The organism is Calothrix sp. PCC 6303 (assembly GCF_000317435.1).
Taxonomy (GTDB): domain Bacteria; phylum Cyanobacteriota; class Cyanobacteriia; order Cyanobacteriales; family Nostocaceae; genus PCC-6303.
This window is the reverse complement of the sequence record NC_019751.1, coordinates 6,632,218-6,689,888: the sequence shown is the minus strand read 5'-3', so window position 1 is coordinate 6,689,888 and position 57,671 is coordinate 6,632,218. Positions and strand designations below refer to the sequence as shown.

Annotated in this window: 41 protein-coding genes and 5 pseudogenes (2 of these 46 only partly in view); 24 read left to right on the top strand and 22 right to left on the bottom strand. The window is 39.1% G+C overall.

Annotated features, from left to right (window positions below):
- Nucleotides 1–553: the 3' end of a serine/threonine-protein kinase gene (locus CAL6303_RS27200; protein WP_041740027.1), read on the top strand. Its footprint begins 1,241 nt before the window's first position; the window shows 553 of its 1,794 coding nt (coding positions 1,242–1,794); its start codon lies beyond the left edge, outside the window; it ends in the stop codon at nt 551–553.
- A gap of 445 nt (nt 554–998) precedes the next feature.
- On the opposite strand, the gene CAL6303_RS27195 is transcribed toward CAL6303_RS27200, so the two are convergent.
- The gene (locus CAL6303_RS27195) at nt 999–1,757 is read right to left on the bottom strand and encodes a WecB/TagA/CpsF family glycosyltransferase (protein WP_015201053.1); all 759 of its coding nucleotides are present in this window, start codon (nt 1,755–1,757) and stop codon (nt 999–1,001) included.
- 578 nt (nt 1,758–2,335) lie between these two features.
- Between CAL6303_RS27195 and CAL6303_RS27190 the strand changes: the two genes are divergently transcribed.
- The 5 genes from CAL6303_RS27190 to CAL6303_RS27170 all read left to right on the top strand — a co-directional run bounded on the left by CAL6303_RS27190 (nt 2,336) and on the right by CAL6303_RS27170 (nt 7,245).
- Nucleotides 2,336–3,058 carry a response regulator transcription factor gene (locus CAL6303_RS27190; RefSeq protein ID WP_015201052.1) on the top strand — a complete coding sequence of 241 codons (723 nt, stop codon included), beginning with the start codon at nt 2,336–2,338 and terminating at the stop codon, nt 3,056–3,058.
- 183 nt (nt 3,059–3,241) lie between these two features.
- Complete coding sequence (locus tag CAL6303_RS27185) at nt 3,242–4,900, top strand: SpoIIE family protein phosphatase (protein WP_041740024.1); 1,659 nt, start codon at nt 3,242–3,244, stop codon at nt 4,898–4,900.
- Nucleotides 4,901–4,903: 3 nt separating this feature from the next.
- Entirely contained in the window at nt 4,904–5,341 is a 438-nt protein-coding gene (locus CAL6303_RS27180; protein WP_015201050.1) for an ATP-binding protein, read from the top strand.
- Between the two features lie 321 nt (nt 5,342–5,662).
- Nucleotides 5,663–6,616, top strand: coding sequence for a tRNA epoxyqueuosine(34) reductase QueG (gene queG, locus CAL6303_RS27175; RefSeq protein WP_015201049.1), 954 nt, complete (start codon nt 5,663–5,665; stop codon nt 6,614–6,616).
- On the top strand, nt 6,613–7,245 hold the full coding sequence (locus CAL6303_RS27170) for an HAD-IA family hydrolase (protein ID WP_015201048.1): 633 nt from the start codon (nt 6,613–6,615) through the stop codon (nt 7,243–7,245). The genes queG and CAL6303_RS27170 overlap by 4 nt, the downstream gene beginning before the upstream one ends.
- 195 nt (nt 7,246–7,440) lie before the next feature.
- On the opposite strand, the gene CAL6303_RS27165 is transcribed toward CAL6303_RS27170, so the two are convergent.
- Nucleotides 7,441–7,815 carry a hypothetical protein gene (locus CAL6303_RS27165; protein ID WP_015201047.1) on the bottom strand — a complete coding sequence of 125 codons (375 nt, stop codon included), beginning with the start codon at nt 7,813–7,815 and terminating at the stop codon, nt 7,441–7,443.
- 1,177 nt (nt 7,816–8,992) lie between these two features.
- Here CAL6303_RS27165 and mgtE point away from each other — a divergent pair.
- The 3 genes from mgtE to CAL6303_RS27150 all read left to right on the top strand — a co-directional run bounded on the left by mgtE (nt 8,993) and on the right by CAL6303_RS27150 (nt 11,579).
- On the top strand, nt 8,993–10,348 hold the full coding sequence (mgtE, locus tag CAL6303_RS27160; protein ID WP_015201046.1) for a magnesium transporter: 1,356 nt from the start codon (nt 8,993–8,995) through the stop codon (nt 10,346–10,348).
- Between the two features lie 213 nt (nt 10,349–10,561).
- On the top strand, nt 10,562–11,149 hold the full coding sequence (locus tag CAL6303_RS27155; protein WP_015201045.1) for a helix-turn-helix transcriptional regulator: 588 nt from the start codon (nt 10,562–10,564) through the stop codon (nt 11,147–11,149).
- A 175-nt stretch (nt 11,150–11,324) separates the two neighbouring features.
- Entirely contained in the window at nt 11,325–11,579 is a 255-nt protein-coding gene (locus tag CAL6303_RS27150) for a TIGR03643 family protein (RefSeq protein WP_015201044.1), read from the top strand.
- 51 nt (nt 11,580–11,630) lie between these two features.
- Here the strand turns inward: CAL6303_RS27150 and CAL6303_RS27145 are convergent, their stop codons facing one another.
- On the bottom strand, nt 11,631–13,187 hold the full coding sequence (locus tag CAL6303_RS27145; protein ID WP_015201043.1) for a Na+/H+ antiporter: 1,557 nt from the start codon (nt 13,185–13,187) through the stop codon (nt 11,631–11,633).
- Nucleotides 13,188–13,399: 212 nt separating this feature from the next.
- On the opposite strand from CAL6303_RS27145, the gene CAL6303_RS27140 reads away from it, so the two are divergent.
- From CAL6303_RS27140 to CAL6303_RS27125, 4 genes and pseudogenes are all read left to right on the top strand, one after another.
- The gene (locus tag CAL6303_RS27140; protein ID WP_015201042.1) at nt 13,400–14,422 is read left to right on the top strand and encodes a DUF389 domain-containing protein; all 1,023 of its coding nucleotides are present in this window, start codon (nt 13,400–13,402) and stop codon (nt 14,420–14,422) included.
- Between the two features lie 185 nt (nt 14,423–14,607).
- Nucleotides 14,608–15,114 (top strand): annotated as a pseudogene (locus tag CAL6303_RS27135) (mechanosensitive ion channel family protein); the annotation flags it as partial.
- A 176-nt stretch (nt 15,115–15,290) separates the two neighbouring features.
- Nucleotides 15,291–16,508 (top strand): ISL3 family transposase, encoded by a 1,218-nt coding sequence (locus tag CAL6303_RS27130; RefSeq protein ID WP_015196011.1) that lies wholly within the window; start codon nt 15,291–15,293, stop codon nt 16,506–16,508.
- Between the two features lie 16 nt (nt 16,509–16,524).
- A pseudogene (locus CAL6303_RS27125) lies at nt 16,525–17,028 on the top strand (mechanosensitive ion channel domain-containing protein); the annotation flags it as partial.
- Nucleotides 17,029–17,106: 78 nt separating this feature from the next.
- Here the strand turns inward: CAL6303_RS27125 and CAL6303_RS27120 are convergent.
- Together CAL6303_RS27120 and holA are read right to left on the bottom strand one after the other, a co-directional pair.
- Nucleotides 17,107–17,580 (bottom strand): DUF4168 domain-containing protein, encoded by a 474-nt coding sequence (locus CAL6303_RS27120; RefSeq protein ID WP_015201041.1) that lies wholly within the window; start codon nt 17,578–17,580, stop codon nt 17,107–17,109.
- 313 nt (nt 17,581–17,893) lie between these two features.
- Nucleotides 17,894–18,886, bottom strand: a complete 993-nt coding sequence (holA, locus tag CAL6303_RS27115) for a DNA polymerase III subunit delta (RefSeq protein WP_015201040.1) — start codon at nt 18,884–18,886, stop codon at nt 17,894–17,896.
- 163 nt (nt 18,887–19,049) lie between these two features.
- Here holA and lpxD point away from each other — a divergent pair, with 163 nt between their 5' ends.
- Nucleotides 19,050–20,096 (top strand): UDP-3-O-(3-hydroxymyristoyl)glucosamine N-acyltransferase, encoded by a 1,047-nt coding sequence (gene lpxD / locus CAL6303_RS27110; protein ID WP_015201039.1) that lies wholly within the window; start codon nt 19,050–19,052, stop codon nt 20,094–20,096.
- Nucleotides 20,097–20,269: 173 nt separating this feature from the next.
- On the opposite strand, the pseudogene CAL6303_RS31770 reads toward lpxD, so the two are convergent.
- Nucleotides 20,270–22,266 (bottom strand): annotated as a pseudogene (locus CAL6303_RS31770) (tetratricopeptide repeat-containing serine protease family protein).
- Nucleotides 22,267–22,552: 286 nt separating this feature from the next.
- Nucleotides 22,553–23,023 (bottom strand): COP23 domain-containing protein, encoded by a 471-nt coding sequence (locus CAL6303_RS27095; protein ID WP_255348466.1) that lies wholly within the window; start codon nt 23,021–23,023, stop codon nt 22,553–22,555.
- Between the two features lie 258 nt (nt 23,024–23,281).
- Between CAL6303_RS27095 and CAL6303_RS27090 the strand changes: the two are divergent.
- The 5 genes and pseudogenes from CAL6303_RS27090 (at nt 23,282) to CAL6303_RS27070 (ending at nt 30,503) form a co-directional block, all read left to right on the top strand.
- Nucleotides 23,282–24,702 (top strand): annotated as a pseudogene (locus tag CAL6303_RS27090) (IS110 family transposase).
- 267 nt (nt 24,703–24,969) lie between these two features.
- Entirely contained in the window at nt 24,970–26,382 is a 1,413-nt protein-coding gene (locus tag CAL6303_RS27085; protein ID WP_015201036.1) for a serine/threonine-protein kinase, read from the top strand.
- A gap of 82 nt (nt 26,383–26,464) precedes the next feature.
- A complete protein-coding gene (locus tag CAL6303_RS27080) occupies nt 26,465–28,285 on the top strand; it encodes an ABC transporter ATP-binding protein (RefSeq protein ID WP_015201035.1) in 1,821 nt (606 codons plus the stop codon).
- Nucleotides 28,286–28,686: 401 nt separating this feature from the next.
- Nucleotides 28,687–29,127, top strand: coding sequence for a pentapeptide repeat-containing protein (locus CAL6303_RS27075; protein WP_015201034.1), 441 nt, complete (start codon nt 28,687–28,689; stop codon nt 29,125–29,127).
- A gap of 413 nt (nt 29,128–29,540) precedes the next feature.
- Entirely contained in the window at nt 29,541–30,503 is a 963-nt protein-coding gene (locus tag CAL6303_RS27070) for a LysR family transcriptional regulator (RefSeq protein ID WP_015201032.1), read from the top strand.
- Between the two features lie 134 nt (nt 30,504–30,637).
- Here the strand turns inward: CAL6303_RS27070 and CAL6303_RS27065 are convergent, their stop codons facing one another.
- The 4 genes from CAL6303_RS27065 to CAL6303_RS27050 all read right to left on the bottom strand — a co-directional run bounded on the left by CAL6303_RS27065 (nt 30,638) and on the right by CAL6303_RS27050 (nt 35,194).
- Entirely contained in the window at nt 30,638–31,078 is a 441-nt protein-coding gene (locus tag CAL6303_RS27065) for a response regulator (protein ID WP_015201031.1), read from the bottom strand.
- A gap of 153 nt (nt 31,079–31,231) precedes the next feature.
- Nucleotides 31,232–33,499 (bottom strand): ATP-binding protein, encoded by a 2,268-nt coding sequence (locus CAL6303_RS27060; RefSeq protein WP_015201030.1) that lies wholly within the window; start codon nt 33,497–33,499, stop codon nt 31,232–31,234.
- 318 nt (nt 33,500–33,817) lie between these two features.
- Nucleotides 33,818–34,033 (bottom strand): hypothetical protein, encoded by a 216-nt coding sequence (locus CAL6303_RS27055; protein WP_144051084.1) that lies wholly within the window; start codon nt 34,031–34,033, stop codon nt 33,818–33,820.
- Nucleotides 34,034–34,057: 24 nt separating this feature from the next.
- Nucleotides 34,058–35,194: a cob(I)yrinic acid a,c-diamide adenosyltransferase gene (locus tag CAL6303_RS27050; RefSeq protein WP_015201028.1), complete on the bottom strand. Its 1,137-nt coding sequence runs from the start codon at nt 35,192–35,194 to the stop codon at nt 34,058–34,060.
- Between the two features lie 150 nt (nt 35,195–35,344).
- Here CAL6303_RS27050 and fraC point away from each other — a divergent pair, with 150 nt between their 5' ends.
- From fraC to CAL6303_RS27025, 5 genes are all read left to right on the top strand, one after another.
- Nucleotides 35,345–35,905 (top strand): filament integrity protein FraC, encoded by a 561-nt coding sequence (gene fraC, locus CAL6303_RS27045; protein WP_015201027.1) that lies wholly within the window; start codon nt 35,345–35,347, stop codon nt 35,903–35,905.
- 41 nt (nt 35,906–35,946) lie between these two features.
- On the top strand, nt 35,947–37,026 hold the full coding sequence (gene fraD / locus CAL6303_RS27040; protein ID WP_015201026.1) for a septal junction protein FraD: 1,080 nt from the start codon (nt 35,947–35,949) through the stop codon (nt 37,024–37,026).
- 83 nt (nt 37,027–37,109) lie between these two features.
- Entirely contained in the window at nt 37,110–37,889 is a 780-nt protein-coding gene (locus CAL6303_RS27035) for an ABC transporter permease (protein ID WP_015201025.1), read from the top strand.
- A gap of 51 nt (nt 37,890–37,940) precedes the next feature.
- A complete protein-coding gene (locus CAL6303_RS27030; RefSeq protein ID WP_015201024.1) occupies nt 37,941–38,450 on the top strand; it encodes a GNAT family N-acetyltransferase in 510 nt (169 codons plus the stop codon).
- 39 nt (nt 38,451–38,489) lie between these two features.
- A complete protein-coding gene (locus tag CAL6303_RS27025; protein ID WP_015201023.1) occupies nt 38,490–39,248 on the top strand; it encodes a HEAT repeat domain-containing protein in 759 nt (252 codons plus the stop codon).
- Between the two features lie 23 nt (nt 39,249–39,271).
- On the opposite strand, the gene CAL6303_RS27020 is transcribed toward CAL6303_RS27025, so the two are convergent.
- The 11 genes and pseudogenes from CAL6303_RS27020 to CAL6303_RS26975 form a co-directional block, all read right to left on the bottom strand.
- Nucleotides 39,272–41,653, bottom strand: coding sequence for an NACHT domain-containing protein (locus CAL6303_RS27020; protein ID WP_015201022.1), 2,382 nt, complete (start codon nt 41,651–41,653; stop codon nt 39,272–39,274).
- 671 nt (nt 41,654–42,324) lie between these two features.
- A complete protein-coding gene (locus CAL6303_RS27015; RefSeq protein WP_015201021.1) occupies nt 42,325–43,539 on the bottom strand; it encodes an EAL domain-containing response regulator in 1,215 nt (404 codons plus the stop codon).
- 101 nt (nt 43,540–43,640) lie between these two features.
- Nucleotides 43,641–43,964: pseudogene (locus tag CAL6303_RS29570) on the bottom strand (sensor histidine kinase); the annotation flags it as partial.
- A gap of 17 nt (nt 43,965–43,981) precedes the next feature.
- Nucleotides 43,982–45,322 (bottom strand): IS4 family transposase, encoded by a 1,341-nt coding sequence (locus tag CAL6303_RS27010; protein WP_015198005.1) that lies wholly within the window; start codon nt 45,320–45,322, stop codon nt 43,982–43,984.
- A 76-nt stretch (nt 45,323–45,398) separates the two neighbouring features.
- The gene (locus CAL6303_RS27005; protein WP_015201020.1) at nt 45,399–48,194 is read right to left on the bottom strand and encodes a PAS domain S-box protein; all 2,796 of its coding nucleotides are present in this window, start codon (nt 48,192–48,194) and stop codon (nt 45,399–45,401) included.
- 521 nt (nt 48,195–48,715) lie between these two features.
- Nucleotides 48,716–51,493 (bottom strand): family 10 glycosylhydrolase, encoded by a 2,778-nt coding sequence (locus CAL6303_RS27000; RefSeq protein WP_015201019.1) that lies wholly within the window; start codon nt 51,491–51,493, stop codon nt 48,716–48,718.
- A gap of 227 nt (nt 51,494–51,720) precedes the next feature.
- Nucleotides 51,721–53,043 (bottom strand): TIGR03279 family radical SAM protein, encoded by a 1,323-nt coding sequence (locus CAL6303_RS26995; RefSeq protein ID WP_015201018.1) that lies wholly within the window; start codon nt 53,041–53,043, stop codon nt 51,721–51,723.
- Nucleotides 53,044–53,604: 561 nt separating this feature from the next.
- Complete coding sequence (locus tag CAL6303_RS26990; protein WP_015201017.1) at nt 53,605–54,318, bottom strand: ABC transporter ATP-binding protein; 714 nt, start codon at nt 54,316–54,318, stop codon at nt 53,605–53,607.
- A gap of 4 nt (nt 54,319–54,322) precedes the next feature.
- On the bottom strand, nt 54,323–55,114 hold the full coding sequence (locus CAL6303_RS26985) for an ABC transporter ATP-binding protein (RefSeq protein ID WP_015201016.1): 792 nt from the start codon (nt 55,112–55,114) through the stop codon (nt 54,323–54,325).
- 108 nt (nt 55,115–55,222) lie between these two features.
- Nucleotides 55,223–56,746 carry a branched-chain amino acid ABC transporter permease gene (locus tag CAL6303_RS26980; protein WP_015201015.1) on the bottom strand — a complete coding sequence of 508 codons (1,524 nt, stop codon included), beginning with the start codon at nt 56,744–56,746 and terminating at the stop codon, nt 55,223–55,225.
- A gap of 82 nt (nt 56,747–56,828) precedes the next feature.
- Nucleotides 56,829–57,671, bottom strand: the 3' portion of a protein-coding gene (locus CAL6303_RS26975; protein ID WP_015201014.1) for a branched-chain amino acid ABC transporter permease. It continues 270 nt past the right edge of the window; only the last 843 of its 1,113 coding nucleotides appear in the window; its start codon lies off the right edge, out of view; its stop codon occupies nt 56,829–56,831.

Below are 57,671 nucleotides of genomic sequence, written 5' to 3'. Positions count from 1 at the left end.
ATTACGGATTGCTCCACGTATACCTGATATTTTATATTGGCAGTCAAAAACAAATAAACTAGTTGATCGAGCACAAGCCAACACTAATATTGAAAGTCAAAATCTTCTTAGTCAAGCTTACGACAAAGCAACCGATAGAGATTTTAATAGCGCCATTAATTATCTTGAGCAAATCCCCCAAAACAGTTCAAAGGGAGACGTTGCCAGACAAAAGTTACTGGAGTATACCCAAAAACGCCAGATTCGGGCTGCCTACCTACTACAGAAAGCATTCAACAAAGCCGAAAATCGAAACTTTGACGATGCAGTCAAATATCTAGAACAGATTCCTCAGGAAACAAGCGTTTATGCGATCGCGCAAGCCAAATTAATCGAATATAATCAGAAACAACGGATTGTTGCCGAAGGTAGCAAATTGAAATCATCATCCATCGCTAAAGCAACAGAACCAGATGAAAATGGCGATGAATCTTTTATTCGCAGTAGTTCATCAACAAAACTACAAGATTTTCAACTAGGGAACGAGTTCTTAACTGAAGTAAACATTCGATGATAAAGAATAATTAACTTAACTTTATCAGACGTAGCAATGCTACGTCTTTTTTCTTTTTATCCCAGCACAATAGACATCTTTAGAAATTAATCAACTTTGGGGTTTAACAATATTGGGGGGTCTAAATCCCCGTACCAAAACCTAATGGCGTAGTTTGCTACTCGCTTTGCGAGTATTGCGACTTGTTTTAATGATGCTTTACCCATAAACTTTGTAGATCTGCGAAATTAGCCTACGGGTAGACACGTAGCGTAGCATGTTGTCTTACGACATAGTGGCTTATGCAAGTAGTAAGGGACTTCCAACAAAATAATTCCCCAATAGATGCATTGGTGGAACAGGCTTCTAGCCTGTTTTATGCAGGCTAGAAGCCCACACCACATGAGGATTTTTTAAATTGGAAGTCCCTAAGCTACGCATCTCTACGTTATTTTCCACCAGATGTCTATTGAACAACAGCGTTTTTATTAGTTGTTGCATAAACTGCTGCCTTGATGGCAAACTTGGGCAATGCAAGCATTCTTCGCCACCGCCAAGGCTCTTGATATAAGCGGTAGAGCCATTCTAAATTATTATCTCCCAACCAAGCTGGGGCACGATTTTTGATTCCTGACCAAACATCAAAACTACCACCAACACCAACCCAAATTGCATTGGGACATAGGTGACGATTTTGAGCAATCCAAAGTTCTTGTCGAGGTACACCTAAACCAACTAAAATAACTTCTGGTTGAAGTTGTGATAGAGTTTGAGCTAATTTTTCGGCTTCTGCCTCCGAGTGATAACCAGAATAAGTCCCGACAATATTGATACTAGGTGCTTGTTCGCGCCAATATTCAGCAGTTTTTTCCGCAACTTCCGGCGCTCCACCATATAAGAAAATCTTGGCACTATCTGGTATCTTTGCCGCTGCAAATAATAATGATTCTGCCAGTTCAATTCCTGGAGTACGTTTTACTGGTTGTTTCAGTAGTAAGCGTAAATACAAAACGACCCCAGCACCATCAGGAATCACTAATTCTGCATCCTGGATAATTCTAGCCAGAGTTTGATTTTGCTCCGCTTGCATCGTCATTTCCGCATTGAGAGTTACTACATGGGTGCCAATATTTCGTTTCAAGCGTTCCAGCAACCAATTGGGGTAATTGGGGATGATATGCACTGGTAAACCCAATACCGAAAATGAGGTAAGTGATTTAGACATAGGAAATTTGAATTAGACTCACACCTAAATTGAGCAATAGATATTTCAGCAAATTTGTTTGTATCATGAATTGTCTCATTTTTAGCAGTTAACCTGAATAGTAGTCTGTCAAGATAAAAATTACGGTTGTAGAGACGTATCACCGCTACGTCTATACGGGATTGTGGATGTGTATATAACCGTCAAAATAAAATTGACAGACTAATAGGTTGGTTAACTTACTCCTATATTCGAGATTTTTAGTATATATCCTTGTAAATTCTGCAAGTAAATAAATTAATTGCTCAAAGTTCTAATTAAACCGTGATATTGGATATTAGGCTAGCTAGATCAAAATATTTTCATCAGCCTATACTTGATTGCTCATTCAGTAGTAAACTTGGGTGGTATTTTTGAACCAAAATAAATCAAATGTAGTCATTTCGGCTCAAGCTTTGTAACAAAAGCAATAGCAGCAAGGTTACATTCTACTGATTTACTAGCCTTATTGGCAAAAGACAGATATTTTAAACTTTATTAGGACTTGATTTTAGTAGATTATTTTTTACAGTTAAGAATTTAACGGGCATAAATCAACCATGAGAAAAATTCGTGTAGTTCTAATTGAAGATCACGATCTAACCCGTGTGAGTATTCGCATCGCATTGCAGCAAAAGGGAGAAATTCAAGTTGTAGGTGAAGCTGCTAATGCCGCTGAGGGTTTGAAATTATCACAAGAGCAACAGCCGGATGTTGCCATAGTTGATATTGGCTTGCCAGATCGGGATGGAATTGAATTGACGCGGGAGTTAAAAACCCTTACTAGAACTGAAGAATCGAGGTTAGGAATCGTCATCTTGACGCTACGCGATAACAAAGAAGCTGTTCTGGCTGCCTTTGCAGCAGGGGCAGACTCCTACTGCATGAAAGATACAAAATATGATAATTTACTTGAAGCAGTGCGTGTCACCCACAATGGTAACGCTTGGATTGATCCAGCGATCGCGCGTTTGGTTCTTCAACAAGCACAGCAAAATCCTTTAAAACCCGAAATATTAACCGGAGAATTTAGAACCGCCAAGCTCAACGCCAATGATGAAGATGATTCTGATGAAATAATCGATGCTTATACCCTCACTGAGCGGGAATTAGAGGTTCTACAATTGATCGTTGAAGGCTGTAGTAATGCTGTAATCGCCGAAAGACTCTTTATCACCGTAGGAACAGTCAAAACCCACGTTCGTAATATTTTGAATAAACTTTGTGCCGATGATCGAACTCAAGCCGCTGTGCGTGCCCTACGTTCGGGCTTAGTTGGCTAATATACTAGTGCTTAATAATACTTTTGATCAAAATAGCCAAATTATTCAGTAAACTTAAATTCTCAGGAAAAAACTGGGTAAATTCTATATATAGAATGTTGTTTATTATTCTTTGATTACTGAGCGATATTGCTGAAATATGCGCGTCACTCTCAAGTAGTACATAAAAAAAGTAAGTCAAATATGACTGATACAGAAGCAGATAAACTCAAATTAATGGTGGTAGATGATGAGCCTGATAACTTAGAGCTGCTCTACCGCACTTTTCGCAGAGATTTCCATGTGTTCAAAGCTTGTGATGCGATGAATGCACTGGAAATTTTAAACAGAGAAGGAGAAATGGCTGTTATCATCTCCGACCAAAGAATGCCGGAAATGAAAGGAACTGAATTTCTGAGTCTTACAGTTGAACGTTTCCCTGACACCATTAGAATTCTGCTGACAGGATTCACGGATGTGGAGGATTTAGTTGATGCCATCAACTCCGGTCAGGTGTTTAAATACATCACTAAACCTTGGAAGCCAGATCGACTTAAGGCAGTTGTAGAACAAGCAGCTGACACTTACCACGTTGTCAGGAATCGCACCCAAGAATTACGACGAGCACTGCGTCGAGAATCGCTGTTTAATGCTGTCACCACAGCTATCCGCGAATCCCTCGATTATCAGAGTATGCTACAAAAAATAGTCGAAACAATTGGACAAGGTTTTGAGGCAAGTTATTGTTTTCTCAGACCTGTAGAAAACGATCGCCTCACAGCCGATGAGTATTCCTATTCTGACTCTAACGCCGGAAATATGCCTGAGGGTTTAGTATCGGAACCTATCATTGCAAAGGTCATCGAAACCCATCACTACCAATCCGCAGAACACAATGATGAAGATAACCCATGTTATCAACTCGTAGTACCGCTGATTTATCAGCAACAACTACTTGCTGTTCTCACCCTCTGCCAATGCAAATACCATCGTCCTTGGCGGGATGAAGAAGTAAATCTAATCGCTGGTGTTGCAGAACAAGCAGCATTAGCTCTTTCTCAGGCAAAGCTTTATCAGCGACTCCAAGAAAACCAAGAAAAAATTACCCTCGAATTAGAAGTTGCTCGGCAAATCCAAAATAATTTGCTGCGTCAAACTCTACCAGACATCAAAGGAACTAGAATTCAAGCCTGCTGTTTCCCTGCCAGGGAAGTAGGTGGCGACTTTTTTGAAGTGTTTGTTCATCCTAAAGGTGAACTTTGGATTGCAGTTGGTGATGTTTCTGGAAAAGGTGTCCCCGCAGCTTTATTTATGGCTAGTGCAATTTCTGTATTGCGTCGTGAACTCTCCCAAGAAACGCCCGCAATGCCCAATGTTGTAATGCGGAACTTAAATCATGCTTTATGCGACGATTTAATCGGTAGTAATTGTTTTATTACTATCGTTTTGGCTCGCTACACTCCATCTGACAAAGAGCTTGTTTATGCCAATGCTGGACATGTCTACCCAATGCTGTGGTCACATCAGGACATCGCTAGTAGTGAGGAACCTAAGTATTTGAAAACACGCGGCATTCCCTTAGGAATTTTACCAGTCTGGAATGCAGAATCTGGTCAATTAACATTGACATCAGGAGATACTCTTTTGCTTGCTAGTGATGGAATTACAGAAGCAACAGTTGGCGATCAAACTGACTTATCTTTACAAGGTATTGACCGTTCAATGTTACAGCAGTGCGGTTTATGGAAGCTGATTAAAAAGCAGATGCAACCTCTATCACTCAAAGATTTACTGTCATTTATCCAAGCGGATAATGATGTTCAAGAAGATGACCAAACTATACTTGCTTTGAAGGTTTTGTAGGTAATGAAAACTGAGCTTCATGTACCAAGCGACTTAAAGTTTTTGAATATAGTCGAGGAATGGTTGTTAGGATGTCTCAAACTTGAGTTAGGACAATCTGTTGATTGGTCACGTCAATCTAGTCGGTTGCGATTAGCTCTAGTTGAAGCCTACTCCAACGTTGTCCGTCATGCCCATAAGGATCAACCCAATGCACCGGTGATTATCCGCTTAGAACTGAAGGACAGAGATCTTGCTCTAGAAGTTTGGGATCGAGGAGATGGTTATGATGTTTCTGATTATTTTGCTCCTAACCCCACCGATAAACAGGAAGGAGGTTACGGTTGGTTAATCATGAACCGACTTATGGATAAAGTTGAGTATGAGTTAAAAGTTGGTGGTGGTAACTGCCTGAAACTGGAAGCAAGCATACCCGAAATTACCAATAATACTTCTAGCTAAAGTGTAGAGGTTTGATTTGAGTCAGAGTTTGCTGATTGATATTGATAGATTACTTTATCTAAGCAAAGCAAAGCCATTCATGATCAAACAAATCTATCACAGAGCGATTTGCCATCGCTCCCGTTATCGCAATATTCACTTTTTTCTGTTTTACCCCAATCTAAATACTATTGGGTCTACCGATATGTTTATTGCGATGAATATTCTCATTGTAGATTTTACCCCTGAAAATATCTGCATCATTTAAATTAAGAGCAATTCCTAAAAGTTTGTCATGTATAATTTAGGTGCGGCTATTAGGGTGAAATAGAAACAAAGTCAATGAATCAATCCTCCATAGTCAGCAGTGACGAAATCAAGCAAAAAGCATTAGAAATAGGATTTCATCAGGCGGGAATTGCACTTCCCAATACGACAGATACATTAGAAACGCAACGGTTACAAACTTGGTTAGGTTTAGGGTACCAAGCAGATATGGTGTGGATGGAAAATCCGAAACGCCAAGACATTAAGTCGATTATGCCCGAAGTGCGATCGCTAATCTGTGTTGCCCTCAATTATTACAACCCAGAATCGCGTCCCGAAGGTGCAGAATATGCGAAAATCTCCCGCTATGCCTGGGGTCGAGACTACCACAAAGTTATACATAAGAAGCTCAAAGCCCTCTGCCTGTGGCTAGAATCACTCCATCCCAGCATAAAAGCCAGATACTATGCTGACACTGGACCAGTCCAAGATAAAGTTTGGGCAGAACGTGCCGGAATCGGCTGGATTGCCAAAAATAGTAATCTCATCACTCGTGATTATGGCTCATGGGTGTTCCTTGGTGAGGTGCTGACAAACTTAGAACTAACTGCCGATAGTCCTCACTCTCAACATTGTGGAACCTGCACTCGCTGTATTCAAGCCTGTCCAACCCAAGCCATTACTAGTCCTGCCGTGGTTGATGCCAATCTTTGTATTGCTTACCATACAATCGAAAATCGTCAGCCAGAAATCCCCCCAAACATCAAATCAAAATTAGATGGTTGGGTGGCAGGTTGCGATATTTGCCAAGATGTTTGTCCTTGGAATCAACGTTTTGCCAAACCGACAAATGTAACTGAATTTCTACCTTATCCTCACAATATTGCCCCCAAGCTGATAGAATTATCGACAATCTCTGACGAGGAGTGGAATCAGCGTTTTCCTGCATCATCATTAAGGCGCATTAAGCCACAGATGTTACGACGGAATGCCCGTGCCAACCTTGAGACACTCCAGGCAAAAGCATGACACAGAAAGTAATTATTTTTGATTTTGATGGCACAATCGCAGACACAGTTGATGCTTTGGTCACAATTGCTAACCGCTTGGCAATCGAGTTTGGTTATGTCCAAATCACCCCTGAGGAGTTCGCAATTCTCAGAAGCTTTACTTCCCGAGAAATAATTAAGTATTCTCGGATATCAATTTTGAAAATTCCCTTTCTGGTGAAAAAAGTCAAATCCGAACTCAAAGATAAAATTCCTGAACTCAAGGCAATTAATGGAATTCAAGAAGCTTTAACGGAACTTAAACAGCAAGGGCATAGACTCGGCATAATTACTTCCAACTCTCAAGAGAATGTGACAGAGTTTTTAAAAATAAATAACCTTGATAGCTTATTTGAATTTGTTTATTCTGGAGTTACAATTTTTGGCAAAACTACCATTATCAATAATGTCCTTAGACAAAAACAGATCAAGCCACAAGAAGTAATTTATGTTGGTGACGAAACGCGAGATATTGAAGCCTCTAAAAAAGCTAATATCCAAGTCATCGCAGTTACGTGGGGATTTAATTCTCCGGAAGTCTTAGCCAAGCAAAAGCCTAATTTTTTGATTAATCATCCAAGCGAACTCTTGGAAGTAATTAAAAATTGATACAAGTAGGTGGGCGGGGAAATTTACAACGACGTAATTGAATGTAAAATGCTCGAAGCCTCTGTATAGGTAGAACCTATCCCCTTAAGACTTCTGGTACCCGTCATCCCTCCAACCTACACTGCACAAGCTAGGCAGTAGCAAACTATAGTTCTGCTTATTTACACCGACCTAATTATCTATTCTGTGGGTTAACTATTGTCCGGGTTTACCCATTTCCAGAGCTTTTTTTACCAAATCATCACTCACATTACCACCACTATTTTCTGTAACTGCTGACATCTCAGATGCCATTTTCATGTAGTCTTCTGGAGTACCTGTAGCTTGCGTTTGTGCTTCTTTTTGTTCTGGTTCGGGTACTTGAAATTTGGGTGCAAGGCTTGCCTCTAATTCTTTTATGCCTTGTTCTGTTTGAGCATTTCTGTTGGTGCTAATTTGTTGTGCTGCGTCATAATCAGCATCTAAATTAACGGTCGGAGCCTTTTCTATGCCTTCTTCGATATTTTCAGCGATCAGTTCTGCGTCGTGGGTAGATACTTCTTTCACACTAGGCTTTATTTCTTCAGACATTTTGAAACCCCTATTTTCAAAGCTAGACAAATACTCTATGTAACTACTTAATAGGTAATTACTTATTTCTTACTACAGTCACACTTTACCAAGGGGATCCTTTGTTTACTGCTACCTCAGGGGTGATTTGCGTCTGTGTTTAAAGGTAGATAAAATTTAGGGAATATTTTTGGTTATTACTTCTCGAGACAGAAGATACTGGCAGTATTGGCAGTATAATTTTGCTGCATAGACTAAAACAAGTCGCAATACTCGCAAAGCGAGTAGCAAACTATGCAAGTAAGTTTTGTGACGGGTATTTAAATAAGGTAGGTTTGTAGGGTAAGTTTTCCCCACAATGCTGCCGTAGTTAGGTAGGGGACTTAAGCCCAAAGTTCCTTTAAGACTTAATGTGTTTATCTATAGCAGGTACTTGAGTATATACTCTGAAATTATAAAGACTTGATTTTTATACATAAACACAATAATATATCACTAAGGGTAGTAATAAACACATTTAAGCTAGCTGGAAAATCTAAAGATTCAGGGTAAGTGGTGGTTTTGGCGGCTTATTCAAGAAGTTTACCAAAGATAAAAATATTTTGACGAAGAGACAGAAAAATCTGACTTAAATTGGATGCTAATTACAATGACATCAAGTTAAGTTCACATGATGGTTGAGTTAAGATTTCGCGGTTAAAGATATTGATAACTATTATTGTTTGATTTTTGTTTCGATTTGTAAATCAATCGACCAGCTATTAAATTGATGGTGAAACTTGCATCAATGTTGTTACACAGGGAAAACTTGCTGTGACTGTAGATATAGAGTTTTTCTCTAATTATTCTGCGTAATTATTTTGATGTGGCTAAGTGTAAAAAAGAATTGATGAATCTACTTGACACAAATAGTGATAGTAGTAAAATTTACTAAATTACACAAAATTACACATCCACAGTAATCAGGGTAATAGTTAATTAACTGTACTAAATACTACATGTTTTTTAGATAAAGTTGCAGTATCTACCGAATAAGAACATTCCGGGTTAGGATGATAACTTAACGATGCCTTGATTGGATATCGATATTGAGTTTCTAAGGGTTTATGGACCATAGTCCGCAAGATCGCAGTACCAACCTCCTCTAAGCTGGTGATAACAGTTGTTTCCCAGCGAGGGGGAGGCAATAGGAGGTTTTATGTTGCTACAAGAATTACGTGATTCCAGGGTTGATATTAATGACTTGAATCAACTCAAAGGTGATTTAAATCGCCTACCACCTGTTGATGTGGGTGAGTGCATTGCACAGTTACCAAAAGAACAACGGGCGATCGCATTTCGTTTGTTAAATAAATCACAAGCGATTGATGTGTTTGAATATTTGCCTCCGGAAATTCAAGAAGAGTTAATTAATTCACTGCATGATGTACATGTGGTGCAGATTGTGGAGGCAATGAGTCCTGATGATCGGGCAGAATTATTTGATGAGTTACCAGCAAAAGTTGTCAAACGGCTGTTACAGGAGTTGAGTCTGGAACAACGTCATGCTACAGCAACGATTCTGGGATATCCCGAAGGTACTGCTGGGAGGTTGATGACGACAGAGTATGTGTGGTTAAGGGAAGGATTGACTGTCGGAGAAGCGTTAAGTAAGATTCGTCGTCAAGATGAAGATAAGGAGACTATTTACTATGCTTATGTAACTGATAATAATCGCAAGTTGGTACGGGTGGTATCATTGCGGCAATTATTATTTACTTTTCCTGATGTTCTGATTCGGGAGATAGCTAGCGAACGTGTAATCAAAGTCCGTACCGAAACTTTACAGGAAGAAGTGGCGCAAATTATGAAGCGTTACGATTTGATTGCGATGCCTGTGGTTGATCGAGAAGACCGTTTGGTAGGTATCATCACGATTGATGATGTGGTAGATATTTTAGAAGAAGAAGCCACTGAAGATATCCAGAAGCTAGCTGGTGTGGGTAGCGGTGATGAGGGAGCGCTTTCTGCTCCGATTGTGACACTTCGTAACCGTTTACCGTGGTTGTTGGGAATTATGTGTTTATATATCGGAGCGTCGAGTGCGATCGCGCCATTCCAACCGACTATAGCGGCAGTTCCTGTACTAGCTGTAATTATGCCTCTATTTTCCAATACTGGGGGAACTGTCGGAATTCAAGCTTTAACTGTGACGATTCGGGGATTAGGCATCGGAGAAGTAACACCAAAAGATACATTTAGGATTCTCCGTAAGGAGCTAACTGCTGGATTAGGAACAGCTATAACCCTAGGTATAACGATGGTTTTGCTGTCTTTGATCTGGGCACCACCTCAAGAACGTTGGGTATCAGTTATTGCTGGGATGGTGATGATGATAAATACTCTTGTAGCTGTAACCTTGGGAACTCTGTTACCTATGGGTTTGAAACGGATGAAGTTAGATCCGGCTTTAGTTAGCGGTCCCTTGGTGACGACACTATTAGATGCAATTGGATTTATGATTTTCTTGACAATGATTTCTACAGCACTACATGTTTTTAACTTTCGTCCGTGAATCAAAAATAATATCTATATAGCAGAACTTGAATAGTACAGAATTAGGGAGGTGACATGTTGCATGTTATCTCCTTAAGTTATGTGTGTTTTCCGAAATCCCAGTTAAAAAGTTTGTATTAATATCATGTAAAACAAAGTTAAACTCACTGTTCATATTTCTTTTGGGGATGATGAATAGATATTTTATTTGATAAATGATAATAATAATTATATGCTTTCTCCCAGATTAATCACAACTAAAATAGAAGATAATAGTCAGGAAAAACAACTGCGCGGTCAATCTTTTTTTCAGGAAGTAATTGAAGGTTTACAAGATGGAATAATTATTATTTCGGAGACAGGGAAAGTAATTCATGCTAATTCCAATGCTAAAAGTATCTGCAATAATTTAAGTTTATTCGATTTTCAAGATTTACCATCCCCAATTTGGAGACTTTGCGAATCTTTAATTGAGAGTCAAAATCTGTTCCCTTTAGATAGTTTTATTCTTTCTGATGAAATTACTATTAATATTAATACTGTAATTAGGATTCGTGTCAGATGGATGAATTTAGAACAAATTAGATATCCTTGTATATTAGTAACGATGGAAAATAGATCAGAATCAATTAAAAATGCTGCAATAGCTGAAGCAAAAAAATATGAATTGACCACAAGAGAAGCTGAAGTGTGGTTTTTGTATAGAGCTAATTATAGCTACAAACAAATTTCAGATCAGCTTTATATTACAATCAATACAGTGAAGAAGCATATGAAAAATATCCATGCTAAGAGATATCCTTTTACAGATGTTGCTTAGAGCCTAAATAGGTGGATTCAAATAAAGCTAACTATGTAAGGAATAGCACTAAGTTAGGAGAAAGTCCTTGCGGTGAATACTTCCCAGCCTATTGAGATTTGGAAATTAGTAGGCTTGGGAATGCGGATTAATCTAGGCTAAAATAACTATTGGTAAGGCAAACTTAAAATTTCAGATGAAGTTACCAGAGTTAGAGCAAGAAGTAATCGATCGGATTGTAGAGATGGCTTGGGAAGATCGGACACCATTTGATGCAATCGAGACACAGCACGGTTTATTAGAGAAGCAGGTGATTGCTTTAATGCGTCGGGAAATGAAAGAATCAAGCTTTAGGATGTGGCGCGATCGCGTGAGCGGTAGAAAGACCAAACATCTCGGAAAAAGAGAGTTTTTTGCAGGTCGTTTCAAGTCTGATAACCAAAAAACCTAAAGATGATAGAGAAGTTGGGAATCTTGGAGCAACCAAAAAACCCTGACTTTTTCACTTTTTGTCTATCACCTCTTGCAGAAAGGGTGAAAGTTCACTATTTAACCGACCTGAACGGACAAACTCAGCATAAGTATTGGCTTCAACTGATAGTAATTCCTGCCGTACTTGCTCCATCATAAAATCTTTCAGGTTCGGATATTCATCCTGTAATTGCTCGATTTTTCCTTGTAGAGATGCAATTTCTCCGCGAATGAGTGTTGCTTGATACCGACAAAATTCTGGATCAATCCCCCGACGCTGCTCCACTTGGCTCAAGTGTTGGAGTACGTGATTTAAGGCGCTTTCGCGGGCAACTGCTTCTAAATAGAGTTGACGTGATGGTTGATCACCTAATAGTTGCAGCCTCTTTAATAAAGGCTGGATGGTTAATCCTTGAACAAGCAGTGTAAATAATACGGCACCGAAGACTGTAGCAATTAATCCTTCCCGATTTGGTAAATTAGCGGAAACGCTCAATGCTAAGGCAATGGAAACAGCACCCCGCAATCCACCCCACCAAAGCACTGTTTGGTCTGGTAGAGTGATTGGATTAGCTACACGATTGCTGAAAAAGCTCAAGGTATAGATAGCGATCGCGCGTGTGAGAATCATCGCTCCTACTGTAATAGCGATCGCTTGTAAATGATCGCCTAAAACCACAAAGTGAATTTGATCGCCAATCAGCAAAAACACAATTGAATTCACAAAAAATGCCAGAAATTCCCAAAACTCAGTGACAATTACCCTTGTACGGGGGTTCATACCAATTCGAGAACCAAAGTTACCTAAAATTAGACCTGTAGTCACAACTCCAATCACCCCAGAACCCCCCAAATCTTCGGTAATTAGATAAGTTCCGTAAGCAGCAACTAAGGTTAACGACTGTTCAACTAAGGGTAAATCAAAGCGTTGAGTTAGATAGGAGATACCAAATCCAATTAAACCTCCAACAGCGATACCAATAACCATAACGGTTAAAAACTGGAGCAAAATTGGTCTGAATCCTAATTCAGCAGTCCCCGCAGACAGCGCGGCTAAAAAACCAAAGGCAACAACAGCCATGCCATCATTAAATAAACTCTCACCTTCCATTAAAGTTGAAAGCCTTTTGTCAGTTCCTAGTTCTCGAAATAATGCAGTCACAGAAACAGGATCAGTCGCGGAAAGGCAAGCTCCAATTAGCAAAGCAGTTGTCAGGGAAATTCCTGCTAGTTGATTTAATCCAATTGCGATTCCACCAATAGAAATTACTACCCCAATTATTGCAAATAAACAAATTGGCAATAAATCCTGCTTTAAATCTGTCCATTTTAAATTCCAAGCAGCTTCAAATAATAACGGTGGTAAAAAAATCGACAAAATCAAGCCGGGAGAAAGATTTACTAATCGCACATCTACCAGCGCTAACATCAACCCGACAATTACTAATAATAGCGTGTAGGGGATACGACGAAACCAGCTAAATATCTGTGGTAGGGTGGCTACGCTGAGGGAAACTAAAAGTACCAGGAGAAATTGCTTGAGATTTTCTTCAATTACCACTTCTCCCATTGCCGATTCAATCGCCATGCCGGAATTACCCTGAAATTTACAAGTTAATTTTAATTCTATTGTTTATGTAAGTAGTATTAATTTCCGGGTTTTATCAGCTATTTTAGGCATACTTACGTCAAAAGATAGAAATTATCGTTTGAAAATTTATCACCATTAGTAGATGACTCTAATTCAAAAATCAGAATTTAATGAGATGTCGAATTAGACCAAAATTAAAGGAGTAAACTTTGCTAGAGAGCATCCGCGATCGCTTCAAAAACTTTAAACGATATAGGCTAGAACCAATACGGATACAGCAAATACAAGCAGAATTGCTAGAAGAATCTAGTCCAGATGTGACTTACTTAATTTTAATTATTGGTTCCTGTGCGATTGCTAGCTTTGGTTTACTTAGTAATAGTGCAGCGGTAATTATTGGAGCGATGATTGTTGCACCTTTAATGCTACCAATTCGTGGTTTAGCTTTTGGTGCATTGTCGGCGAATGTCGAGTTGTTTCGTAGAGCTTTAATTGCCATCATAGTCGGTACTTTATCGGCAATAGTCATGTCTTGCAGTTTAGGTTTGCTGGTTGGGATTTCTAACTTTGGAAGTGAAGTGTTATCTCGTTCCAAACCAACTTTATTAGATTTGGGGATAGCGGTAGTAGCTGGGAGTATTAGCGGCTATGCCAAAGTTCAGCCGAAGATTTCCACCAGTTTAGCAGGAACAGCGATCGCAGTCGCGCTGATGCCGCCTGTTTGCGTTATCGGTTTAGGAATCTCACAAGCAAATTGGTCACTTAGTCAGGGAGCAACTTTGCTTTATCTCACAAATCTGCTAGGTATTACCCTTGCTTGTATGGTGACATTTTTTGTTGTCGGCTATTCTCCACTTCAAAAAGCTAGGACACCTTTAATTTTGACATTATTATTTATCAGTACCTTGATGATTCCTTTAACTATTAGCTTTAGTCGATTAGTTCAGCAAGCACGACTAGAAAGTAGTGTGAAAAAGATATTACTCAACCGTACCCTAACATTTCAACGCTTAGATTTAATTAAAAGTGATACTAATTGGTTAACAAATCCCCCACAAGTTCGATTAAGTGTAAGAGCAAAAGAACCTGTGACAATTACACAGGTCAGGTTGTTAGAAGATTTTTTAGCAAAAGAAATGGGACGACCTTTTACTTTAATATTTGAGGTTGGACAAATTGAAGAAGTCAGAAGAGATATGACAACTTTTGATTTCGATGAAAGTAAGGAATAGAAATAAAAATTAATTTACTAACAAAATCAAGTTATGATTAAATGTTGGATCAAAAGTCACGGTGAATAGATATTTCTGTCACCCTTGACTATTAGATGAGATATTAAATAGTTAAATTATCTTTTCAGATATCAACTTAATGACCATTAAAAAGTGGTTCCAAAATATGTGTAAAAGCAAATAATATGAAAGCAGATATATCAGCAGTTTGGGATCAAATTCAGGGAATGGTTAATGGATTTCTTATCCTCTTACCGAATATCGTGCTGGGATTAATTGTTTTTGCCATCTTCTTTTTTGTGGCGAAGTCAATTAAAAAAGTAGTCAAACGCTTGACCCATAAACATCGTCAAGCTAGAAGTTTAGGCATGGTGCTAGGAAGACTGGCACAAGGTACAACAATTTTGCTTGGTTTATTTATTGCTTTATCGATTGTAATACCGACTTTTAAAGCAAGTGATTTAATTCAATTGTTGGGAATTAGTGGGGTAGCAATTGGTTTTGCTTTTCGGGATATTTTACAAAACTTTTTAGCGGGTATTTTGCTTTTATTAACTGAACCTTTTCAAATCAACGATCAAATTATCTTTAAAAATTTTGAAGGGACTGTTGAAAATATCCAAACAAGGGCTACTACTATTAGAACCTATGATGGTCGGCGAATTGTGATTCCTAATTCCGAGTTATTTACGGTTCTACCGATCCCCTTATGAAAAAAAATATATTTAGATGTGAAAAAATGGCTATAACTTAACAAGAATGTATAGCTACAACTCAAGCTAGATAAAGGTTTATGGATTTTTAAATATACCAAATCTGTGAGAGAATACAAGTAAAATAGCCATAAATTAAATTTTCGGTGCTCGCTATGAAGTTTTCCGTAGAGCAAATTCTGAATTTACCAGGGATAAAAGTATTAAATTGTCAAGATATTGAAGGCTTAGGATTAATCATAGAAATACAAGTTGACTCCAAATCTTCTAAATGTCCAAGATGTGGTAAAGCTAGTCATAGTATACATCAGCATCATTGGCGTAATATTAAAGACTTGCCATGGAGTAATCAGCAAGTAATATTAAGAATTGATCGTCGTCAATTTAGGTGCAAAAATTGTCAAAAATTATTTAGTGAGGATTTAGATTTTGTCGATAAACAACGAGGATATACTAAAAGATTTGCAATAGAAATAGTGAAACAAGTGTTAGACAGTAACATTCGTAGTGTTGCAGAGAGAAATGATTTAAGTGAATCAGAAATTCAATCGATGCTAGATTCTTTAGAATCAGATATCAGTTTTGAGACAAGTGAAATAAAGCGTCTAGGTATAGATGAAATTTCTTTAATTAAAGGTCAAGGTAATTATTTAGGAGTATTGGTAGATTTAGACAGAAGAAAACCAATTGATATTGTTGAGTCACGTCGTCAATCAGAAATGACTCAAGCTTTGCAGAGTATGGGCAATGAGGTTTTAGAGCAAATTGAAGAAGTTAGTATAGACTTGTGGAAACCATATAAAAGTTTAGTCAAAGAGTTGATGCCAAATGCAGAAGTAACTATTGATAGATTTCATGTAATGAAACAGGTAAATGATGAATTAGATGCAGCGCGTAAACAGCAAAAAAAAGAAGCAAATTCCCTCAAGAATAAATTAGATAGAGATCGAATATTGGCGGGATTATTAAAAAGTAAATATAGCTTGTTGAAAAACGAAGATTCTTTAAATGAGACTCAAAAAGAAAAGCTAAAAGCAGTTCAAAATGTATCTCCAACTCTATCAAAAATGCACGAGTTAAAAGAGAAATTCAGAAATATATTTAACACTGCTGAATCATGGGGCGATGGGGTACTAAAATTATTAGATTGGATGTATGATTCGAGTTTATACTTTCCGAAAACTATTAGAACAATTTTTAGATGGTTTGGAGATATAGTTGGTTATTTTGAACAAAGAACAACTAGTGGCACTGTAGAAGGAATTAATAATAAGTTGAAGCTAGTCAAAAGATTAGGATATGGTTTCCGTAATTTCGCAAATTTTAGATTACGCTGCTTATTATCTTGGCACTTTAGTGTTAAATTTCCATAAGGGGATCGGTAGAACCTTATTTACTAATTCGGTGACTGTGAATACTACTTTTGATAATCGTCGTTTGCAGTATGATGTTGGGATTGGCTATAGTGATGATATTGACATAGCCAAGCAATTAATCCTCGAAGCAATGCATAGCGTTAATGAGGTTTTGCAAGATCCCGCTCCCGATGTACTGGTGATGGATTTAGCCGAAAGCACCGTTAATATCCGCGCACGTTGGTGGATAAATCCACCGCGTCGGATAGATGATTTAGCTTCACGCGATCGCGTTCTCTGTGCAATTAAGAAAAAACTCACGGAAAATGGTATCGATTTACCTTATCCAACCAGACAAATTTTATTCCATGACCCAACCGAAGAGACTGACGGAGATAGATCCCTTCAACGTGAAGGTTGGACTGCTGGTAAAAGGGAATTTCCCAGGTCTGGCAATATTAGCAACTCTATCAGAGAATTGGCACAAGTGCAGACCCAACAGAATGACCATTCTCAAGAAACACACAATAAACAGTAAAAAAAAAGGTCATAAATCGTTGATTAAGAACAACAATCAAATATGACCACAGATAACAGATTTATATCAGACTTTTATTTAACGGGAAGCCGGAACTTTTTGCAAGTCAATTAATAGTTTAAACATTTGATTCTTCAAATTTTCACTATTTTGAACTTCCACAGTCATACGATTAAAGCTTTCAGTGGTTAAACCATTTTCTTCCACAATCTTTTTAGCTTGAGCGCAGTAATTGACTGCGATATTTTTTGCTTTTCCAGGCAAATTATTTAAACTCTTGGGGTCATTACAAACAATCTGGGGAATTTCGTTTCCACCCACTAACTTCTTAATTTCATCAAAAGCTTGTTGGCGTGGTGCTTCCATTGCCAACATTGCCTTAGCATAGCTAGTCATTTCGGCTTTATTGGGTGGATTTTGGGCTTTTGCTGGGGAACTGCATAGAAAGACAGCTGCAACTACACCCAAGATTGCCATTGAACGAGAAAATATAGACTTATGGGAGTTTATAAGTTTATGACTATGGGAATTAGGGTAATATATTTCTGTCATTGGTGGATTAAGAACAATAAAAGTATCTAGAGGTTAATTACTGGGAATTATTTTATGTATAAGAAGTTCCACAAAAGATGATTTCTCACAAATATTTATCAAAATAGAATGTCAAAGTCGAAAGTTATAAGCTTGGATTAAGCTGACGGAAGCCAAATGACTTATGGAACCAAAAGTAGGAAGTTGAGAAGTATTTAGAGTTAAAGTCAAGCTTCATTAATACCTTGTTCCACTATACTTAAGCATATAAGAGTATTTTCATTTAAAGTCACACAAATTTGACACTTCTATCTATATTTTGTTGCTTCCGACTTTATTGTCTAGTTCTTTGGCATAATTGGCAAAGTTCGATAATTTTGGTTTGTAGTGTTGCTAGTTCTGCCCCACCTTGTTTGAGAGTGACTTCTAAATCAAGAAGAAGCGGTAAAGTTCCCACAAGTTGCTTAACAGAAAGAGTACTAACTTCCTGTTGCAGAAAGTAAATCCGTTTAGGATTACCTATTTCTGCCATTTTTGCAATTTCTTGTTGATTTTTTTCACCTCCTTCGATCATGATTTTGATCCATAACCAGGTGCGAAATTGACCAATTAAGGTAGCAACGATTCGTAAACCTGGTTCTGAAGCATTAATAAGGTCGGTGACTAAAATCAAAGCCTGATTAGTATCTCCTGTACGAATTGCCGCTGCAAGTTGCAGACTATTTTGAGTGGTGTTTCTAACTAATTGAGCTATGACGTTCTCATCTTGGGGTTTGTTGCTATCACCCGCATAGAGTCGAATTTTCTCCAATTCATTATACAGGAGCCTAGTATCGTTGCCTACAGCCGAGGCTAATAACTCAGTACTTTTGGCTGTGAGTTTGACCCCTGTAGTTTGTGCAGCTTGGTTCACAGCTTGAATTAGTAGCTCAGTTTTCCAAGGAGGAATCACCGGAAACTCTTGAAATTGAGCAAATTGTTTGAGTAGCTTGGTGGATTTGAGACGTTCATCAGGTTTGTTACGGCTAGTAATTAATAGTACTGATGTTTCCGGAATTACGGAGAGGGTTCGCTGTAATTCTGCCAAAAGATTTTCTGGACATTGTTGACAAATTGGAGAATTTACCAACCAAACTAAACGTCCCCCTGCACCGAATGGAGGTGTCATAGCTTCATTTAAGCCCTCAATTTCGGCATCGCTTTGTTCAGGGGTTATTGTTACATAATTAAAACTACTCCACATCGGATCAAGAATGCGATCGCGTAATGCTGAAACGGCTTTTTCTAAGGCAAAGTCATCTTCACCCCAATATACGTAGATAGGCATGGGAAGATAGAGAATATAGGGGAAGCGCAGATGTATGTAACAAAGACCTGATTGTCTATAGGTATGACTTGTTGTAACTTTAATGGGAAACTAATCTTTGTTTGAACACGTTACCTAATAATATAAAACTTTAACTTTTATTCAAGACTAGCAAAACTCAACGATGAAATTTAGCGAAATTGTAGAAAAACTTGGCGATGCAGCTACCACCACTAGCTGGAATGCTAATAATGACTGTAACCCAGAAATTTCCGGTTTAGCAGCAGTGGATCAGGCGACCAGCAATCATTTAAGTTATATTGAAGGGGCAAAATTTGCCAGCTTTGTCGCAAAAACCAATGCTGGTGCCTTAATTTTACCTGCCGATGAAGCTTTGCAAGCAAAAGCCACCCAGTTAAATATTGCTTGGCTGTCGGCACCAGAACCAAAGTTATTATTTGCCCAAGCCATCAGGTTATTCTATAAACCTTGGCAACCATTACCAGGAATTCACCCCACTGCTGTGATTCACCCCACTGCTAAAGTTGGTAATAACGTTTATATTGGTGCCCATGCAGTGATTGAAGAGAGGGTCGAAATTGGTGATGGTGCTTGCATTCATGCCAATGTTGTGATTTACCCTGATGTTCAAATCGGTGACAGTACAATTCTTCATGCTAATTGCAGTATCCACGAACGTACCCGCATCGGGAATAACTGCACAATTCATAGTGGTGCAGTCATTGGTGCTGAAGGCTTTGGCTTTGTTCCCACCCGTAGCGGTTGGGAAAAAATGGAACAATCTGGTTACACAGTTCTAGAAGATAATGTCGAAGTTGGTTGTAATAGTGCAATCGATCGTCCAGCAGTGGGAGAAACTCGCATTGGTAAAAGTACTATTATTGACAATATGGTACAAGTCGGACACGGTTGCCAAGTGGGCTTTGGATGTGCATTTGCAGGTCAGTCGGGAATTGCTGGGGGAGCGAAAATTGGTAATCGGGTAATTTTAGCGGGACAATCGGGAGTATCCAACCAAGTTAAAATTGGCGATGGCGCGATCGCATCTGCCAAAGCAGGTATACACACCAACGTTGCCGCCGGACAAACTGTTTCGGGAATGCCAGCCATGCCACATAAACAATACCTGAGAATTTCGGTAATTCTGAATCATCTTCCTGAGATGTACCAAGTTTTCAAGAAACTGCAAGGAAAATTTGGCAAGGATTAACTCTATTTCTTCGCATCAGCAATTAGACGCTTACCCCAAAGAAAACGGGTTTTACCACCACTAAATGCGACTATTTCCAGCGCCCAACCAATAAAAACCCATTTTCACCATCACTCAGCACGACTGTTATTTGCCTCCTAGAGGGGATCTAAACACCGGGTAAAGCAACACAACTAACGCAGATTTTGTATCTGCTCAATTAATTTCATCACCCGCTCATACTTGGCATTGTCACCCTGCTGCTTTAACAATTCCCCAGCCTTCTGAAAATCCTGGATTGCCCCTTGCTGATCTCCCAATTCACTGCGGACAACACCCCGGTTGTTGTAGGCTTGGGCTAAGTTGGGATTAATTTTGATAGCTTGGGTGTAATCAGTTATTGCCCCTTGTTTATCTCCCAATTTACTGCGGACAACACCCCGGTTGTTGTAGGCTTCGGCATCGTTGGGATTAATTTTGATGGCTTGGTTGAAATCAGCTAATGCCCCTTGCTTGTCTCCCAATTCACTGCGGGCTATACCCCGGTTGCTGTAGGCTTCGGCATCGTTGGGATTAATTTTGATGGCTTGGGTGTAATCAGTTATTGCCCCTTGTTTATCTCCCAATTCATAGCGGGCAAAACCCCGGTTGTTGTAGGCTTCGGCATAGTTGGGATTAATTTTGATAGCTTGGTTGAAATCAATGATTGCCCGCTGCTTATCTCCCAAGTCGCTGCGGGTAGAACCCCGATTGTAGTAGGCTACGTCTAAGTTGGGATTAATTTTGATGGCTTGGTTGTAATCAGCTATTGCCCCTTGTTTATCTCCCAATTCACTGCGGACAACACCCCGGTTGAGATAGGCATCGGCATCGTTGGGATTAATTTTGATAGGACTTACGCATTGACAGAAAAATCAAAATAGGGGGTATGGTTTTCAGCGCTAAAGCTTGTTTTTCTGTTCCCCATCAAGCGATAGAAACCAAGAAAGGGTAATTTATAAAAGCCTGAAACAACGTATTAACGTTAATACACAACATAGCCCTTTTGTACAGTGCGTAAGTCCTATTTGATAGCTTGGTTGTAATCAGCTATTGCCCCTTGTTTATCTCCCAATTCACTGCGGACAACACCCCGGTTGTTGTAGGGTTCGGTTAAATTGGGATTAATTTTGATAGCTTGGGTGTAATCAGCTATTGCCCCTTGTTTATCTCCCAATTTACTGCGGACAACACCCCGGTTGTGGTAGGCTACGTCTAAGTTTGGATTAATTTTGATAGCTTGGGTGTAATCAGCCATTGCCCCTTGTTTATCTCCCAATTTACTGCGGACTATACCCCGTCCGTAGTAGGCATCGGCATAGTTGGGATCGAGTTTAATTGCTTCGCTGTAATCAGCAATTGCCCCTCGATAATCTTTATTACTGGATTTCTCATTCCCTTTAATCAAGAAATCATCTGCGTTTGGCGCAACAGCCACAACATCGGGTGGTTTCACACCTACATCCACACCCACTGCTACCAACTGTCGCAATGCCGAATAAATAGTTATTCCCAAAGCACCACTAATTACTTTTTCCTCTGGGTTCTCCTCCGATGGTTCGGTAATTGCTATCCCGTGAATGGCAATTAATTCCCCTTGTTCGTTAAATACTCCACCACCGCTCATCCCCCTAGAGGTACGATTGTCGTAGCCAATATCATAACCATCATCTTGGGTTCCTTTGGCATCGACTTTACCATCTTTGATTTTAAAATCAACATTTGGTGCTGCTGCTGTTTTCCCAGGGAATCCAGCGACGTAAACTATGTTTTGTTTCTCGACTTTATCCGAGTTGCCAATTTTGGCAACTGTATATTTTTGATTACTGCTAAATTCAACTACCGCTAAATCTAATTTGTTTAACTGCTTGATATTTTTAATTTGATAACTTTGTTTATCTGGTGTAATTATATTTTTCTTACCTCTATCAACTACGTGATAAGAAGTAATAACGGTGTAAGTATTGCCAACTTGTTTGATAATTACACCCGAACCAGAATTATATGAATTTTGAGCATCAACAATTTGTACTGTTATTTGCTGGGCGATTTGCTCAACTTCCTGTTGGGTTATAGCGACAGCTATGTATGGCTGAATGAGTACGATTGATGTACCGATTAATGCTGCACTCAGGATTGTAAAATTTCTCATAGCTGCATGTTTAAATTTGCGATTTAAAAGTAATTGATTTAGGACTATCTCTTTATTCCCTCTGTACAAGCAGAACTAAGGTGTACATACAAGTCCCCGAATCACTACCAGCCCTCGAATTACCCCACCCTAACCCTCCCCGCTAGCGAGGAGGGAACAAGATTAAGATTTAATTTATTACTCCCCCTCCCCGCCAGCGGGGTAGGGGGCAGGGGGTGGGGTTCTTTTATTTGGGGCATTCAGTGCAACAAAAATAGTTGTGCTGGGTTTTTCTCAAACTCCAGAGTTATGGTTCTGGAATTAAACCACCCAAATATGCCTCAAACTTAATGGCAACCCGCGAACTATCACTAGTCTGACTTTGAACTTCTCCAGATGCTAAACCTCTTTTATCAAGTAAACTTCGGATAACTTCCTTGGGGCTACTTCCTGGCTTTAGAGTAAACAATAGAGTCTCTTTAGTACAATCATCATTCAGATTCACTGCTCCACAAATTACACGCTGTCTGTTAACTACACCGTCAATAATGAGGATGAGAGTGCCATTATCGAGATTTTTCTGAAAATTGCGAGATACTGCAAAACAACGCTGTTTGCTGCTTAATCCCGCAACCTGGGATGTCCAGCGCACTATTGCTCTTTTTCCGTTATCTGAACGGGTGAAGAATGTTGTGGGAATCCCACCCTGAACCGCACAATAAAAATCTGCGTTGGCTGCGCGACTGGGTTGGGTACTGTTGACGAAAACGGTTGGTATGCTCAGGAGTGCTACTGTAGAGCGGTTAACGGGGGGCTTCGCATCCCCCGTTATGGGTTAAAGAAACTTAAAAATAGAAATACAAATTTTAGGTATGCTGTTAGAAGCATTCAGACAGCCAAAACCGGAGCGTCAATGGTGCATTAATAGTCCGTTGTAGAGCGTGGTTCTGGGAGTAGAGATTATGAGATTGGTGAAGTAAATTATTTTGCTATCCCGCTTAGAAGAATTATAATTTTTAATCATTCCCAGGTCAGGATGCTTCTAATTGCTGGAGTTTTGGAGATGAAAAAGCAAGGAAAGAACAAACAAGTATCAGTTGGCGAAAAAGCTCAAGTGTTTTCACAAAAAGGGTTTGAACTGATCAATCCAAATGCAGCAGGTATAGACATAGGAGCAAGCGAACATTGGGTAAGTGTACCAATAGGCAGAGATAGTGAGTCGGTACGACGGTTTGGCTGTTTTACATCAGACTTACAGGCAATGGTTACTTGGTTGAAGCAATGCGGAATCAAAACAGTAGCAATGGAATCAACAAGCGTTTACTGGATTCCGATGTTTCAAATATTGGAGACAAGTGGATTTGAAGTACGTTTAGTAAATGCTCATTTCGTCAAGACAGTGCCGGGGCGCAAAAGTGATGTCCTAGATTGTCAGTGGCTACAACAATTACACACCTATGGGCTGTTATCAGGTTCATTTAGACCAGAAGACCAAATTTGTGTTTTACGTAGCTACATCCGTCAACGAGATAATCTGATTCGTAGTAGTAGTACTCATATATTGCGAATGCAAAAAGCTCTTCAAGAGATGAATCTACACCTCAATCAAGTACTAAGCGATATTACAGGTATTACAGGCTTAAAAATAATACGTGCAATAGTTGGGGGGGAACGTGACCCAAAAGTATTGGCATCGATGAAAGATTGTCGGGTTAAAAGCAGTATCACAGAGATTGAGAAAGCCTTGACAGGAGATTACCGAACTGAACATATTTTTGTTCTCAAACAAGAATTACACCTGTATGAAATTTATATTGCTCAAATTCAACTGTGCGATATCGAAATTGAGCAGTATCTAGGCAGCTTTGAGGACAAAAATGGAGATAAACCCCCTTACCCCCTGAAAAAACTAAAAAAACTAAGGGTAACTCACCTCAATTTGATTTACGCTCTCATCTTTACCGTATTAGTGGTGTTGATTTTACTGCTATCGATGGCTTCGGTGTTTTAACTGTTCAAACCCTACTATCTGAAGTTGGGCTTGATCCTGGGCGTTTCCCAACTGTTAAACATTTTACATCTTGGTTGGGTTTATGCCCTGGTAGTCGTATTAGTGGTGGCAAAGTCCTCAGTTCAAAAACCCGCAAAGTTGTTAATCGTGCTGCTACTGCCCTACGGGTTGCTGCTCAATCCCTTGCTTCCTCTAAATCTGCTGCTGGTGCTTTCTATCGTCGTAAAAAAGCTCAACTTGGTGCCCCCAAAGCAATTACTGCCACTGCTCACAAACTTGCCCGCATTTTTTACCACATGTGGAAACATGGAGACACTTATGTTGACACTGGTGCTAATTCTTATGAGCATAAATACAAACAACGGGCTATTAGTAACCTCAAGAAAAAAGCCAAAGACCTTGGATTTGATTTGGTTGAACAGCCCCAAATCGTGGAAGTTTCTTAGAAGACTTGAGCAAAAACCCTGACATTTTTTTTATCATAGTGTTAAGTGATTCACGATAAGTTATGTATTTGAATAACGAAGTCTTGACGAATCTCAACCAACCTCAAAAAACTACAAGTGATATTTGTAGATTTCCGTATTTATAGTTAGATATATCAGGAAAACCATAGATTTTCAATAAGAATAACGCTAAATTAATATTTAAAGAAGCAATTGAAAGCTTTGTACTTATTGGCACATTAACTATAGCGAATTTAAAATAAAGAAATGCTGAATCAAATACTAAAAGAGCGTTATCAAATAATCCATTCAATAATGCAAGGTGGCTTTGGTGTAACTTTTTTAGCAGAAGATACCCAGTGTCCCGGAAATCCTAGATGTGTTGTCAAAAAGCTACAACCCCGCTTCGATGATGAAGCACAGTTAAAAGCTGCCAAACGTCTATTTAAACAAGAAGCAGAAACATTACAAAATTTGGGTAAACACGATCAAATACCCCAATTACTCGCCTATTTTGAAGACAATCAAGACTTTTATTTAGTTCAAGAATATATTGAAGGTCACGATCTCAGCCAAGAAATTCCTCCATCTGCAACTAAACTTAGTGAACCTGAAGTAATTAAATTATTGACAGAAATCGTCGAAATTTTAGCGTTTGTCCATGAAAATAATGTGATTCATCGTGATATCAAACCCTCTAATATTCGCAGAAGAAAATTAGATAACAAGATTGTCTTAATAGATTTTGGGGCTGTTAAAAGAATTACCAATTTACAAGTAACTCAGCAAGGAGAAACAACATTTACAGTTGCCATAGGAACCCCTGGTTATATGCCAGCAGAACAAGCAGCAGGAACACCAAAGTTATCTAGCGATATTTATGCAGTGGGAGTGATTTGTATTCAAGCTTTGACAGGAATTTATTTCAACAATAAAGGGGAAATGCCGAGGGGAGAAGATGGAGAAATTAGCTGGCGCGATCATATCAAAGTTAGTTCTGATTTTGCCGACATTCTTGATAAAATGGTACGTTATGACCATCGTCATCGCTACGTAAATGCTACAGAATTGATGAGTGCGATTGAGTTATTAAAAGAAGGTGAAAAATCGCCATCTCATGGAAAAATTCAGAAAAAGATATTAATTGGCTTAACTGGATTAGTTGCAGCTTTTGGATTAGCTGGATTTTGGTACAAATCCAATACACAAGTTGCATCAGTGACGACAAATTATCAAATTCAGTTAGCTGCATCTCCCTATAAAGAAATGGGAATTAGCTTTAAATATCCTGAAGGTTGGAAAAGACAAGACTCAAATAGTGCCTTTGGTAATTGGGTGTCATTCGTTTCTAAAAAAGAAAGTCCCAATGATGATTTCCAAGAAAATATAACTATTAGCTTAGAAGACTCTAACGGTACTTTAAAGGACTCTAAAAATGAAATTATCAAAGGTATCGGTATCCAAAATCTAATTGAAGACTCGACAACAGGTTTAGGAAATAAAGAAGCTTACCAAATTGTCTATACAACTAAAAATGCTAATAAGACCCTGAAACATCTCAAAATTTTGACTTTGAACAAGAGCAAGGCTTATATTATTACCTACACTGCTAAAATTGAGGACTACGATCGCTTTTTAAAAATCGTGGAAGCTGCAATTGATTCCTTTGAATTTCAGTAGCGTTTACTATTTTGACTTCTAATCTTGACAAAATTTTAGGAAGGATCTGTCTTTTGGCGACAATTTCCCCTATGATTTTTATATGGGAATACGTAAGAAATTTTACGGTCTACGTCAATCACTCGCGGTCTTTCGCTACAGCCGTCGAGCTATTAATCTTGTATGGACTACCAGCCGAACTTTAACGGTTATGCTGGCAGTCTTCACCTTAGTTGCGGGGCTTTTACCTGCTGGGATTGCTTACATTGGCAAATTGATTGTTGATGCGGTACTTTTATCTGCTCAACAAGTAGCAGATGTCAATACTCCTAATCCCTTAATATATGTGGGTTTAGAAGCAAGTGCGATCGCATTACTCACTGCCAGTCAGCGGGGACTAAGTATTTGTCAATCTTTATTACGAGTCTTACTTGGTCAAAGAGTCAATGAGATGATTCTCGAAAAGGCTCTCACCCTAGAACTCACCCAGTTTGAAGACTCGGAATTCTACGACAAAATGAGTAACGCCCGCCGCGAAGCCTCATCTCGTCCGCTATCACTAGTAACTCGCACCTTTAGCCTAGTTCAAAGTGCCATTTCTCTAGTTACCTACGGCATACTCCTAACCAAGCTTTCCCTTTGGGCTGTGGTGGTTCTCATTTTCGCCGCCATGCCCGCCTTTTTCGCCGAAACCAAATTTGCGAATAAAGCCTTCCGTCTATTTAGTTGGCGCGCCCCAGAAACCCGCCAACAGCACTATTTAGAGATTCTCCTAGCGCGGGAAGATTTCGCCAAAGAGGTAAAACTTTACCAACTGGGGAAAATGCTCTTAGGACGCTATCGCAATGTTTTTCAGCAACTGTATCACGAAGACCGGGACTTAACTTGGCGACGGGGAGTATGGGGGTACCTATTAGGATTACTTAGCACCGCTACTTTTTACATTGCCTATGCTTGGATTGTCATCCAAACCATTGCTGGTAAAATATCTCTCGGCGATATGACCATGTATCTTACCGTTTTTCGCCAAGGACAAACTACATTTTCCTCTGCCCTTTCATCAATTGGTGGCATGTACGAGGATAATCTTTACCTTTCCAACCTCTACGAATTTCTCGAAGTGGCAATTCCCCAAGCCCAAGGAAATGCAACCCAAGGAACTAAAATTGGCGATGGCATCCGCTTTGAAAATGTGTCCTTTAGCTACCCTAATAGCTTCCAACCGTCTCTTCAACATGTCTCCTTCCATCTCAAACCAGGCGAAAAAATCGCCATAGTTGGTGAAAATGGTTCTGGGAAAACTACCCTCATCAAACTCTTAACTCGACTCTATACACCCACATCCGGCAGAATCCTCCTAGATGGTTTAGATTTACAAGCTTGGAATGTGGAAGCATTGCGAAAACGTATCGGTGTCATTTTCCAAGATTTTGTTCGTTACCAATTCACAGTGGGGGAGAATATTGGTGTTGGTGATGTGGAAAGGATGGAAGACTGGGAACTGAGAGAAATAGCAGCAGATAAAGGTATGGCATTACCTTTTATCGAAAAATTTCCCGAAGGTTTCAGCACTCAATTAGGAAAATGGTTTAAAGCTGGACAAGAACTATCAGGAGGACAATGGCAGAAAATTGCCCTTGCCCGTGCCTTTATGCGAACCAGTGCAGATATCCTGGTTTTAGATGAACCAACTTCTGCTATGGATCCTCAAGCTGAATTTGAAATCTTTAACCATTTCCGCAGCTTGACTAAAAACCAAATGGTTTTCCTGATTTCCCATCGCTTTTCAACGGTAAGGATGGCAGACAAAATTATGGTAATTGAATCGGGGAAAGTCCTAGAAATCGGTACCCACGAAGAATTGCTGCAAATGGGTGGAAGATATGCCACTTTGTTTGCCCTTCAAGCCGCAGGTTATCGTTAATTTGATTGGGACACTGGGAAAAATAAAACATATATAGGGTAGCGTCTGCTGTTCGCACAGCGCAGCGTTAGCTGTAAAAGTCTTCTAGTGGAGGCAGGGAAGGGGGAACTCTTAACAGGGAACAGTTTTACCTTGATTTTTTCTGTTTTTTTGTGCTCCAATAAATCTGAATGCAAGTTTTTTAAACCTCAAACCCTTATGAACGGTGCGTTACGCTGTCGCTTTTCTTTAATGCCATCAGGCTATACACACCCAGCCCTTTTAACGTCACGCACTATCTCTAAAACGAACAAGTAGAAGTTCTCATCTAGAAAATAATCTCAGTTTTTCGGGAATTGATTCCAACCAAGCTGTAGTCAAAACTAACAGATAATAAACTAAACAGTGTGGGGATAAATAAAATGAAATCATTATTTCTGACAGCTTTAACTATAGCCAGTACAATCACTCTATCCCTTCCGATTTCAGCACAAGCTGATATGAAAAGTGATGTTCAACATTTACTCGAAACCAGAGAATGTTACGCTTGTAATTTACGAGGTGCAAACCTCAAAGGCGCTCATTTAATTGGTGCTGACTTACGGAATGCCAATTTAAAAGGTGCAAACTTGGCAGGTGCAAATCTAGAAGGTGCTGATTTAACTGGTGCTGATTTAGAAGAGGCAAACCTGAGCTATGCTTTTGTTAATAGCACTAGCCTAAACTATGCAAATCTCACCAATGCAAATTTAAGCAATGCTCATCTTTACAGCGCTGAATTAGATGGTGCTGTAATGGTTGGTGCAGATTTAGCTGGTGCTGATATTTTTAACACAAATGTTGGTATTGGTGGTGGTTATTGATTGCAGTAGATTTATGCAGAGTCCTCGCTGCTGTAATCAGCACCACAAATTATATATTAATTAGAAAACCCAGTCTTTGATGAAGCTGGGTTTTTTAATTTATTCATTATCTACAGAACTAGTGGTCTGTCAAGATAAAAATGACGGTTGTAGAGAGGTAGCAATGCTACGTCTCTACGTCTTTTTCGGAGATGTCTATTGAAGAAGTCGAGGATCTGAGCCTCTCGATTTAATCACAATTCATATTTAATTATGCAAGTCAACACTTGAGATACATATTAAATTCTCATCAGACTTATAAATTTTTATAAAGTTTTGTCATTTGTACATGTTTACAATCTTAAGATTCTCTTTATGTTTTGTTTCATTTTTTGACAGTTTCCATACGTATGTATCATTAAGGAGTGTTTACCTTGAACCAACCAACTTTACATCAACTAAAGGTTTTCGATGCAGTTGTCAGGTATGGTAGCTTCAATCGTGCGGCAAAAGAATTATTTATGTCTCAACCCAACGTCTCTTTGCAAATTAAAGAGTTGACGCAGACGGTGGGTTTGCCATTGTTTGAAAAAGTTGGCAGACAGCAGTATCTGACTGATGTCGGGAGAGAATTATTAGGTACATGTCAGGAGATGTTTGATACGTTGTCCCAGTTTGAAACTAAGGTGGCAGATTTTAAGGGGTTAAAGCAGGGACAGTTGCGTTTAGCAGTAATTGCAACGGGAGTATATTTAATTCCTCAAACTTTAGAGCAGTTCTGTCAAATTTATCCGGGGGTTGAGGTTTCTTTGCAAATTGCTAACGATACAGATATCGTTGAGCGAATTCTCAGAAATTTAGATGATTTGTATATTACTACCCAAGTTCCAGAGAATGTGAATGTGACAAGTAAGACATTTATAGAGGATTCGTTGGTTGTGGTTGCACCAATAAATCACCCTTTAGTGGGACAAAAAAACATTCCTATTCAGCGTTTAGCATCTGAGTCTTTAATTATGCGGGAACCCGGTTCAGGAACACGCAGAACTATCCAACAGCACCTAAATGAGCATGGTGTCAAAGTTAGATTTAAAGTGGAGATGGGGAGTAATGAGGCAATTAAGCAGGCGACTGTTAGTGGTTTAGGTATTTCCATTCTCTCCCGCTATACCTTGAATGCAGATAACCGCGATCTCGCAATTTTAGATGTTGAGAGTTTTCCAATTCAACGTAATTGGTATGTGGTTTTTCCAACTGCGAAGAGACTATCTATAGTTGCTTGTGCTTACTCCAAATATTTATTGGAGACAGCAGATAACTTGATTAAGCCCATGATTCAGGTTCAAGATGGTGAGGAAAATCAAAGTAATCCTTCTAGTATTTCATTAGTTGCTTAATTGTCCTGGTGAATAGGAATCATGGGGAAAATTTGAATAGAATAAAAGCTAAGTAAATTTACTTAGTAAAACTTCTCCAGATATATTTATTTTTCTGAAAATCGTCGCATTTTATAATTTGTGCTGACGGTTGATTAGGGAATTGTGTTTACTTCTAACCAGAATTCTACAAATGCTTGGACAATCTTTTTTAATTCGTCGGCATTCATGGGTTTAATTAAGTAACCGTTTGCACCTTTTTGATAACAGAGTTCGATGTCTTTGGGGTTTGAGGAGGTAGTGAAGATAACAACGGGAATTTCTTTAAATTTGTTGTCTTGTTTGATTTGAGAGAGGATATCTCGACCATCTATTCCTGGTAAATTGAGATCAAGCAAGATTACCGATGGTTTAGAGGAGATATCTGAGTTGTTGTCATTACCAATCCGCTCAAGGAATTCTAAAGCTTCATCGCCACTACTACAGCGATAAATCGGATTTTGCACATCGAGACGCTGCATCAATCGTTGTAGTATCTTAAAGTCTTCATTACTATCCTCCACAATTAGCAAGGGTTCTTTGAACTGTGTTCTCATCTGTAATATTTTATTAATTTTTATTTGTCTTTCCTTAACTTATAAAAAAATATTAAGTTATATGAATAAATTTAGAATTATTTAAGGATATGTTGTCTTTGATTTATCAAAGCTTCGTAAAGTTCGTAATCATCTTATAGGATACTAAAAATGTCAAGGTGCAAGTGTGAAGTAGAAAGTTGAGCCTTGACCAAAGGTTGATTCTACCCAAATGCGCCCTCCATGTCTTTCTACGATTCGTTTGGCAATCGCTAAACCCGCTCCAGCCCCACCACCATATTTTTCTTGGGAGTGTAGCCGCTTAAACAGGCGGAAAATGGTTTCGAGATGATGGGGTTTAATGCCGATACCATTATCTCGCACATAGAAAACCGGGGTTGTGGAGGAATTTAATTTACCAGGTTCTAAATAACCAATCTCGATTATCTTGTGAGTGCGATGCTCTGAAAGAGCCGCTACGCGATCGCTATACTTAAAAGCGTTAGTAATTAGGTTGGTAAAGATTTCATTTACTAAAGTTGAGTCGCAATTTATACTTGGTAACGGTCGAGGAATCAAGATTTCAAATTGTGAATCTTGGCGGCTAGCACGAAAAACATCAATTACCGATTTGAGTGATAGATTTAGGTTGGTGAGGTGGAGATGTAAGTCTGATTGTCCTAATTGTGACAATCTCAACAAGCCATTAATCAGTGTTTCCATCCGTACAGATAAAGATGTTATTGTTTTGATGTAATCAATTCCCTCTTCATCGAGCAGATTTCCGTAGTCTTCTAATAAAATATTAGAGTAATTATATATACCTCTCAATGGTTCCTTGAGATCATGGGAGGAAGCATAAGCAAATGCAGCAAGTTCGCGGTTACTGCGTTCTAATTCGGTGTTGATTTTAGCTAATTCATCAATTTTGGAAATCACAATTCCAATAATGGCATTTCGCAGCGCCAAAGCACTATGGAGTTCGCAAGTTTTCCAAGGTAGGGAAGTAAAACGGACTGTTTCCTGCCAACTTTCAAAGGATTTACGAGGTGAGAGGGTGACGGTACCATCGGTTTTAAATTGAATTGAATCAGCGGGATTGCCAGCCCAATTTACTGTTTGCAAGACTTCTGGGCGAAACCAAAGGATATAATAGCGGCGAACTTGAGAAATTTGCAACAACAACAAGCCGCTAGCAGTATCTTTGAAGCTAGATGCTTTGGGGTATATTTTAGGTAGAGAATTGCTGTGGAATAGGTTATCCCTAATTTGGGTTTCTAGCCATTGGATAAGGCTGGTGACATCTGTTAAATCAGGGGTTTTGCCAACTAGAGTTATGTCCTCACCCAAAATTACAGCCGCACCCTCGGCACTAACTAAATCTAACAAACGGGGAGCAGGGTGAACAAGAGCATCAACGAAATTATCAGCTTTCGAGATAGAATCAATGAATTCTGATTGTAGCGATCGCAGTTTCACTTGATAGTCTAATTCTTCGTTGCTAACTTTTGCTGCTAGTTCTAAAGAAACAATTTGGACAAAAAACTCACATGCTATCCGCGCATCATAGGGTAAGTATTTAGGTGTTTGGTGGTGGCAAGAGATTAATCCCCAGAGTTTACCTTCTTTGAGCAAGGAAATCACCATGATTGCGGCTACATCCATATTTTGATGGTATTCAACACAACACCGACTAAAACCGCGTAAGCTAGCAAAACTCAAATTTAAGGGTGTTTGGGTGATGGGGTTTTCCCTGGGAATGAGTTCCACAAGTTCAGCGTTTAAATTAGGGATATAACGCAATAAACAGCGGCTGTAAAAATCTCTCGCAGGTTGGGGAATATCGGTGGCAGGGTAATGTAATCCTAAGTATGTTGCTAAATCACTACGTTTGACTTCCGCAATTACTGAGCCAGATAAGTCTTCATAAAAGCGGTAAGCCATTACCCTATCGAAGCCTGTAATATTTTTAACTGCTGTAACTGCTATATTTAAGAGTTCATTCAGATTCGCTTGTGTTTGGATTTGTGACACTGCATCCCGCACTAAGCTGTGGAAATCAGAGAAACTGATGCTGTTTTTGGAACTGCTGGGTTCTAATTCCAGGATAATTAGCTGCTGCTGGGAATATGGAATATCCCTGTTAGGAGTAGTTGTCACCATCGCATCAAACCATTTATCGGCTTCAATCACGAGTTTTAGATGATTAGTGACACCTGCTATGGGTGATAAGCATTCTTTAACCGCTGATGCTTGTGATGTTCCTAAAAGCACACTTAGAGGTTTTCCCAGTAATTCTAGCGGCGATTTTCCCAAATACTTTTGTGAATTGTTGCTAATTTGGAGAATATTCAGTTCTGGCTGAGTTAATATCAGCAAGATACCGTGGGGTTGAATTGAAGCAGGAAATTGATACTGGTGGGGAACTTCGGAGAGATTCATTAAAATCAGTTAACAGTTATTACAGTTTCAGTTGGGGAGTTACCCATAGTCTAACTGGGAATGAATTCCTAATCTCATAGCAAAAGTCATCTGAAGATGACTTAGGAACGCAAATTTAATAATACGAATTAGAAAAAACAATACGACACATTATGGGGCGAATGGTTGTTCAACCTCATTGGTAGAAGCGCAAGCCTACTCCAAAGCAAAGAAGCAAGCTACGCAATCACACCACTGAATAATGCGGTTTGTCCTAAAAAAAATGTATTTTTTAGAACATCTAGTATGTTGTATTTACTATCTAATGCGTAAGTCCTATTATGGGGATTTGCCTGTTCCCTGTTCTCCCTTTCCCTTTTCCCTTTTAGTAATCTTAATATCTCCCGATTGAAATTTGGTGCTAAAGATAGTTGTAAACATCATTAACATGCCTCCAAGGAGAATAGCGATCGCAATCACTCCAGTAATGACATCTAGCGTGCTGGTATTAATATCCATTTGATTTGGTATTTGTAAAATTTGAGGTGTTCTCAATTATCTCAACTAAAATCTGATCAATTAGAAATCGACTCCGCGCTTCAGTTCTACCCCTTGGTTGGCGTAATGTTTATGACAATATACCTCTGAGTGAACGGTGGCTAAATCGAAGTAAGCAGGTTGATTTTGGCAACGTCCAGTGATGATAACTTCAGTATCACGGGGTTTACGAAGTAAAGCTTGCACAATTGGTTCTACGGGTAAAAGCTCCAAATCTACCGTTGGGTTAAGCTCATCTAAGATAATAGTCTTATACAGCCCAGATGCGATCGCAGTCTTCGCAATCTCCCATCCACGTTCAGCTTCTACATAATCCAACTCTTGACGAGAATTGCGCCAAACAATCGCATCACGCCCACAACGTTGATGATCTACCACTTCCGGATAGGATTGGTGTAGGGCATCTATAGCTGCATCTTCCGTATAACCACTACCACCTTTGAGCCATTGCATAATTAATACCCTCGTGGAACCGGGGTGATTAATCCCCCTACCAATTGCTTTCAAGGCTTTACCCAATGCACTGGTAGATTTTCCTTTGCCGGCACCAGTATAAATTTCAACTCCTTCCAAACCCTTATTTTCAGCATTTTCCTGAAGCTGAGGTTTCATTTCCGAGTGTAAATCGGCAATATCTAGGAGTTTTTGAGGTGTACCCCTGCCTGTGGCAATAATCTCTAAATCATGGGGTTTGGACTTCAAAGACTTAACCACATCATCAATATCCAACAAACCCAAATTCAGCACCGGGTTAATTTCATCTAGAACCACCACCGAATATAGTCCTGATGCAAAAGCACCCTTAGCCACATCCCAACCTCGTGCAGCTTCTTCCCGATCAAAAGTGATGACTTCATCTGCACCAAAATACTCAGCGCGTCCAGTGCGAACCTGATCGATCAGATGGGGAAAGCCTCGCTGGAGAGCTGCGATCGCACCATCCTCATCATAATCCCGTTCGGGACCCTTCAAAAACCGCAGGAGCAAAACACGGTTAGCATGATTTGGCGTTTTGATACCTAAACCAATCGAACGTAAAACCACACCCAAGGCAGCTTGAGATTTTCCTTTCCCTACACCATCATAGACATGAATTTGCCCTGTAACTCTTTCTTGGCGCACTTGCGCGGTACGAATACCGATGCCGTTCCTTGTCATGATTCCCCAAAGCTTTAACACACGCAGCAGTCTTACATCTTACAAGAAAGAAGGGCACTCAAAAATGGAATAATTTTCCAAAATTTTATTACCCAAGTGCCAGTTATATGCTATATACTTTCTCCAGTCATAATCAAAACCATCAATCACATGCTGGATTTTTCCGATTTGTCATTTATAGATCTTGCCCCTGTTTTTCCTCTGGGCGCAATTTTATTTAATTTTCTATTCTTCTTAATCACTATTCCCATCGAAGCATATATCTTTAATAATCAGTTGAAATTCGATAAAAAAACTAGCGTTTTCTACGCAATATGTATTAACCTTTTTTCTGGGGTAATTGGTTGGATTATTTTTTTCATAGCTGAACCATTTTTACCAATTGATTTAAAGTCAGATCTGATTACGTATGTATTTTTTAATCAGTATAATGGTAAAGTGCTATCAACACTCTTGATTGGTGCTTTTATTGTCTTTTTTTCCACGTTTCTAATTAAATTTGGTCTTTTTAAACTATCACTAATTTCCCTGCGTGAACCTGGTCAAAGTAAACCAGCCGAACCAGAATTAAAAAGCAGATGGTCTTCTAGACGCTTGAGAAAATTTAAGCTTCAGGATACATCACTAGTTCAAACTATATTAATTGCCAACTCTTTGAGTTATAGTGCCATAGTCTTGGTTATGTTGATTAGTACCAACAAAAATTACTAAAACATCTAAAATCTGTATTATCATCCTTGGAGTTAAAAAATATGGCATTAGTTAAGGATTTTTTTGGGGTATTTAAAATTGTCGAAGATGTGTATGAACAGGTCAAGAAAATATTAGTCCCAAAACAAGCTTATTCTTGGCAAACATTAATTTATCTAAGTTTGTTTTCTTGGCTTATGTCATCCTTGGCTCTTGGAACTGCTAGAGATTTAATTGCATTTTGTGGTTGGGTATTTTTGATTGCAGGGACTTCTTGGTACACAACAGATAAACCAATCTTAGTTCCGGGAACTAACCTACCTGTTGGAGCATTAATTACAGGATTTTTGGTCAGTGCGTTTGCTGTCAGAAGCGAAAATGTATTTACACCCAGAACACTTGTTTTGTGGCCCACTATCTCTGCAATTATAACAGCAATTCCAGAATTCTTTGAAGGTAGCGGAATTGACTATAAAAGACAGTTACCAAAACTAGAAATTCGCCAGCGAATTATTATTTTACTCGCTGTATGTATGGTTATAAGTTGTTGGTTGCAACTATATTTTACGATAGATAAATGGGCTAGACAATATCCAAGTATTCTTGCAGATGACTTTAGTAAAAGTACATTAATTGTGCCAACAGAACCAAAACTTACCGTACCTGCAAGTGGAGCAATAATTCTCAATCGGATACAGCCAATTGTTGAGGGACAATTACGTGGAAGATCATGGAATAAACAATCCAATAATGATGTTGATGTCGAAAGGTGGTTAATAGAGGCAAATCAAAGAGTAGCTTCTATTGGTCAAGATATTATGAATAGATATGCAGCAGAGTACGAAAGAAAAAACCTGGTTAACTATGAAGAACGTGTATTTTGGAGTACAGAAGCTCGCGTAGTCAATACAAAATCTACAAACTCTGGTTACAGATTAGATTTATTAAGTGTTTGGAAAGGTCCAAGTTCTAATACTAAAAAGTATTTTCTGAGAAAATCTTGCCAAATAGATCCAATTTCTAAACCAGCCGATAATAGTACAGTCAATACTAGAAATCCAGGGGAAAGGGTGATAGTAGCAGAAATACAGTGCGAAGCTGTACCTAAGTTTTTTGCAGGTTCACCACCAGTGAAACAATAAACCAGGAAAATGCGACGAGACAGTAGCCACAATAGAAGTTACAAAGGTAACGTGATGGTTTGAATTCACTTTCTTGAATGACTATGAACTTTGGTAGAATATTTGTACTAACGAAAAATGTATTCCAGGAGATGGTACGCGATCGCATTCTCTATATTATTGGCTTTTATGCCCTGATATTAGTTGGTGCGAAATTTATTCTTCCAGAATTAGCAGCATCTTCAGAAGATAAAATGCTGTTAGACTTTGGTTTAGCAGCGATGAGCGTTCTAGGTACAATGATCGCTATTTTTGTCGGTACCGGACTGATCAACAAAGAAATAGAAAAGCGGACAATTCTAGTATTAATAGCCAAACCTGTCAGTCGCAGTGAATTTATTGCTGGTAAATTCTTTGGTTTATCAGCAGTTTTAGCTTTATTAACGGTTACAATGACAGGACTTTATCTAATATGTCTGCAAGTTGCCCAAGTTAACTATTCTCTTCCCAGCATTCTGATTGCGGTAGTATTTCTATTGTTGCAACTATGCCTAATTACAGCGGTAGCCATTACCTTTGGAGTATTTACTAGTTCCTTGCTAGCAAGTGCTCTCACATTTGGTGTTTACCTGATGGGCAATGCAACCCAAGATTTACTTAAGCTCAGTGGTATAAATGGTAATTCCAGCATCAAATATTTAACCCAAGCACTGTACCTAATATTACCAGATTTATCACGGTTAGATTTAAAAAACTCTGCTGTTTACGGCTTACAAGCATTACCAAATCAAACTACACTACTCACAAACGCGGGTTATGGCTTATTCTACAGTTGCATGATGTTAGCGATCGCTATCCTGATTTTTTCCCGACGCGAATTTTAAGCTTAGGAACTATAGCGAATCTTACTCATTTTCCCTGCTAAAATACCGCCAATGTCCACCTCTTTACCTTCCATTTATAAAACTCGTTGTGGTTCTACCAAAGACAAAGCACTACTTGTAAAGTTCATGCAGCAAACTTATCAAGAAATATCACCACAACAAGATTTTTCCCACCTCACACGGACAGTTGAACAATATCTTTCCACTGAAACACCTATTTGGTGGGTGGATATCCCTGTAGTAAACAACGAGATAGCACAAAAGCAAAACGTCCCCAAATCTTCCCCTATTGGTTGTTTATGGATGGGCAACGCCATCGACCAAATTACCAATCTTCGCTATGCTCATATCTTCCTACTTTATGTTATTCCTGAATATCGCCAGCAAGGCATAGGTAAACAACTAATGCAAGAAGCCGAAATTTGGGCAGAAAAACGCGGAGATGGGCAAATTGGATTACAAGTTTTTCAAACAAATATCCCAGCACTTAGTCTTTACGAGCAATTAGGATATCAAACTCAATCACTGACAATGGTAAAATACCTGAATCATAAAAACTGAAAATAAAAAGACTTTGATGAGCAATGGTAGTTTTGAATTATGTATGATGAAGATGAACTTAGTTTACTCGAAGTTGAAACAGAATTAGAAAGCCCTCTTGATCTAATGGAACCTTTGACTAATGAGTCAGAATTCCCCAAACCAGATCCAGATGAAATGCTTGCTCTGTTAACTGATTCTCAACCGCAGCAGCGGATGCTAGCAGCCCGTGCTTTCTGCGATATTGAAGATGCACGAGCAATTCCCCACTTAATTAACTTACTGACCGATATATGCCCCCTAGTGCGGGTAAGTGCAGCATATGGAATCGGACGCAATCCTAGCCCTGAAGCTGTTGAACCACTGATTCTCCAGTTGAACCGTGATTGGAACGGCTACGTCCGTAAAGGTGTAGTTTGGGCATTAGGCAACTGCCGCGATCGCCGTAGTCTCGCACCCCTTACCGATGCACTAAAAACAGATATCCCCGCCGTTCGTCTGTGGGCAGCCAGTGCCCTAGTGCAAATGGTAAATATCAGCTATGAAGCAGTAGTGGGAACCATGCCACCGTTAATTTCAGCCTTAGTTCAAGATCCTGTAGCAGCAGTACGTAGCAACTGTGCATGGGCAATCGGACAGCTTTGCCGTGAATTACCATCAAATGTGATTTATGCTACTGCCATCGATGCTTTAATTCAAGCCTTCGCCGAAGACGTTGATCTAGGTGTACGGGAAGATTCAAAATCAGCACTCTTAGGAGTTGGTGACACTCGCGGACTGCAAATGATTGAAACCCTTGAACAGGAAGGATGGTTTTAAATATCGAATTCCCACAGCAAATATCACAATTGCTCACCCGTTTGAGCAAAACATCCTCCATCAAAGACAAATAAACTTTCTTCTAACGAGCGACGTAAATCTTTAGATACATTAGTCGCACTTCTCAGACATTCAAGAAGTAACTTATTTCCTTCCCAATATTGTTGTAATAATTTTGAATCAGTTTGGCTAAACTGCCAATTGTTGCCAATTTTACATTCTTCTATAATGGTACTCCTTAGCTTTGTTGTCCAAGTTACTCCATTTTCTTCCCACCAAGCTTTTAAAACATTTTTTGCTTGATTTACAGGAGGTAGTTGATCTTTTAAATCTCCAATTCTTTGTCTCAAACTTGGTTTATTAGCAAGTAAAAGCAAATCATCTATTTTTAATGATAGATAAACTGCTGATATGCGTTGTGAAAAAATATTTGAATTGATATTCGCACTTACAGATATAGCATGAGTTAGTGCCATATCTAAACTCAAGTTAATATCTAGCTCTCCGGCAATTTCTTTATCTAAAGACAATGCTAAGTTCTGATCCCGTGCTAATTGATGTTGTGTAGGAAGAGCAAGATTGAAGTAAAATGAACGTATTGCCGATGGATGATGAGATGTCTTAACAAAAGAAGACTTTTGTTCTACCCAAACTAAAAAATTATAGATTTTTTGATTGTATAACACCAATTTGTCAATTTCAGCTTTAATTATTTGCAGAAAAATATCAGCAGATGGTAACATGCTAGCAACCAGTAAAAACACTTCTTGCCAACGCTTTTCAAAAAGGTGTTTAGTCAACTCTTTAAGTGATTCCAAACTAGCATTAGCAACAATTTCTTTAGCTGTAAAATACTCGTAAAATGTCAAATTAGAAAACGAATAAACCCCATGTGCGCGCTCTACTAGTAAACCATGCTGAGATTCAATCGCTTTGAGTATTGCACCACTCTCTAACAACAACGCATCAACATCTTTTTGGAATTGAGGTAGCTGGCTTATATAATCAGAAATAATTTGTTGAAGTTTGATTCCAGAAAAGAAGTAATCACCTTCAGTAAATGAGCTTGCGGCAATCTTACTTAATAGCTTGATTTTGTGTAACAAAGAAAGTTCGCGGTAAATAGTATCTCGTTTAATACCTCTAGCTTCATCCCAACGTGCCAAAAGTAATTCTAAACCCTGCCGATATAGCTCAGAACGAATAACCGGAAAATCACCGAGAGTATGAAACACCAAGCAAGTAATATTTAACAATAGTGGCGTTGAGGCTAATTCCCTAATCTTTTGATTTTCAGGCAGCTGTAGCTTTTGCATAAATTGTTGAGCTAAAGCCTTTCCTTCTAAAAAGGAAGTTTTACCAACTGTAATAAACCATTTATAAGTAAATGCTGCAATTTGATCAATGTTGAAATCTGCAATCTCCACTTCTGTAAAGCTTCTAAATTGATAGTGTTGAGCAGCAGATCTACAACTAATAATTACATGATTCAGATAAAATCTATCGGTAAAATGGCAAATTTTACTGATAATTAAATCAATAAAATCTTCTGAAGCCTCATCCAATGCATCAAGAATTAGTAAACATCTACCGTTTAATAGTATATGTAAGATTTTCTTCTGTTCTAAATCAGTCAAAATATATAGACTATTAATATAAGTTAGCAAGTCTATTTGATTATCTTTTTTTACCTCTTCAACAAAGCTCTTTAAACTCACGAAAATTGGTAATAAATCTGGTTTGATTTGACCTCTATTACAACTAATTGCGACTGATTGTAAGAATGTTGTTTTCCCCGCTCCTGGCTTGCCTAAAACCATAATTTTGGGATATTTAGAAATTGCCTCTAATCCCGCTAATCCTTCTGATTTAGGTTTAAACTGCTTGAAATTTTGAGTCTCGTTATTGGATTTTAAACTCTCTAAACTATTTATTTCTAGCCAGGATCGACTACTAACTCCTTCTTGAATATTCACATCAACATAAAGATCTTCCAAGCTTAGTGGATGAGCTATATCTAAAAGACGCAAAGTTGCACAGTGATTTTGAATCTGTCCGAATAAGGTTGAGCGTAATTCCGTTACTAAAGAATCTATATTGTCAGTCGTCAGAGTTTTCTGTACATCTGATCCAAAGAACATTTCACCAGATGAAGATGTTGATATACTGTCTTTTGTGGCTTCAGGTTTTTCAATAATGTCATCAGCACTAATTCCTAAAGTTAAGCAAATTTCATGAAAAACTTGGCGATCTACAGCTTTCCCAGTAAAGAATTTCCAAATTGGTTGACGAGTTTCTAAACCAACTTCTGTAGCTAGATACTCCTGTGTCCATCCTTTGCGCTTAAATGCCTGTTTTGCTTTTCTGATACCTTCACTCGAAGCTTGTAATGATCGCTTTGCCATATTTCCTTGATATTAGATTTTTAATTAGGTGATGAGATGCTTTTGGTTTGTCAATCCAATAGTTTAGAAGAGTAATTACGGCAAAATCCCGTAATTATTATGCTTATGCTAAAAATAGGGTAAATCAAGTATACTAAGTGACAATGAGTAAATATGAGCGCATTCCGGGAAATCAAAAAAGCTGAAAATCGGGGAAAGAGTATTCGCTTCAAACTAACGATTCATTGAACTAAGCTTAGGGTAGAGATAAAGCAGGGTTTGGTAGATACCCTGAAAGAGAAGTTCATTATCTAATAACTTAGGAATAAATTCTCCCATCCATCTACTTGTATTATGAGTATAATATCTTTTGCATAATCAGCTTTTCAACCTATTAAATTAAATTTTGCAGAATAATCTGCAAATAAATTGTTTAACTGGTTTTCGAGGTTTAATTTGTCCGCTGCTAAAAGTGAAAAGTTTTGTTGTTGGGTCTAAATCTCCGTCATAAGATTTAATTAATTATCTAGCTTGGTTGTGATTGTGGGGGGTGGGGGTATTAAGTAGTAGTGCAAAATTAATCATACATTCCGAAAGGATCAAATCTTTGGCATTGTTTTGTTCCACCCTATAGTTCCAAGCTACGCAATGACAACATATATATAATTTTGCGTAGCCATTTACTATTTCCTTTAAGCATCGATATTTCCATATCCTTTGAAAATAACCTGTTCTAGTTCTACGGGTGATAATGCTTGATTGAATAATGACCCCTGAACAGCGTCACAGTTATTTTTAGCGGCAAACACTAGTTCGGAAGTACTATCTACGCCTTGAGCGATAATTTGCAGTTTCAAGTTTTGACCCATTTGAATTAACGCAGTTGTAATTGCTGATTTTTGTGAATCGTTAGCAATATTATGAATGAAATAAGGATCAATCTTAAGTATGTGAACTGGCAACTGCTTTAAATATATGAGTGAAGAGTTACCAGTCCCAAAATCATCGACAGCAATTTTAATTCCCAAGGAACGTAATTCATTAATAGTAAAAATTGCACTATTAATATCTTGCATGATGATATTTTCTGTGATTTCTAATTGCAAATCACTTGCACTTAAATTATATTCATTTAAAACTTGGCTAACTATTTGTACAAAATCGGGTTGATTGAAGAAACCTGCGGAAATATTCACACTTACTGGCACATTTATATAACCAGATTGTTGCCAAATTTGTTGTTGTTCGCAAACTGCCTCAATTGAACGTTTACCGAGAGAAGCAACTAAATTAGTTAGTTCGGCAAGGGGAATTAGTTCTGGTGGTGAAACTAATCCTAAATCTTGACTTTGCCAGTAGAGAAAACTTTCTAAGGCAATAATTTGATGAGACTGAATATCAACTATTGGTTTGTAGCGAATTGGAAAGACATCAGACTCTGGAGATGATAAAGCATTACTTAAGCTGATTTCGATGTATTGAATCTCTGGGGATAGAACTTTCGTATCAGCTTTAGCTGAGAGATATTTTTTTAGCAGTGATTGTTTGCTTAGACGACCCATGATAGCACTAAGTAATTCAGCGCGAGTGAAGGGTTTAGTAATATAGTCATCTGCACCTAAATCCATACCTTGCCGGAAGTCAGATTTTGCAGATTTTGCAGTTAGAAAGATAAAGGGAATTGTAGCTGTGCTTGGTTCTTCACGTAAATTTGTCAATACACCATAGCCATCTACTTCCGGCATCATCATATCGCACAAAATCAAATCGGGAGTTTCTGCCATGGCTTTTTGAATACCAATATGTCCGTTAGGTGCAGCGATAGTTTCAAAACCTTCTGCTTCTAGAAGTTCCACTAGATTTTCGCGGACTGCTAATTCGTCTTCTATAACTAAAATTTTATTCATGATTTCCTAGAAAAATGTTAGTGATTGTAAAATGGATTGAGAGTAGCTCAGTTACTTAATCATTAGAATTAATAGCTATGAGTTCAATAATATATACTGATCTAAACTGAGTTAATTTCTAGTGGTAAAGTCACGATGAAAGTTGTTCCTGTTCCTAGTTGGCTTTTGATGGTAATAGTACCTTGATGAATATCTACGCAATTTTTAACTATTGCTAGTCCTAAGCCTGTTCCTTGAATATTGCCCACGTTAGTAGCTCGGTGAAATGATTCAAAAAGACGAGGTAAATCATCTGAAGGAATACCGATTCCTTGATCTTGAATCTCGAAGGTTGCCTGTTTTTCATCCGATGCTAGTCTGAAAGTAACCGTGCTATCGGGGGGGGAATATTTAACGGCATTGGAGAGTAAATTAATAAATATATGTCAATACCTCTGCCAAATTAAGAGGATTCAACGCCCGTAGAAACGTGATGAATACGCCCTAAAGAAGTAAGCTTGGCAAAAATCCGGGTTAATAAAATAGGCTCAGGGATTTCTGGAAGCATTTTTAAGATCTCATGGACATATCGAAAGCCACGATAATGAGCCTTAAGATCAATAATGCCGGAGTCAGGATTCAGGATGCGGAAATCAGCGAGAAGATGATGAGATAAATTAACCATAAAGAATGCTAGATTAGCAGCATTAGTCACCGCAGTTTGACCGATGTTCATAAAGTCTTCCAATCCCCAAAATTGCTTGGCATCACGGAAGTTAAACTCGATCTGAAAGCGTAGTTTGTAGTAGTCAATTATTTTCTCAGATGACAACTTTAGGTCACTAGAAAACAGAATTACGTGACTGCGAGCATTAGTTTTCAGATTTGTTTTCACCAAAATAACTACATTCAGGGACTGGGCAAATTCTTTGTGCAGTAAAGTAGCTTGGTAACTATCGGTTTGGATATCCTCTTCGATACTACTTTGACGCAAATATTCATCAGAAATATTACGCCAGTCTAGTTTATCTCCGTATTTACGGCGTGAACGATGATTAGGGTCAGGATTTTGGTAAGGTATGTATAATGCTGAATCGTGGCGTAACTTGGAAATTATATGTAAGTTGACCTGTCGAGCCATCTGCAAAGCATTATTGTTTCCAAAATGACCATCTAAGACTAAGTAAGTCAGTGGGATAAAGTTAGCTACCAGCTTGACTAGCTCATTAATCATCTTCTTAATTCTGAGTAATTCAGATGTGAGAATTACTTCGGTCTTGTTTTTATTTTTACTCCCTTTTGGTCGTCCACGTCCACGTTTTTCTTTGGCTTTTATTTCTGGTCTTGGCGATACACTACTTTTTTCTATATCGTTCTTTATTACCTGTTCTATTTGAATCGGAAATGAGTGCCTTTGTTCAACACTTACTAATGATAATGTAAAGAAAGATAGCCCTGATATTGGCTTACTTACTAGGCTGGAAAAGAATCTATCCAACCCATAAGTTTTTTTCCCAGATTTACTTACTACAACTTCATCTCCTGCAAGCAAATAAACCTCATTTGCACGGAACAAATGCTTGCGGAAAAATAGCCAAAACAATGTCGCCCAAGGGATTACCGTATGAAAAAATCTCAACATCGTCCGATAACTACCACCACTACCTGTCCAACGAGAAATTCCCAACATAGTGACTCGCCCGCTCATCGCTAACATTGCCAAGATTATTTGGTTCAATTGCTTCATCGTTGTAGCATTTATCTGCGGCAGGAAGCACTGTAACAATGATAAAATGTCAAACATGGGCGCACATAGTGGTTTTTGAGTTGTCGTTGTGAGAGACAATAACTCTACTACGAAACGCCCTACCTCTTCCTCTTCATCCTCTTACTTTGGCGAAGGTATTGATATGTCCGAGTAATTTCTCATCCATGACAGCAATAATAGATTCTGCTGAACACTCAAATATAATTTGCTGAGTGTTTTGATTATTTAGTTGCATTTCTGCAACTAAGTGATTGCAAAAACTTACTAGATCAAGGGATGTTGCTTCACACTCAGCTTTTCCGGCTTCGGCTTTGCCAATGATCAAGACATCATTTAATAATTGAGTCATGTGTTTCACAGTACTCTGAATTCGGTGGAAGTGGGAGAGTTGCTTTTCTTCGCTCCAGTTGTGACGGTAATGTTCTAGTAGTTCCGATGATGAGAGAATTGTACTTAATGGGGTACGAAACTCGTGAGAAGTCATGGAAACAAATCGAGATTTGAGTTCGCTCAGTTCCTTTTCTTTTTCAAGAGCAATACGTAAATCTTCTTCTAACTGTTTCCGTTCGGTGATGTCTATACAAAAGCCGATAATCTCTAGAGAATTACCTGCTTCATCATAGAGAACTTTTGAGCTATCAAGTAACCAACGATAGTTTCCATCTTTGTGCAAAAAGCGGTACTCAATTGTATTTTTGCCAGTGAGAGGAAGTTGAGAAATTGATTCAAAAGTATAAACTTGATCATCTGGATGGATATGGTTAATCCAAAAGTTGGAATCTTTAACAAATTCTCGTGCTTGATAACCAAGCATATTGCTAATGTTTTCGCTGACGAAAGTAACTCCAAAATCTCCCGACACTCGACTAGTATATACAGCGCCCGGTGTGGAAAATAGCAGGTATTCCAGTCTGGCTTTACTAACTCGAATGGCAACTTCTGACTGTTTGCGATCGCTAACATCGTTAATGATGCCAATATAGTGGGTTAGCTTCTGTTTAACATCAAAAACTGGCGAAATACTTAATTCATTCCAAAAAAGAACACCATCTTTGCGATAGTTACGCAGTAAAACTGTACAACATTGATGGGTATCAATGGCAGTCTGTAGTTCTTCTAAGGCTGGTTGGTTATGATCTGATTTTTGTAGGAAACGACTGTTACGTCCGATAACTTCACAGGCTGAGTATCCTGTGATTTTCTCGAAAGATTGATTTACATAAACAATCGGTAAGTTTGGTAAACGAGCATCTGTGATAATTATACCGTTGGTACTTGCAGCTAAAGCGCGATCGCGTAATCTCAAAGTGTCTTCGACGTGCTTTTGGTGGCTAATGTCGGTGTAGTTGCTTGTGACTGCTACGACTTCGTTCTGATCATTTTTGATCAAGTTTGTGCGTAGATAGGCATGTATTGAGTGACCTAAACTGTCGCGTGTTTTTACTTTTCCTTGCCAACCTTCACCATGTTTGGCAGAGTTCAAAACTGTAGTTGCTTCCCTACGGGTAAAGAAAATTCTCGATGAACCCCCCAACGCATTGATTTGATTGACGTTGTAGCCAAACATTTTAGTTAGCATTGGGTTGTGATAAATTGCTTTCCCCCTTAAATCAGTAATGCTAATTCCATCAGGAGAATTTTCAATGATTTGGCGGGAGCGAACGAGTGCAATTTCCATCTGTTTATACTGGGTAATATCATAGCTATTTCCCCGATATCCGCAATAACTGCCATCCACAGCAAAAATAGGACTACCACTGATTTCCATTATTACATCATGTCCATGCTGATGCTGAAAGTCAGTTTGTAAACGTTTAAACTTCTGTTTAAATGCAACGAGATCTGCAAAAAGATTATTCTCATCCATACCTTCGTGGGAAAGCATGGTTGTGAAGATGGTCTTACCCAGCAAGTCTTCTGGTTCGTAACCCCATATCTGTTTAACTGATGGACTTAAGTATGTGTAGTTGAGGTGCTCATCTACTTCCCAAATCAGATAATTATGATTTTCGATTAAAGTTTCAAAACGCTCACTATTTAATTTCCAAGTTGCTTCTGTGAGTTTGCGTTCGTGAATATCTATCATAGTTATAAACCAATTGACAACGTTCTCACTACTATTTTTTAATGGCTGTAAATAGGCTATATGCCAGCGATAGTTTTGTTCTAATTCTTTTAATAAACGAATTTCTATTTCATATGCTTCCCCGATGGAGATGTGTTCTGCCATTTGAGCAAGATATCTTTGCAAATCATCCGGATGTAATAACTGTTGCCATCCTCTATTTAGTAATCCATCACGGTTGATGCCAGAGTATTCTGTTGTCCACTGGTTAAGATACTCTAAGCAACCATCTGGCTTAAGTATCCATATATGTTGAGCACTCGTGTCTAGTAATTGACTAAATTGGAGATTGTTTGAGGAAATTATCTCATCTAGATTTTCTGTTGTTGGGTATGTATTGATATCAGTTTTATTTCCCTCGATTTGTTGATCTCTTAGGGCTTTGCATATGGTATCTGGGGTAATTACTCCTTGCAAATTACCTTGGTTATCTACCACTGCTATTAATTCGTGGTCCTGCAACAAACTTAAACTGACTTGGCTCTGGTTATCAGATTCTGTAGAATCGGATACGATGACGCAATCTGTGACTACTTCACGGATTTGGGTTGCTTGCAAATCCACTTGGTGGGCAATAAGGTTGATTAAATCTTTGGCACTAAACCATCCAAATATATTTAAATCTTCCATGACAAGCATGTAGCCAACTTGATGTTGGCTCATTAATGCGATCGCGTCAATTAATGGAGTATTTGGTTTTACTGTCAAAGGAAAGCGGTTAACTGCCTCATCTAAAGACGATAAGGATATTTGCTCAAAGTTCGGCTGTGTAGATAAAAGCACTAGCCTTTACCTCCCAATAATAATTCTTATTGTAGTTCAGTGTATCTTATGTTTGTGAAAGCACTATCAGTTTAGTAGCTGTATCTACAAAATAGACTTTATTCGTCTGATGTTGTAATTGATTCTAAAACTACTATTATCAGCATTTTCAACATATTCTCGCTCTAAAATGTATGATTTATCTTGCGTACATACACTGAAAAAATATTATTATCTAAGTTAACTCAAGCAACTCAAACAAAGTTTACAAAACATATAAAACTACCAAAATTTTTGATTAATAATTGCTTTTTGATTGAATTAACTTGTTTTATTTTATGAATAGATTATTTACTTTGGTTGATCAAGAGTGGGGGGTTTAATACCCCGATGCAGAAGCATCGCCAGTTTTCATTTGGGACGGGACATTTTGGGAGTTGGATGACCCCAAAAACTGCCTTGTATGCAGCTTACTACTTACAGAAGCCACTCCGTGTCTACCCGCAGGGTATTCCCATCTTAAAACCCCCCTTCTTTCTCCTTCAATTTGAATTACTGATTTCTACACGTTCACCATATCGTATTAACTGTTCGATGGCGATCAGACGGTTTTCCCAAGAGCGAGTTTGATAACTATTATCAATATATTGTTGACGCATGGAAGCCTTAAATAGGACTTTAAAGCGGTTTAAAGCACCCCGTGCAGTAGCTAACTTACTATTATTAGATGCTACGGCTAGTTGATTGAGTGCAGCTTCTAAAATGTCTGCTTGTTCATTAAAATTAGATGGGGAAGTAATTTGTAAATTATTATTTTCTTGTAGCCATTTCCACTCAGCACGTAAAGCACTGTAGCGGGTTGCTGCACTGGCAAAAGGTTGACGGTGGGGAATTGGTTCTACTTCAGTAGGGTTTTGACCTTGAGTATTATTAAAAACCCGTTGTAAATCACCTGTGAGGTTTTCAGCAGCAAACAAGGCATAACCAGTTACAGGTAAATCCCGCACCACCTGCAATTGATCGAAGGCTCCCACTGTGGGTAAATTTAGTAAACGAATTCCTGGTATTAATAAAGTGGAACCTAGTTGTCCGAATTGAGTTGAATAAATCCAAGGCTGGGCTAATTTTTCAAATCTGGTTGTTTCTAGGGCATAGGTCATGGGTACAATTAGATCGATATCTCCACGACGCGCCCAAACTTCCCAATGCTGCTGAATTTTGTGAATGCGATCGCGTTCGGGCAGGGGGAACACTGCTGCTGATAAAGTTAGGTTTGGGCGTTGTTGTCTTAACTCCTGAGAAACTAAGGTAACAAAGCTATCAACCTGTTCAGTTCGGTATTGTGTCCATTTCTGCCATAGATCCTGTTGACTGGGGTTAATTTTCATCGGATCAACCCCATATAGCTGCTGAAATCGGCTACGTGCAGCTTTGCCGTAACCAAAGCTACGTCCTGCGTTTGAATCTTGGAAGGGGTAGCGGATGTAATCTAATTGCAGTCCATCCACATCGTACTTGGTAACAATTTCTTTATAAATGCTCAGTAAATATTCCCTCACTTGGGGATTTGCTGGGTCAAAAAACTGTTTACCTTGTCCTGGTGGGATAAGTTGTCCTCGGTTGTCGTATCCTGCCCAATCGGGGTTTGCTGCTAAAACTGGTCCGGGATAATTGGTGTTAATTCCTAAAAGTTCATTATGACGAATATTACCTGCGGCAAATGCCCAAACCCAAGCATGTATTTCCATTTTCCGTTGCTTGGCAAGTTTTACCCCTGAAGCTAAGGGATCCCAACCACGAATTAGGGGATTTTGTTGGGGTGCAATTTTGCTGGGGTAAATGGGGTAACTGGCGTTGAGGGTTTCAAAGAATACCGTATTAATTCCTGCTTGTGCCAAGCGATCGAAGACTTGAGCGAGTCCGGCTTCATTTCGAGCGCGGACGATTGTGCCGCGATCTAACCAGACGGCGCGGATTTCCGGTTGAGCAACTTTACGATCTAGGGGAAATTGATTGAGGAGAATTGAGCGGGTAGCTAGCCACTGTTGGCGAGCTTGGTTATATTTTTTTTGCTTGATTAGCTCAGGAATATTATTGAGGAATTGGCGGGCATTTTGAATGCTTTGGTTACTTGGTTGCCGGACTCCTCCACCACCTTGGACAGATGCAAGTTGTGAGGAAACTTTACCTATAGGTTGGGAATTGCCGTTGATTATGGATGCAGCTAAGTTGGAATTTTCCACCCTACCTATGAGATTACGCAATTCTTGCTGAAGTGCGATCGCTTCGCTGGAACTAATGGGTTTTTGGGAGTTGGGGGAAATATCTTCCCGCACGGATTGTTCTAATTTATCAATTGCCTCATCTGAGCGGGGAAATGTTCTATTTGGTGGGTTAACTCCAGTAATTTTACTGGTGAGGGGCATTGCTGCTGGAGCCGAAAAGGCTGTTTTATTGTTATTTGGGGTTTTGTTGGTTTCCCGAACAACATTAGTTTGTGTGTTCTTTGGTGTATTATTTACACTCGTATTTGCCAATGTTTTTTGACACTTGGAAGAACCTTCTTCAACTTTTGTTGATGCACTAGGAGGTAATTTGTAATAGCGATTCACAGCAGCTTGCAACCAAGCAGTATCCACATCTAGGGATGCTGCGGTATCACCTCCCCATCTCCAACCAAAGAGAACTGAACGATCGGTGGTGACAATTGCTGCGGGATTATCTTTAGCATTCCACACTGCGCTAATTCTGCCTGTAACTTCATCAGGAACTAGGACACCACCACGAACTTTACCAAAGACGATATTTTTATTTACCCAATCTTGGGAAAGTCTGTCTTTGCTAGCTTGTAACTCTTGGATATCATTTAAGCCAAAACCCCAATATCCACCAAAAAGTGTGCGTAATAACTGCCTAACTCCTGGTGAAGAAAGACTTCCCACCGGACCACTGGCAATTACACGTCCACCTTTGGACATCCATTCTTCTAATGCGATCGCTTGTGAGGGTGAGAGGGTTTCAATATTTGGTAAAAATACCACTTTTCGGTTGCCCCAGTCGGCAGGCGATCGCACTTCGTCTAGGGGTACTATACAGTAGTTTATACCTGTTGATTCTAAGCGTTTGCTAATTCCTGTCCATTGAGTCGAGTTTTCGGGATTATAAATAACAGTTAATTTGGCATTTAATTGGGAATTTTCCGCTGCTAATACAGGGATAATATTCAAGAAATTAAAAGTTATAAAAGTTAGTTTAAAAATGAATAATTTTGATATTTTTAGTTTTAATTTATTTGTTTTGTTTTTTCCCAGGACTATCACACTTTCAACCTCATTTGAACAGCTAAACAGTTAATTTTCAAGGATTTACTAATAATTAGTTTTGTATAAAACTTGATTCGTAGTAGTGCTTTAGCGCAAAGCATTTATGGTATGGCAATGGACATACATATCTGGGATTTTCACGAAATACAAAGAGAGACGTGACATGTCTCGTCTCTAAAGGGTTTTCGATTTGTGGATAGTTTATCCGAGCTTAATATTATCCCCTACTTAATACAAGTCTGGATCAACTCTTCAACTCCAGCAACTGGAAAAATCTGAGTTTTCAATTTCGATGCAACCTCTTCAACAGTTATATCATCAAGGAATATCAATTCTCCATGCTTAAGCATGACACTGGGTAATAGAATTCCATCACCTAAATCAGAATTTTGTAGTTTAGATAACAAGTCATGACCAGTTAATAGTCCAGTTACGCTAATATTTTGTCCCCAATAATCGCTTGACAATGCTTGCATATTAACAGTTAAACCACTGACCGAATTCAATCGCTGCAAAATTGGCTGAAAAGCTTTTTCAACAGCATTTCCTACGACCCATGTCAAGGTTTTTGGTGAAACTTTTTTTGGTAATAATTGCTGTGCCGCATTATCAAATTGTTTCAGGAACAAGCGAATTGAACCAACACCATTATCAATTTGCGGATAGTCTTCGTATTCGGCTTCGGAGGGCAAATCCTCACCACCAATTAAGAACCATTCATCGGCTAACCAGACGACTGTCGAGCCGATTTTTTGGCGGAATTCCTGTTGAAGCGATCGCACTTGGGAAATAACTTCCTTTGCTTTCGCGGGATTTACTGGTATCAGTTCATCACCTTCCGGACGGAAACGCGTTAAACCCACTGGTACCACTGCCACTGAGGTGACAGCGGGGATATCTCCAGTATAAAATGACGCTAAATCTCTAATTGTTTGTTCCAGGTGCTTGCCATCATTTATACCAGGGCATACGACTACTTGGGCGTGGATTTGTAGTCTTCGTTCCTGAAACCACTTGATTTGCTCTAATATTTCTCCCGCACGAGGATTTTTGAGTAGTCGGATTCTGACATCGGGTTCGGTTGCATGAACTGAGACAAACAAAGGTGAAAGACGCATGGCTTCGATGCGTTGCCACTCGCGCTGTGGTAAATTGGTTAGGGTGAGGTAGGAACCGTACAAAAAGCTGAGGCGGTAATCATCATCTCGATAATATAAGCTTTCACGTTTTCCTGGTGGTTGTTGATCGATAAAGCAGAAGGGACACTTATTGGTACATTGGATTAAATTGTCGAAAAGTGCCGTTTCAAATTCCAACCCCAAATCATCGTCATAATCTTTTTCAATTTCCACATGATGGGTTTTGCCTGATGTGTCCAGTACTTCCAGTTCTAAAACCTCATCTGCACACAAAAACTGGTAATCGATTAAATCGCGGGGATTTGTTCCGTTGATACTGACAATTGCATCACCTGCTGTAAAACCAATTTCAGCAGCGATGGAGTCGGGTAATACTTTAGTTATGCGTGCAGGTTGGATTGTGGACATAGTAAATCAGTGAACAGTGAACAGTGAACAGTTATCAAGGTTTCGCTAATCTTTCAGATTTTGATCGTTCATAAGCATATAGTCGTGCTGTAGGGGTAAAGCGCAGTGCTCATACGTGTCAACTTAAGCTAAAAGCATTGATATATATAAGTTTTGACTGATGGATACTGACCTCTCCCTGCCTTGAACTAACGTTCAAGTCTGTCCCTCCCCTAGTAGGGGAGGGAAAGGTTTTACGCAGTAAAATCTAGGGAGAGGTCAAGTTTAATCCTATCAAGGGTTTCATGTTAAGTTGACACCGATGAGCAATGCGCTTTACCCCTACTTCCATATTTAGTACTGTAGGGTGCGTTAGACGGAACGTCGTAACGCACCAAATCCTTATGAATGGTGCGTTACGCTGTCGCTTTTCTTGGATGTCGAAAGGCTATACGCACCCTACGTGTCTTTAAGCGCAAAGCGTTAGCTAATAAATTATGTGCAGCTTCACATTTTTAGGTTGCACTCTACTCCACCAAAACTAGTTCAGATCCCCGACTTATTAGAGAAGTCGGGGATCTATCATTCTTCACCTAAATAAGCTTTGCGAACTTCTTCATTAGATTGTAAATCTTTGGCTAATCCTGATAGTTCTATTTTACCTGTTTGCAGCACATAGCCACGGGAAGCAACTTCTAATGCTTGACGGGCATTTTGTTCCACTAATAAAATTGTGATATTTCGCTCTTTATTGATTTGTTTGATTAACACGAAAATTTCTTGGACTAAATTCGGTGCTAAACCCATACTGGGTTCATCAAGTAGGAGTAGTCGAGGTTTTGCCATCAAAGCACGGGCAATTGAGAGCATTTGTTGTTCTCCTCCGCTGAGGGTTCCCCCTTTTTGGCTAATGCGTTCTCGCAGTCGGGGAAATAGATTCAAAACATATTCTAAATCAGATTTAATTCCCAAAGTATCCCGCCGACAAAAGGAACCCATTTCCAGGTTTTCTAATACTGTCATCCGGGGAAAGATTAATCTTCCTTCTGGACTTTGGGCAATTCCTAATTCACTAACTATTTTTTCAGCACTGATGGAAGTTAGAGATTTATTTTCAAATAAAATTTCACCTTGACGGGGTTTAATTAATCCTTGAATTGTTCGCAGAAGGGTGGTTTTACCAGCACCATTACTGCCAATTAAAGTACAAATTTCCCCTTGATTAATTTCGATGGAAATACCCTTGAGTGCTTGGATATTGCCGTAATAGGTGTGAATATCTTTAACTTGTAACATAACTTTAACCCTCCTCCTTACCCAGATATGCTTCAATTACCTGAGGATCTTGACGCACCTGGGTGGGAGTACCTTCAGAGATTTTTTTACCACTAGCTAGAACTGTAATGCGATCGCTTATTCCCATAACTAGCTTCATATCATGTTCAATTAGCAAAATCGTCATATTCAGTTCGTCGCGGATGCGCTGCATAAATCGGGTTAAATCGGCGGTTTCGGCGGGGTTCATTCCGGCTGTGGGTTCGTCCAAAAGCAGGAGGAAAGGGTCAGAAGCTAATGCCCTGGCGATTTCTAGGCGACGTTGTTCTCCGTAGGAAAGGTTTTTTGCCAGTTCGTAAGCCTTGGATTTTCCCAAACCTGCGTATTCTAACCAATATAAAGCTTTCTTTTTTGCTTCGGCTTCTTCATTTACCACTGACTTAGGGCGCAGCAAAGTGCCAATCAAGCTGCTTTTTAAGCGGCAATGCATCCCCACCAAAACATTATCTAAAACCCGCATATTATTAAATAGGCGAATATTTTGAAAGGTTCTGGCAACACCGAATTTTGTTAGTTGATCAGGTTTTGTTCCGGTGATATCACGGCTATTTAACCATAATCTGCCACCACTAGGGCTATAAATCCCCGTCAACATGTTGAAAAAGGTAGTTTTCCCGGCACCATTGGGACCGATCAAACTAGCGATCGCGCCTTGCTCTAAAATGAAGTCAACTTGATTGACTGCGGTTAAACCACCAAACCGCATTGTCAGTTGTTGGGCTTCTAAGATGATTGGTTTGGTAGATTGTGCATTCATTTTCAGATTTTGACTTGTAGATTTTAACTTGTAGATTTTGACTTGTAGCTTTTGAATTGATTTCCACAAAGAAATGCAAAGAGAGACGCGATATATCGCGTCTCTACATTATTCTTCATGCAACTCGGCTTTGTGTAATCTATCAGGAATCAATCCTTCAGGACGTACCAACATCATAATTACCAAAGTCAACCCAAATAAAAATAGTCGCATCTGAGTAGGATCTAAACTAGTTCTGACAAAATCTTGCCATTGGGGATTACTAATAGCAGGTAATAGGGAGGTGTTGCGAATTCCTTCCAAAACCTTTGCCAGTTGGGGTAAAAATAATCGATCTGCCCCCATAATAATGATGCCGCCCAAAATTACCCCAGTCATGTTGCCCAAACCACCTAAAATCACCATACAAAGGATGATTACGGATACAGAAAAATCGAAAACACTGGGAAAAATGGCACTGATATAGACGGCGTAAAATGCCCCAGCAAACCCTGCAAAGGTTGCTCCCATCGCAAAAGCTAATAATTTGGTTTTAACTAGGTTGATACCCATAGCACTCGCTGCTAATTCATCTTCGCGGATAGCATTCCATGCCCTACCGAGGCGGGAATCTCGAAGACGATTAATAAAGAAGTAGGAAAAAACCACCAAACCCAAAATTAGGTAGTACCAGGGAAGATAATTGCTACTACTGAATGTACCAATAAATGGGAGAAAAGGGCGATCTATCGGGTTGATACCTGGTTCACCACCTGTTAAATTGATGGCGCGATCGCATCCTAGCAGACAGAGGGTTTTTTCGGGATGTCCCATCAAGCTATTGATGATTTTGGAGATGGGTTCTTCGATGCGGATACTGGTAAGGTTGCGAAAAACTACGGGGACGATTTCCCCAAAACCCAGGGTGACAATTGCCAGATAATCTCCCCGTAACCGTAAAGTTGGCGTACCTAATACTACACCGGCAATTCCCGCAACTGCTGCGGCAATGGGGATTACTAGCCAGAAATTCCAGTGGATATTTAGTTGGGAAGAACATAGCAACGCGGTGGTGTAAGCACCAATAGCGAAGAATGCGGCATATCCCAAATCTAGTAACCCCGCATAACCAACGGTGATATTTAACCCCAGTGCCAAAATAATAAAAATTTGAATTTCAATTAAAGTGGCAATCCAGCGAGTTTGGGCAATTCCATCCACAAAAGGGAACAGAATTAAAATCGCAGCTAGGGTAATTAGTGTTGCTAATTGGCTTTGTTTGCGGGGTAATGCTTGCAAAGCTGCCATCAAAGCTGCCGAAAGGGTAGCAATAACTAAACTAGATATTCCGTAAGTTAAAGCTTCCACGAAACTAATAGGGGTGCGTCCAGAAAGCGATCGCACAATCAATCCTTCGGCTAAACTAGCGATTAATGTCCAGATACCAATAATTAACCCAGATTTGGCACCAATTACGGCATTGTTTCGCCAATTTCTACCACCATTTGCTTCACCCTGTGTAAAACCCGCAGCATTCCCAATCAACCAACCCATCACGGAACCACTCCAACCGCCAAAAAGTACCACAGTTAAAGCGGCAACAATGCCTAAAATTCCACCCGATTTTATAACTTTAATTAATTTGCTTTGCATCAGCATTCCACTTCACTCAACCAACTGAATAATTACTGTTCCCTGTTCCCTGTTGCCTGATAACTGATAACTTATAACTGATTTAAACTTTTTCCTGTGTATTCTCCCCCAATAAACCACCAGGACGAAAGGCTAAAATAATTACCAAAACTCCAAAAACCCAAGCATTTGTCCAGCGGCTAGAAAAATATTGATCGCTCAAAGCTGAAAGCAAACCAATTAAAACTCCTCCCAACATTGCCCCAATAATATTTCCAATTCCCCCTAAAACTGCGGCGGTAAATGCTCTTAATCCGGCAGTAAAACCCATGGTAAATACAACAGTGTTGTTGTACAAACCAACTAATAAACCAGCGGAACCAGCCAAAGCACCACCAATAAAGAAAGTTAGGATAATAATGGCATCTACATTAATCCCCATCATCCTGGCTGCATCGCGGTTCTGTGCCGTAGCCCGCATAGCTTTACCCCAACGGGTATACTTAACAAATAGATGCAATCCTACCATTAAAACGGTGGCAAATACCAGCACAATTAAATCTTTAGTGGTGAACAAAATTGAGCTTTCAATGCCGAAAAGCTTGAGAATATCAATGCGTGGTAATAAATCGGGAAAACTTTTAGGTGCAGCTGCATTCACCCCCATAATTGGGATAAAAGATTTTAGTCCACCCCAAAATAAACCGATGTTTTGAAATATAAAAGAAACACCAATTGCAGAAATCAAAGGCGCTAGTCTTGGTGCATTTCGTAATGGTCTATAGGCATATCTTTCCGTGAGAATATTCAAGCCAGCACAGAGAAAAATGCTAAAAAGTAAAGCAACTAAAATTGCTGGCAAACTAGTTAATAATGAAGAACTATCAGTAATTCCGAAAGCACCAATGATAGTTAAAGATGAAAAAGCCCCCAACATATATAAATC

What these genes read in the sequence shown, in the direction of transcription:
- CAL6303_RS27195 (WP_015201053.1), bottom strand. Translation starts at nt 1,757, where the DNA reads ATGTCTAAATCACTTACCTCATTTTCGGTATTGGGTTTACCAGTGCAT.
- CAL6303_RS27190 (WP_015201052.1), top strand. Translation starts at nt 2,336, where the DNA reads ATGAGAAAAATTCGTGTAGTTCTAATTGAAGATCACGATCTAACCCGT.
- CAL6303_RS27185 (WP_041740024.1), top strand. Translation starts at nt 3,242, where the DNA reads ATGACTGATACAGAAGCAGATAAACTCAAATTAATGGTGGTAGATGAT.
- CAL6303_RS27180 (WP_015201050.1), top strand. Translation starts at nt 4,904, where the DNA reads ATGAAAACTGAGCTTCATGTACCAAGCGACTTAAAGTTTTTGAATATA.
- queG (WP_015201049.1), top strand. Translation starts at nt 5,663, where the DNA reads ATGAATCAATCCTCCATAGTCAGCAGTGACGAAATCAAGCAAAAAGCA.
- CAL6303_RS27170 (WP_015201048.1), top strand. Translation starts at nt 6,613, where the DNA reads ATGACACAGAAAGTAATTATTTTTGATTTTGATGGCACAATCGCAGAC.
- CAL6303_RS27165 (WP_015201047.1), bottom strand. Translation starts at nt 7,815, where the DNA reads ATGTCTGAAGAAATAAAGCCTAGTGTGAAAGAAGTATCTACCCACGAC.
- mgtE (WP_015201046.1), top strand. Translation starts at nt 8,993, where the DNA reads ATGTTGCTACAAGAATTACGTGATTCCAGGGTTGATATTAATGACTTG.
- CAL6303_RS27155 (WP_015201045.1), top strand. Translation starts at nt 10,562, where the DNA reads ATGCTTTCTCCCAGATTAATCACAACTAAAATAGAAGATAATAGTCAG.
- CAL6303_RS27150 (WP_015201044.1), top strand. Translation starts at nt 11,325, where the DNA reads ATGAAGTTACCAGAGTTAGAGCAAGAAGTAATCGATCGGATTGTAGAG.
- CAL6303_RS27145 (WP_015201043.1), bottom strand. Translation starts at nt 13,187, where the DNA reads ATGGCGATTGAATCGGCAATGGGAGAAGTGGTAATTGAAGAAAATCTC.
- CAL6303_RS27130 (WP_015196011.1), top strand. Translation starts at nt 15,291, where the DNA reads ATGAAGTTTTCCGTAGAGCAAATTCTGAATTTACCAGGGATAAAAGTA.
- CAL6303_RS27120 (WP_015201041.1), bottom strand. Translation starts at nt 17,580, where the DNA reads ATGACAGAAATATATTACCCTAATTCCCATAGTCATAAACTTATAAAC.
- holA (WP_015201040.1), bottom strand. Translation starts at nt 18,886, where the DNA reads ATGCCTATCTACGTATATTGGGGTGAAGATGACTTTGCCTTAGAAAAA.
- lpxD (WP_015201039.1), top strand. Translation starts at nt 19,050, where the DNA reads ATGAAATTTAGCGAAATTGTAGAAAAACTTGGCGATGCAGCTACCACC.
- CAL6303_RS27085 (WP_015201036.1), top strand. Translation starts at nt 24,970, where the DNA reads ATGCTGAATCAAATACTAAAAGAGCGTTATCAAATAATCCATTCAATA.
- CAL6303_RS27080 (WP_015201035.1), top strand. Translation starts at nt 26,465, where the DNA reads ATGGGAATACGTAAGAAATTTTACGGTCTACGTCAATCACTCGCGGTC.
- CAL6303_RS27075 (WP_015201034.1), top strand. Translation starts at nt 28,687, where the DNA reads ATGAAATCATTATTTCTGACAGCTTTAACTATAGCCAGTACAATCACT.
- CAL6303_RS27065 (WP_015201031.1), bottom strand. Translation starts at nt 31,078, where the DNA reads ATGAGAACACAGTTCAAAGAACCCTTGCTAATTGTGGAGGATAGTAAT.
- CAL6303_RS27060 (WP_015201030.1), bottom strand. Translation starts at nt 33,499, where the DNA reads ATGAATCTCTCCGAAGTTCCCCACCAGTATCAATTTCCTGCTTCAATT.
- CAL6303_RS27050 (WP_015201028.1), bottom strand. Translation starts at nt 35,194, where the DNA reads ATGACAAGGAACGGCATCGGTATTCGTACCGCGCAAGTGCGCCAAGAA.
- fraC (WP_015201027.1), top strand. Translation starts at nt 35,345, where the DNA reads ATGCTGGATTTTTCCGATTTGTCATTTATAGATCTTGCCCCTGTTTTT.
- fraD (WP_015201026.1), top strand. Translation starts at nt 35,947, where the DNA reads ATGGCATTAGTTAAGGATTTTTTTGGGGTATTTAAAATTGTCGAAGAT.
- CAL6303_RS27035 (WP_015201025.1), top strand. Translation starts at nt 37,110, where the DNA reads ATGAACTTTGGTAGAATATTTGTACTAACGAAAAATGTATTCCAGGAG.
- CAL6303_RS27030 (WP_015201024.1), top strand. Translation starts at nt 37,941, where the DNA reads ATGTCCACCTCTTTACCTTCCATTTATAAAACTCGTTGTGGTTCTACC.
- CAL6303_RS27025 (WP_015201023.1), top strand. Translation starts at nt 38,490, where the DNA reads ATGTATGATGAAGATGAACTTAGTTTACTCGAAGTTGAAACAGAATTA.
- CAL6303_RS27020 (WP_015201022.1), bottom strand. Translation starts at nt 41,653, where the DNA reads ATGGCAAAGCGATCATTACAAGCTTCGAGTGAAGGTATCAGAAAAGCA.
- CAL6303_RS27015 (WP_015201021.1), bottom strand. Translation starts at nt 43,539, where the DNA reads ATGAATAAAATTTTAGTTATAGAAGACGAATTAGCAGTCCGCGAAAAT.
- CAL6303_RS27010 (WP_015198005.1), bottom strand. Translation starts at nt 45,322, where the DNA reads ATGTTTGACATTTTATCATTGTTACAGTGCTTCCTGCCGCAGATAAAT.
- CAL6303_RS26995 (WP_015201018.1), bottom strand. Translation starts at nt 53,043, where the DNA reads ATGTCCACAATCCAACCTGCACGCATAACTAAAGTATTACCCGACTCC.
- CAL6303_RS26990 (WP_015201017.1), bottom strand. Translation starts at nt 54,318, where the DNA reads ATGTTACAAGTTAAAGATATTCACACCTATTACGGCAATATCCAAGCA.
- CAL6303_RS26985 (WP_015201016.1), bottom strand. Translation starts at nt 55,114, where the DNA reads ATGAATGCACAATCTACCAAACCAATCATCTTAGAAGCCCAACAACTG.
- CAL6303_RS26980 (WP_015201015.1), bottom strand. Translation starts at nt 56,746, where the DNA reads ATGCAAAGCAAATTAATTAAAGTTATAAAATCGGGTGGAATTTTAGGC.